Annotated in this window: 51 protein-coding genes and 1 pseudogene (1 of these 52 cut by a window edge); 22 read left to right on the plus strand and 30 right to left on the minus strand. The window is 70.2% G+C overall.

Going from position 1 to position 56719, the window contains the following annotated elements:
• Nucleotides 1-327 precede the first annotated feature (327 nt).
• The 5 genes from ABH935_RS46725 to ABH935_RS46745 form a co-directional block, all read right to left on the minus strand.
• Complete coding sequence (locus ABH935_RS46725; RefSeq protein WP_370384468.1) at nt 328-2871, minus strand: GH32 C-terminal domain-containing protein; 2544 nt, start codon at nt 2869-2871, stop codon at nt 328-330.
• 32 nt (nt 2872-2903) lie between these two features.
• Nucleotides 2904-3878: a carbohydrate kinase gene (locus tag ABH935_RS46730; protein WP_370384469.1), complete on the minus strand. Its 975-nt coding sequence runs from the start codon at nt 3876-3878 to the stop codon at nt 2904-2906.
• Nucleotides 3879-3952: 74 nt separating this feature from the next.
• Entirely contained in the window at nt 3953-4777 is an 825-nt protein-coding gene (locus ABH935_RS46735; protein ID WP_370384515.1) for an ATP-binding cassette domain-containing protein, read from the minus strand.
• A gap of 26 nt (nt 4778-4803) precedes the next feature.
• Nucleotides 4804-5826, minus strand: a complete 1023-nt coding sequence (locus tag ABH935_RS46740) for an ABC transporter permease (RefSeq protein WP_370384470.1) — start codon at nt 5824-5826, stop codon at nt 4804-4806.
• Nucleotides 5827-5833: 7 nt separating this feature from the next.
• Nucleotides 5834-6871, minus strand: a complete 1038-nt coding sequence (locus ABH935_RS46745) for a substrate-binding domain-containing protein (RefSeq protein WP_370384516.1) — start codon at nt 6869-6871, stop codon at nt 5834-5836.
• 262 nt (nt 6872-7133) lie between these two features.
• Here ABH935_RS46745 and ABH935_RS46750 point away from each other — a divergent pair, with 262 nt between their 5' ends.
• The gene (locus tag ABH935_RS46750) at nt 7134-8168 is read left to right on the plus strand and encodes a LacI family DNA-binding transcriptional regulator (RefSeq protein WP_370384471.1); all 1035 of its coding nucleotides are present in this window, start codon (nt 7134-7136) and stop codon (nt 8166-8168) included.
• A gap of 133 nt (nt 8169-8301) precedes the next feature.
• On the opposite strand, the gene ABH935_RS46755 is transcribed toward ABH935_RS46750, so the two are convergent.
• From ABH935_RS46755 to ABH935_RS46770, 4 genes are read right to left on the minus strand one after another with little or no spacing between them, the layout of a single operon-like run.
• Entirely contained in the window at nt 8302-9816 is a 1515-nt protein-coding gene (locus tag ABH935_RS46755) for an alpha-N-arabinofuranosidase (RefSeq protein ID WP_370384472.1), read from the minus strand.
• A gap of 4 nt (nt 9817-9820) precedes the next feature.
• The gene (locus ABH935_RS46760) at nt 9821-10720 is read right to left on the minus strand and encodes a carbohydrate ABC transporter permease (RefSeq protein ID WP_370384473.1); all 900 of its coding nucleotides are present in this window, start codon (nt 10718-10720) and stop codon (nt 9821-9823) included.
• Nucleotides 10720-11862, minus strand: coding sequence for a carbohydrate ABC transporter permease (locus ABH935_RS46765; RefSeq protein WP_370384474.1), 1143 nt, complete (start codon nt 11860-11862; stop codon nt 10720-10722). The genes ABH935_RS46760 and ABH935_RS46765 overlap by 1 nt, the downstream gene beginning before the upstream one ends.
• Before the next feature lie 11 nt (nt 11863-11873).
• Nucleotides 11874-13181 (minus strand): extracellular solute-binding protein, encoded by a 1308-nt coding sequence (locus ABH935_RS46770; protein ID WP_370384475.1) that lies wholly within the window; start codon nt 13179-13181, stop codon nt 11874-11876.
• A gap of 176 nt (nt 13182-13357) precedes the next feature.
• Between ABH935_RS46770 and ABH935_RS46775 the strand changes: the two genes are divergently transcribed.
• From ABH935_RS46775 to ABH935_RS46785, 3 genes are all read left to right on the plus strand, one after another.
• Nucleotides 13358-14359, plus strand: a complete 1002-nt coding sequence (locus ABH935_RS46775) for a LacI family DNA-binding transcriptional regulator (RefSeq protein WP_370384476.1) — start codon at nt 13358-13360, stop codon at nt 14357-14359.
• A 50-nt stretch (nt 14360-14409) separates the two neighbouring features.
• Nucleotides 14410-16842 (plus strand): beta-glucosidase, encoded by a 2433-nt coding sequence (locus ABH935_RS46780; RefSeq protein WP_370384477.1) that lies wholly within the window; start codon nt 14410-14412, stop codon nt 16840-16842.
• An 89-nt stretch (nt 16843-16931) separates the two neighbouring features.
• Complete coding sequence (locus ABH935_RS46785; RefSeq protein WP_370384478.1) at nt 16932-18674, plus strand: RICIN domain-containing protein; 1743 nt, start codon at nt 16932-16934, stop codon at nt 18672-18674.
• Nucleotides 18675-18737: 63 nt separating this feature from the next.
• Here the strand turns inward: ABH935_RS46785 and ABH935_RS46790 are convergent, their stop codons facing one another.
• Entirely contained in the window at nt 18738-19733 is a 996-nt protein-coding gene (locus ABH935_RS46790) for an expansin EXLX1 family cellulose-binding protein (protein WP_370384479.1), read from the minus strand.
• A 198-nt stretch (nt 19734-19931) separates the two neighbouring features.
• Between ABH935_RS46790 and ABH935_RS46795 the strand changes: the two genes are divergently transcribed.
• Nucleotides 19932-21356: a condensation domain-containing protein gene (locus ABH935_RS46795; RefSeq protein WP_370384480.1), complete on the plus strand. Its 1425-nt coding sequence runs from the start codon at nt 19932-19934 to the stop codon at nt 21354-21356.
• Nucleotides 21349-22422: a glycoside hydrolase family 99-like domain-containing protein gene (locus ABH935_RS46800; RefSeq protein WP_370384481.1), complete on the plus strand. Its 1074-nt coding sequence runs from the start codon at nt 21349-21351 to the stop codon at nt 22420-22422. Before ABH935_RS46795 ends, ABH935_RS46800 begins: the two co-directional genes overlap by 8 nt.
• Nucleotides 22423-23187: 765 nt before the next feature.
• On the opposite strand, the gene ABH935_RS46805 is transcribed toward ABH935_RS46800, so the two are convergent.
• Nucleotides 23188-25902, minus strand: coding sequence for a SpoIIE family protein phosphatase (locus tag ABH935_RS46805; protein WP_370384482.1), 2715 nt, complete (start codon nt 25900-25902; stop codon nt 23188-23190).
• Between the two features lie 160 nt (nt 25903-26062).
• On the opposite strand from ABH935_RS46805, the pseudogene ABH935_RS46810 reads away from it, so the two are divergent.
• Nucleotides 26063-26605: pseudogene (locus ABH935_RS46810) on the plus strand (RNA polymerase sigma factor); the annotation flags it as partial.
• Between the two features lie 209 nt (nt 26606-26814).
• On the opposite strand, the gene ABH935_RS46815 reads toward ABH935_RS46810, so the two are convergent.
• A complete protein-coding gene (locus ABH935_RS46815; protein WP_370384517.1) occupies nt 26815-27189 on the minus strand; it encodes a hypothetical protein in 375 nt (124 codons plus the stop codon).
• 149 nt (nt 27190-27338) lie between these two features.
• Here ABH935_RS46815 and ABH935_RS46820 point away from each other — a divergent pair, with 149 nt between their 5' ends.
• Nucleotides 27339-27929, plus strand: coding sequence for a hypothetical protein (locus ABH935_RS46820; RefSeq protein WP_370384518.1), 591 nt, complete (start codon nt 27339-27341; stop codon nt 27927-27929).
• A 68-nt stretch (nt 27930-27997) separates the two neighbouring features.
• Here the strand turns inward: ABH935_RS46820 and ABH935_RS46825 are convergent, their stop codons facing one another.
• The 8 genes from ABH935_RS46825 to ABH935_RS46860 form a co-directional block, all read right to left on the minus strand.
• Nucleotides 27998-28399 carry a DUF1003 domain-containing protein gene (locus ABH935_RS46825; protein WP_370384483.1) on the minus strand — a complete coding sequence of 134 codons (402 nt, stop codon included), beginning with the start codon at nt 28397-28399 and terminating at the stop codon, nt 27998-28000.
• A gap of 107 nt (nt 28400-28506) precedes the next feature.
• Nucleotides 28507-29220, minus strand: a complete 714-nt coding sequence (locus tag ABH935_RS46830) for a SigB/SigF/SigG family RNA polymerase sigma factor (RefSeq protein WP_370384484.1) — start codon at nt 29218-29220, stop codon at nt 28507-28509.
• A gap of 446 nt (nt 29221-29666) precedes the next feature.
• The gene (locus ABH935_RS46835; protein WP_370384485.1) at nt 29667-29906 is read right to left on the minus strand and encodes a hypothetical protein; all 240 of its coding nucleotides are present in this window, start codon (nt 29904-29906) and stop codon (nt 29667-29669) included.
• On the minus strand, nt 29903-30484 hold the full coding sequence (locus ABH935_RS46840; protein ID WP_370384486.1) for a hypothetical protein: 582 nt from the start codon (nt 30482-30484) through the stop codon (nt 29903-29905). The genes ABH935_RS46835 and ABH935_RS46840 overlap by 4 nt, the downstream gene beginning before the upstream one ends.
• Nucleotides 30485-30604: 120 nt before the next feature.
• The gene (atpA, locus tag ABH935_RS46845; protein ID WP_370384487.1) at nt 30605-32245 is read right to left on the minus strand and encodes a F0F1 ATP synthase subunit alpha; all 1641 of its coding nucleotides are present in this window, start codon (nt 32243-32245) and stop codon (nt 30605-30607) included.
• 297 nt (nt 32246-32542) lie between these two features.
• Nucleotides 32543-32926: a hypothetical protein gene (locus ABH935_RS46850; protein WP_370384488.1), complete on the minus strand. Its 384-nt coding sequence runs from the start codon at nt 32924-32926 to the stop codon at nt 32543-32545.
• Between the two features lie 152 nt (nt 32927-33078).
• A complete protein-coding gene (locus ABH935_RS46855) occupies nt 33079-33477 on the minus strand; it encodes a WhiB family transcriptional regulator (RefSeq protein ID WP_370384489.1) in 399 nt (132 codons plus the stop codon).
• Nucleotides 33477-34037: a hemerythrin domain-containing protein gene (locus ABH935_RS46860; protein ID WP_370384490.1), complete on the minus strand. Its 561-nt coding sequence runs from the start codon at nt 34035-34037 to the stop codon at nt 33477-33479. The genes ABH935_RS46855 and ABH935_RS46860 overlap by 1 nt, the downstream gene beginning before the upstream one ends.
• Nucleotides 34038-34367: 330 nt before the next feature.
• On the opposite strand from ABH935_RS46860, the gene ABH935_RS46865 reads away from it, so the two are divergent.
• The 3 genes from ABH935_RS46865 (at nt 34368) to ABH935_RS46875 (ending at nt 37652) form a co-directional block, all read left to right on the plus strand.
• Complete coding sequence (locus ABH935_RS46865; RefSeq protein WP_370384491.1) at nt 34368-35528, plus strand: glycosyltransferase; 1161 nt, start codon at nt 34368-34370, stop codon at nt 35526-35528.
• Complete coding sequence (locus ABH935_RS46870; protein ID WP_370384492.1) at nt 35525-37063, plus strand: glycoside hydrolase family 130 protein; 1539 nt, start codon at nt 35525-35527, stop codon at nt 37061-37063. Before ABH935_RS46865 ends, ABH935_RS46870 begins: the two co-directional genes overlap by 4 nt.
• A 112-nt stretch (nt 37064-37175) precedes the next feature.
• Nucleotides 37176-37652, plus strand: a complete 477-nt coding sequence (locus tag ABH935_RS46875; RefSeq protein ID WP_370384493.1) for an SRPBCC family protein — start codon at nt 37176-37178, stop codon at nt 37650-37652.
• A gap of 46 nt (nt 37653-37698) precedes the next feature.
• On the opposite strand, the gene ABH935_RS46880 is transcribed toward ABH935_RS46875, so the two are convergent.
• From ABH935_RS46880 to ABH935_RS46890, 3 genes are read right to left on the minus strand one after another with little or no spacing between them, the layout of a single operon-like run.
• Complete coding sequence (locus ABH935_RS46880; protein ID WP_370384494.1) at nt 37699-37869, minus strand: hypothetical protein; 171 nt, start codon at nt 37867-37869, stop codon at nt 37699-37701.
• Nucleotides 37870-37907: 38 nt separating this feature from the next.
• Nucleotides 37908-38618, minus strand: a complete 711-nt coding sequence (locus ABH935_RS46885) for a YhjD/YihY/BrkB family envelope integrity protein (protein WP_370384495.1) — start codon at nt 38616-38618, stop codon at nt 37908-37910.
• A gap of 18 nt (nt 38619-38636) precedes the next feature.
• Nucleotides 38637-38927 (minus strand): hypothetical protein, encoded by a 291-nt coding sequence (locus ABH935_RS46890; RefSeq protein WP_370384496.1) that lies wholly within the window; start codon nt 38925-38927, stop codon nt 38637-38639.
• Nucleotides 38928-39136: 209 nt separating this feature from the next.
• Between ABH935_RS46890 and ABH935_RS46895 the strand changes: the two genes are divergently transcribed.
• Nucleotides 39137-39538, plus strand: a complete 402-nt coding sequence (locus ABH935_RS46895; protein ID WP_370384497.1) for a hypothetical protein — start codon at nt 39137-39139, stop codon at nt 39536-39538.
• Nucleotides 39539-39567: 29 nt separating this feature from the next.
• Here the strand turns inward: ABH935_RS46895 and ABH935_RS46900 are convergent, their stop codons facing one another.
• From ABH935_RS46900 to ABH935_RS46910, 3 genes are read right to left on the minus strand one after another with little or no spacing between them, the layout of a single operon-like run.
• Nucleotides 39568-40332 carry a class I SAM-dependent methyltransferase gene (locus ABH935_RS46900; RefSeq protein ID WP_370384498.1) on the minus strand — a complete coding sequence of 255 codons (765 nt, stop codon included), beginning with the start codon at nt 40330-40332 and terminating at the stop codon, nt 39568-39570.
• Between the two features lie 58 nt (nt 40333-40390).
• Complete coding sequence (locus tag ABH935_RS46905) at nt 40391-41338, minus strand: phosphotransferase (RefSeq protein ID WP_370384499.1); 948 nt, start codon at nt 41336-41338, stop codon at nt 40391-40393.
• The gene (locus ABH935_RS46910) at nt 41311-41508 is read right to left on the minus strand and encodes a hypothetical protein (RefSeq protein WP_370384500.1); all 198 of its coding nucleotides are present in this window, start codon (nt 41506-41508) and stop codon (nt 41311-41313) included. Before ABH935_RS46910 ends, ABH935_RS46905 begins: the two co-directional genes overlap by 28 nt.
• Before the next feature lie 175 nt (nt 41509-41683).
• Here ABH935_RS46910 and ABH935_RS46915 point away from each other — a divergent pair, with 175 nt between their 5' ends.
• From ABH935_RS46915 to ABH935_RS46950, 8 genes are all read left to right on the plus strand, one after another.
• Entirely contained in the window at nt 41684-43270 is a 1587-nt protein-coding gene (locus tag ABH935_RS46915; protein WP_370384501.1) for an ABC transporter substrate-binding protein, read from the plus strand.
• Nucleotides 43271-43356: 86 nt separating this feature from the next.
• Nucleotides 43357-44313, plus strand: a complete 957-nt coding sequence (locus ABH935_RS46920; protein WP_370384502.1) for an ABC transporter permease — start codon at nt 43357-43359, stop codon at nt 44311-44313.
• Nucleotides 44314-44345: 32 nt separating this feature from the next.
• On the plus strand, nt 44346-45149 hold the full coding sequence (locus tag ABH935_RS46925) for an ABC transporter permease (RefSeq protein WP_370384503.1): 804 nt from the start codon (nt 44346-44348) through the stop codon (nt 45147-45149).
• Nucleotides 45146-46990 (plus strand): ABC transporter ATP-binding protein, encoded by a 1845-nt coding sequence (locus tag ABH935_RS46930; RefSeq protein WP_370384504.1) that lies wholly within the window; start codon nt 45146-45148, stop codon nt 46988-46990. The genes ABH935_RS46925 and ABH935_RS46930 overlap by 4 nt, the downstream gene beginning before the upstream one ends.
• Nucleotides 46991-46998: 8 nt before the next feature.
• The gene (locus tag ABH935_RS46935) at nt 46999-47913 is read left to right on the plus strand and encodes an alpha/beta fold hydrolase (RefSeq protein ID WP_370384505.1); all 915 of its coding nucleotides are present in this window, start codon (nt 46999-47001) and stop codon (nt 47911-47913) included.
• Nucleotides 47910-49064 carry an aromatic ring-hydroxylating dioxygenase subunit alpha gene (locus ABH935_RS46940; protein WP_370384506.1) on the plus strand — a complete coding sequence of 385 codons (1155 nt, stop codon included), beginning with the start codon at nt 47910-47912 and terminating at the stop codon, nt 49062-49064. Before ABH935_RS46935 ends, ABH935_RS46940 begins: the two co-directional genes overlap by 4 nt.
• Before the next feature lie 53 nt (nt 49065-49117).
• Nucleotides 49118-50353 (plus strand): NAD(P)/FAD-dependent oxidoreductase, encoded by a 1236-nt coding sequence (locus tag ABH935_RS46945; protein ID WP_370384507.1) that lies wholly within the window; start codon nt 49118-49120, stop codon nt 50351-50353.
• 14 nt (nt 50354-50367) lie between these two features.
• Nucleotides 50368-52302, plus strand: a complete 1935-nt coding sequence (locus tag ABH935_RS46950; RefSeq protein ID WP_370384508.1) for a prolyl oligopeptidase family serine peptidase — start codon at nt 50368-50370, stop codon at nt 52300-52302.
• Nucleotides 52303-52341: 39 nt separating this feature from the next.
• Here the strand turns inward: ABH935_RS46950 and ABH935_RS46955 are convergent, their stop codons facing one another.
• Nucleotides 52342-52974 (minus strand): hypothetical protein, encoded by a 633-nt coding sequence (locus ABH935_RS46955; protein ID WP_370384509.1) that lies wholly within the window; start codon nt 52972-52974, stop codon nt 52342-52344.
• Between the two features lie 21 nt (nt 52975-52995).
• A complete protein-coding gene (locus ABH935_RS46960) occupies nt 52996-53571 on the minus strand; it encodes a TetR/AcrR family transcriptional regulator (RefSeq protein ID WP_370384510.1) in 576 nt (191 codons plus the stop codon).
• Between the two features lie 92 nt (nt 53572-53663).
• On the opposite strand from ABH935_RS46960, the gene ABH935_RS46965 reads away from it, so the two are divergent.
• Nucleotides 53664-54008 carry a nuclear transport factor 2 family protein gene (locus tag ABH935_RS46965; RefSeq protein WP_370384511.1) on the plus strand — a complete coding sequence of 115 codons (345 nt, stop codon included), beginning with the start codon at nt 53664-53666 and terminating at the stop codon, nt 54006-54008.
• A gap of 9 nt (nt 54009-54017) precedes the next feature.
• On the opposite strand, the gene solA is transcribed toward ABH935_RS46965, so the two are convergent.
• Entirely contained in the window at nt 54018-55199 is a 1182-nt protein-coding gene (solA, locus tag ABH935_RS46970; protein WP_370384512.1) for an N-methyl-L-tryptophan oxidase, read from the minus strand.
• Nucleotides 55200-55340: 141 nt separating this feature from the next.
• Here solA and ABH935_RS46975 point away from each other — a divergent pair, with 141 nt between their 5' ends.
• On the plus strand, nt 55341-56564 hold the full coding sequence (locus tag ABH935_RS46975) for a PucR family transcriptional regulator (protein WP_370384513.1): 1224 nt from the start codon (nt 55341-55343) through the stop codon (nt 56562-56564).
• Here ABH935_RS46975 and ABH935_RS46980 read toward each other — a convergent pair.
• Nucleotides 56554-56719: the 3' portion of a M24 family metallopeptidase gene (locus ABH935_RS46980; RefSeq protein WP_370384514.1), read on the minus strand. The gene runs 1112 nt beyond the window's last position; 166 of the gene's 1278 nt are visible here — the last part of the coding sequence; its start codon lies beyond the right edge, outside the window; the stop codon is at nt 56554-56556. The two genes, ABH935_RS46975 and ABH935_RS46980, sit on opposite strands and share 11 nt — an antisense overlap.

Genomic DNA, 56719 nt, shown 5'->3' on the forward strand with positions numbered 1-56719 from the left:
AACCGCCGGACGCGCGGGTCGCCCCCTCGCTGTAGAGCGCCCGCCGGAGGCCTCAAGGCGCCCACCACACACGACGATTGCCGCCTACGACATGCACAGTGACTCGGACCCACGCGCGGTCTTGCCCACGAACACCGCCAGCCGCCAGCGCGACCTGCTGCGCACAACCGAACTGCGTCCCCCTGCGAGGTCATCAAACCCTGCGCGAAGCCGTAAAAATCGCCTGTAAACTACGGCCAAACCGCACCCCGGCCACCTCGCCGGCGCCACCCCGCGCCGACGACCCCACCCGATCCCGACACCCCCGCACCAAGCAGCAACAGCACCTCACAGCCAGATCGAACCCAGCCTCCAAACACGCAGCCCGGCGACAGTGCCGCGCCCGCCCTCGGCAAAGGCGTCCAGCCCGGTGCTCGTCGGGTCGGGGAAGATCTGGCTGGTCAGGACGCGGGTACCGTCGGCGGTGTAGACCTCGACGGACGAGGTGTCGACAAGCACGTGCAGCGCGAGCGCCCCATCGTGCAGCGCCACCGGCGCCGACGCCACCGACGGGAACGTCGGGTCGAAGCCCACGTCGCCGGAGGCGGTGCGGTCCACGAACAGGCGGCCGGTGGTCGCGTCGTAACCGATGCGGGTGCGCTGGCCAGCCGGGCCGGTGCGGATGTCCAGGCCGACTTGGCGTGCACCGTGCGGGTTAAGGGTGGCCTGCGCCTCGAACTCGGAGCCGGCGTCGGCGGGGATCAGCCCCACCCCGGAGTCGAGCTGGATCGCCGGACTCGAATACTCCGACCGCCGCAGCGCGCCGAGCGAGTCCGGCTGCTGCGTCAGCTGGACGTGCCCGTCGATCGTGCGCAGGCTCAGGCGCCTCGGCAGGCTGTCAGCACTGCGCCACGGCGAGGTCGGAACGCTCTGGCCGTACTGCCAGTTGTTCATCCACCCCACCATGATCCGGCTGCCGTCCGGAGTGTCGTTGAAAGTACTGCTCGCGTAGAAGTCAGGCCCGTAGTCGATCCAGTGCGCACGCTGGATCACCGACAACGCCGGGGCGGACGCGGCCGTGAAGTCGTCGGCGAGGATGTGGCCCCAGCCGCCGGTGTCGTGATCGACGATCTGGATCTGCGCCTGCTTGCCGACCAGGTCGCGCAGGTCCCAGGACGTCCAGTCCAGGTTCTCGCTGTTCGAGCCAGTGGCCGAGCGCACGACGCTGCCACCAACCACCAGATTCACCGAGGTCTGATCGTCCTTCGGCTCGGCCTTCTGATCGGAGAACACGATGTCGCCGACCATCAGGTGGCCCCACCCTCCGGTCGCCGAGTCCACGACCTGGATCTGCGCCTGCCGACCCGCATAGGCGCCGACATCCCAGTCGGTCCAGTCGAGCGCCCCGCTGTTGGTGCCGGTGGCGCTGGCCACAACCTTGCCGCCGATCAGCAGGTTGACGGCGGTGGGTCCGGCAGCGCCGAAGGGGTGGTCGCCGCCGGCGACTTGTAGGGCGATGTAGTGGGTGCCGATGGTGAACGTCGGTGAAGTGATAGTCCCGGTGCCGGGGTCGCCGGCTGGCGAGAACGTGTCGAGAACCCGCGGCGTCAGCTGGTTCGGCAACTGCTCGGTGAACGGACCGGAGCTGGCGAAGTCGCCGGTGGCCGTCCAGCCTTCGTCGGCGTAGCTGGTGCCAACCGACCAGTCCTGGAACAGGGTTCCGGGCGGCGGGCCGCCGTCGCCAGCACCCGGGACGTAGGGATGGTCGCCGCCGCCAACCAAGAAGTTGAGGTAGGGCTTGGTGACGGTGAACGTCGGCGAGGTCAGCTCACCAGTGGAAGCGTCGCCGCCGTTGAAGGAGTTCACCAGACCCGGCGGCGTGAAGCCGGTGACGGACTGCTGGCCGGGGAGCGTGCCGGCGGCCGGGCCGGTACCGAAAGCGGTGCCGGTCGCTGTCCAGTCCCCGTAGCCGGAACCGGAGCCGGAGCCGGAGCCAGAACCACCTCCGGGCGTGTCGAAGTCCTGCAGGCTCACGCCCGCCGGCGGCGTGTAAGGCGGGTCGTCGTCGGTGAAAGTAGTGCCGTCGAACCCACCGACGAAGTACTGCACCCCAGACCCACCAGCCACCGCCCCAGGATTCGTCCCGACAACGAGCACCCACTTGGTGTCCGCCGGGTTCCCGTCCACCGGCAGCGGAAACAAGTCAGGGCACTCCCACGCGCCGCCGACCGCCCCGGCCGGGCCGAAGTCCGACAGGTGGGTCCAGGACTTCAGGTCCTTCGAGGTGTAGAACGACACCTTGTGCTGATCGGAAAGCGCGACAGTCATCAGCCAAGACCGCGTGGCCTGATACCAAAACACCTTCGGATCGCGAAAGTTCTGCGACCCGATGTCCAGCACCGGGTTCCCGCCGTACTTACTCCAGGTCGTGCCGCCGTCGAGGCTGTAAGCCAGCGACTGAGCCTGCTTGCCAGCGGCCTTATAAGCACTGGTGTAGATCGCCACAAGCGGCGGGTTCGCGGCGGTGCCAAGCCCGGAGGAGTCAGTACGGTCGAACACGACACTGCCGGAGAACACCATCTCGTTGTCATCCTGCGGTATCGCAAGCGGCAGCTGCGTCCAGTGCACGAGGTCGGTGCTCACCGCATGCCCCCAGGACATGTTGCCCCACGTGTCACCGCTCGGGTTGTACTGGAAGAACAGGTGGTACTGGCCCTTGTAGTAGATCAGGCCGTTGGGATCGTTCATCCAGTTCTGCTGGGGCGAGAAGTGGAACTGCGGACGGTAGGGCTCGTGGTAGACGGTATCGGCCGAGGCCGGCGCGCCGGTGAAGGCAGTCGCGAAGAACAGGGCAAGGCAGGCTGCGAGAAGGCTGATGCGGCGTCTGGGCATTGGTACCTCCTTCGTAGAGAAAGGCTGCTGACTTAGAGAAAAGCCGCTGCTGGCGCATCGAGTTCGGCTCTGGTCGGTGGATCAGACCCGCGGCGTCCGCAGGTGATGGCTGCGGCGAGTGCGGCGTCGGTGAGGAGTGAGGTGAGCGTGTCGGCGTCGACGGCCCGCAGGGTGTCGCGCACCGACGCGCCGAGGAGGTGCCGGTCATGCAGGCTGGCTAGCAGGGCACTCATATACGCATCGCCAGCCCCCACCGTGTCGACCACCTCGACCGGGAACGCCGGCACCTCCACCACACCCGCCCCACAAGCCGCGACCGCCCCCGCCGCGCCAAGCGTCACCACGCAGACCGCCGCCCCCGCCGACACCTGCCGCCGCGCGAAGTCGGCCGGCGCCGTCCCCGGCATCAGCCACGCCAAGTCCGCGTCGCTGAGCTTGACCACGTCGGCCAGCCCGAGCAGCGTGCCGATCCGCCCGCGCACGTCGGGGATCGCAGCCATGTGCTCAGGGCGCACATTGGGGTCATAGCTGATCGTCGCGCCAGGACGAACCCGCCGCACCAACGCCGCGATCTCGTGCGCACCCGGCGGCAACACCGCGGCGAGCGACCCGACGTGCAGCGCGGCCAGCGAAGCCGGCTCGATCTGCGCCAGCTCGGCCTCGGTCCACTGCCAGTCGGCCGTCCCATGGAGCCGCAAGTCGTAGTGCGGACCGTCAGCTCCATGAGAAACCAGCGCCACCGACGAAGCCTCCGCCGCCGCGACAACCCCGCGCATGTCAACCCCCGCCTCAGCGAGCCGCCGCCGCATGATCCGCCCCGGCGGGTCCCCCGACACCCGCGCCGCCATCCGAACCGGCACGCCGAGCCGCGCCAGCCCCACAGCCACGTTCGCCGGCGAACCTCCCGGCACCCCTTGATACAGATCCTGAACATCGGTACGTCCTCCCGATCCCCCGACGGGGATCAGGTCGATCAGCGCCTCGCCGACCACAGCTATCGCAGCCATTGCAGCCATCGCAGCTTTCGCAGCGACCGCAGCACCAGCAGCCCCAGCGGCACCAGCGCCCTGTTCCCGTACCATCACCCGGCCGCCAGGTTGCCAGGAGCGGCGCCGGTCATGATCGCGACCGCGTCCGACATCTCGATCTCGCCCGGCCGCACCACCGCCACGCGCCGCCCCAGCCGCTGGACGTGCACCCGATCCGCGACGTCGAACACCGCCGGCATGTCGTGGCTGATCAGCACCACCGGCAACCCGCGTTCGCGCACCTGGCGGATCAGGTCCAGGACCATGCCCGTCTCCTTGACGCCCAAAGCCGCCGTCGGCTCGTCCATGATCACCACGTGCCGCGCGAACGCCGCGCTGCGCGCCACCGCGACGCCCTGCCGCTGGCCACCGGACAGCGTCTCCACGGCCTGCTTCATCGAGCGGATGCCGATCTTCAGCTCGGCCATGTGCCCGGCGGCCTCGCTCTGCATCCGGTCGCGGTCGAGCATGCGGAACACCGTGCCGAGCACGCCCTTGCGCCGCTTCTCGCGGCCCAGGAAGAGGTTCGAGGCGATGTCCAGCGCCGGGGCGACCGCAAGGTCCTGATACACGGTCTCGATCCCGGCGCGGCGCGCGTCGGCCGGGCCGTGGAAGCGCACCGCCTTGCCGTCCAGCAGCAGCTCGCCGCTGTCCGGGGTGAGCGCGCCGGACAGGGCCTTGATGAGGCTGGACTTGCCGGCGCCGTTGTCGCCGATCACCGCCAGGATCTCCCCCGGCAGCAGTTCCAAGTCGCAGCCGTCCAGAGCGGTGACGTGGCCGTAGCGCTTCACCAGGCCTCGCGCTTCCAGCACAGGCTCCACCGACTGCACGGTCTGCCCGGCCTGCCCGGCCGCCGCTCCTCCCGACTCAGCGGGCATATCAGAAGACTTCGTCGTCTGCGCGGTCACTTGCGCCTCCTGCGAGCGAACTGGTCCACCGCCACGGCCGCGATGACCAGGATGCCGGTGATGAGAATCTGGTAGACCGAGTCGACCCCGGTCAGCTGCAGGCCGTTGCGGATCACGCCGACCAGCAGCGCCCCGTACAGCGCGCCGACGATCGAGCCGCGTCCGCCGAACAGGCTGATGCCGCCGAGGACCACCGCGGTGATCGAGTCGAGGTTCTCGGTCTGGCCGGCCTGCGGGTCCCCGACCCCGGTCCGCGCGACCAGCAGCAGTGCCGCGATGCCGTACAGCGCGCCGGCGATGGTGTACACCGTGATGAGCTGGCGCCGGACGTCCACGCCGGCCAGCCGTACCGCGTCCGGGTTGTCCCCGACCGCGTACAGGTGGCGCCCGGCCGCGGTGTGCCGCAGCACGTACCAGGCCACCGCGAACAGCACCAGCATCAGCACCGAGCCGTAGGTGACCCGCGTCTGCCCGAGCGGGAAGGTGTCGCCGAGCTTGGTCAGCACCGTGGGCAGCCCGGTGACGGTCTGCTCCTTCGACGTGATGTGCGTCAGCGCCATCGCGATGTTCAGCGTCCCCAGCGTGACGATGAACGGCGGCAGCTTGACCAGCGTCACCAGCGAGCCGTTGACCGCGCCGAACAGCGCGCAGACCCCGATGCCGGCGGCGATCGCGAGCCAGGCCGGCAGGCCGCCGGCGACCGCGAGCTTGGTCATGACGATGGATCCGAACGCCATCACGGCGCCGTTGGACAGGTCGATCCCGGCGGTGAGGATGATCGCGGACTGGCCGACGGCCAGCGTCCCGACCACCATCACCTGCTGGAGGATCAGCGACAGGTTGCCCCCGGTCAGAAACCGGTCGGAGGCGAAGGAGAAGTACAGGCAGGCCAGCAGCAGGGCGCCGAGCGGGCCGAGGGTGGGGACCCGGAGCAGGGCACCGAGCCTGCTCCCGGCCGCGTCAGCCGGCGGTGCGGCCGGGGCCGCGCGCTCGGCGGTCGGGGTGGTCACGGAACTCATCGCCGCCTCACGATCCCCAGCAGTTGGACTGGCCGAAGGCGGTGTCCTTGGAGTCGATGCCCGCGATCGGCGTCGGCGCGATCAGGTTCACGCCGGTGTCGGTGTAGCCGCTGGGCTTCTTGCCGGTCTTGGCGAAGGTCATGACGGCGTCCACCCCGAGCGAGGCCATCTTCAGCGGGTACTGCATCGAGTCGGCGACGAACTCGCCCTGGGCCAGGGCGCTGACTCCGGTGCAGGAGCCGTCGATGGTCACGATGGTCACCGACTTGTCCTTGCCGGCCGCCTTGAGCGCCTGGTACGCACCCATCGCGGCGGGCTCGTTGATGGAGTAGACGAGGCTGATGTCAGGGGCCTTCTGCAGGCAGTTCTCCATCGCGGTCTGCCCCTTGGCCTGGTCGCCGCCGGTGTCCGCCGCGCACACGATCGACGGATCGCCCTCGGCGATCCCGAAGCCGGCCAGGAAGCCGTCGTGCCGCTGCACGCCGACGTCCACGCCGGGCGCCAGGTCCAGCATGGCGATCTTCACCGGCTTGCCGGCCGTCTTGGCCTTGGCGAACTGGCCGATCAGCTTGCCGGCGGTCGTGTTGTTCGTGGCGAACAGCGCGTCGGCGGAGTTCTGCGGGTCCGGCGGCGTGTCCAGGGCGATCACCACGACGCCCTGCTGGCGCGCGCGGTCCAGGGTCGGCGCGATCGCCTTGGGGTCGCTCGGGGTGATCAGGATGCCCTTGACCCCGGCCGCGATCATGTTCTGGACCGCGGTGACCTGGCCGGAGTTGTCGCCGTCGTACGCACCGGCCGCGGTCAGCAGCTTGACGCCGTCCTTGGCGGCCTCGGCCTGCGCGCCCTTCTTCATGGTGACGAAGTAGGGATTGGTCTCGGTCTTGGTGATCAGGCCGACGGTGATCGAGCCGGAGCCGCCGGAGCCGGAGCCTGAGCCGGCACTCGACGAACCGCCGGAGCCGCAGGCGGTCAGGCCGACGGTCAGGCCCGCGGTGACCGCGAGCGCGGTTATCGCCTTGGAAGTGAACCGCGATGACATGGGGATGCTCCCTGTTCGGATGGGTTTCGGGTCGGTTTCGGGACCTGCTGCTGTGCGGTGGGCGACGCGGCGTCCGGCTGTGTAGATGGGGCCGACCTGCGCGTTTTAAGCGGGAAACGTTTCCACAAGGTCTCTGGAAACGTTTCCTTGGAAACGTTTCCTGGTACCGTAGGGCTGATGTGACGCGCTGTCCAGGGGTAGGCGAGAATCGAAGTCGATCGTGACTGTTCCGTTTCCGACACCGCCGTGGGCGAGGCAAGGGGGAACCGTGGCCGAGGGCCGTCGGCAGACCGGGGCCGGGCGCGGCGTCACCATGCGCGATGTGGCCGAGCGCGCCGGCGTGGGCCTGGCCACCGTCTCGCGGGTGGTCAACGGCGGGGCGAGCGTCGCCCCGGAGCTCGCGGACAAGGTGCGCGAGGCGGCCCGCGACCTCGGCTACCGCCACGACGCCACGGCCAGCAGCCTGCGCCGCGCCGACCGGCGGACCGACACGGTCGCGCTGGTCCTGGAAGACGTCGCGAACCCCTTCTCCTCGGCGTTGCAGCGCGCGATCACCGACGCCGCCTCCGAGCGCGGCATCCTGGTGCTGTCCGGAAGCAGCGACGAGAACCCGGTCCGCGAGCGGGATCTGGTCGAGACGTTCACCGCGCGCCGCGCGGACGGCCTGATCGTGGTCCCCACCGGCCGCGCGGACGACGCCCTCCGGGCCGCGCAGACCTTCGGCACACCACTGGTGGCGGTGGACCGGATGGTGGACCTGGCCAGCGTCGACACCGTCACCGTCGACAACCGGGAGGGCACCGCGGCCGCCGCCGAGCGGCTGCGCGCCGCCGGGCACCGCCGGGTCGCGTACTTCGGCGACCAGCCGAGCATCTGGACGGCCGGCGAGCGCCTCGCAGGGTTCTTCGACGTCTTCGGCCGGACCCCGGCCACCCCGGTCGAGCGCGGCCTGACCAGCGTCGAGCAGGCCGAGCAGGCGGCGCGCGAGGCGCTGGCCGCCCCCGAACCGCCGACCGCGTTCGTGTCCGGCCAGAACCTGATCACCATCGGCATCCGCCGAGCACTGCAGGAGGCCGGGCTGGAGCACCGGATCGCGCTGGTCGGGTTCGACGACTTCCCGCTCGCGGACCTGCTGACCCCGGGCGTGTCGGTCATCGCGCAGGACCCGGCGCGGCTCGGGCGCGAAGCCGCGAGCCTGTTGTTCGCGCGGCTCGACGGCTACGAGGGGCCGGCCCGCCACACGGTCGTGCCGACCCGCTACATCGCGCGCGGCTCCGGGGAGATCCCGGCTCCTGCGAGCTGAGCCGCCCCGCGCATCAGAGGGCTGCTTTCACCGGGCCGCCCGCACCCCGCCAGGGTGAACAGCCGCGATACGAGTGCTCCGGCGAGCTCGCACGCCAAGGCGGCAACCCTCGCTCGGGCATATGAGCCCACTGTCAGCGTAACGCGACCGCCGTCCACGACACCGGCGGCAGCTCGATGCTGAGCACGCCGTCGACGAGCGTCGCGCTCGGGTTCACTTTCGGCACCACCCGGTGCGGCTCGGCAAGCGTGTTCTTCGCGTAGACGTCCGCATCGGCCAGCGTGACCGCCTCGATGACCCGCGCCGACCCGACGCTGCGCACGTCGACCGTGACCTGCGCGGCCTGCGCGACGTCTCGGTTGACCAGGAACACCGCGGCCCGGTCCTCGTCCACGGTCGCGACGGCGTCGACGACACCCGCCTCGCCATAGCGCGCCGTGGTGTACATCGGCGCCTCGATCAGGGGTCTGATCACCTCCCCCGCAGCGAGCCGGCTGGTGATCGAGAAGGGGTGGAACGTGGTCTGCCGCCAGGCCGGGCCGCCGGGCTCGGTCATGATCGGCGCGATCACGTTGACCAGCTGCGCGAGCGAGGCCGAGGCGACGCGGTCGCTGCGTTTGAGCAGCGTCATCAGCAGGTTGCCGACCACGACGGCGTCCGCCACGGAGTAGACGTCCTCCAGCTGCCGAGGGGCGTGCCGCCACTCGGCGTTGACCTGCTCGGAATTGACCTCCTGGGACTCCTGGTGCTCCTTGAGATACCAGACGTTCCACTCGTCGAAGGAGACGTCGATCTTCTTGCTGGAGCGCCTCTTGTAGCCGACGTGGTCGGCGGTCGCGACGACGGTGTCGATGAAGTAGTCCATGTCGATCGCCGAGGCGAGGAAGGAGCCGAGATCGCCGTCGTGCTCCTGGTAGTACGCGTGGCACGAGATGTAGTCGACGTGGTCGTAGCTGTGCTCAAGGACCGTGCGCTCCCAGTCGCCGAACGTCGGCATCCCCGACCCGGAGGAGCCGCAGACGACGAGCTCCAGGTCCTTGTCAGCCATCTTCATCGCGGCGGCGGTGCGAGCGGCGACCTTCCCGTAGTCCTCCGCGGTCATGAAGCCGGTCTGCCACGGCCCGTCCATCTCGTTGCCGAGACACCACATCCGCACGTTGTGCGGCTCCGGCGTGCCGTTCGCGACGCGCAGGTCCGACAGCGCAGTGCCGGACGGGTGGTTGGCGTACTCCAGCAGGTCCAGAGCCGGCAGGATGCCGCGGGTGGCGACGTTGACCGCCAGCATCAGCTCCGAGCCGGTGAGCTTGAGCCACCTGGCGAACTCGTCGAGGCCGACCTGGTTCGACTCCAGCGAGTGCCAGGCGAGGTCGCGGCGTACCGGGCGTTTCTCGCGCGGGCCGACCGAGTCCTCCCACCGGAAGCCGGAGACGAAGTTTCCGCCCGGATAGCGGATCGTCGTGCTGCCGAGCTCCCGGACGAGTTCCACGACGTCCATCCGGAACCCGTCCTCGTTCGCGCTCGGATGCTCCGGCTCGTAGATCCCGGTGTATATGCAGCGGCCGAGGTGTTCGACGAACGAGCCGAAGGTACGGCGCCGCACCGGAGCGACGACGGCCTGTTTGTCGAGCGTGATGTGTGCGCGGGGCAAGGCCTCATCCCTTCACGGCGCCGGTGAGACCCCCGACGATCCGCTTCTGGAAGATGGAGAAGAAGACGAGCGCGGGCAGCATCGCCAGCGACGTGAACGCGAGCACCTTCGCAGTGTCCTGTGAGTACTGCGAGGAGAAGGCCTGGACGCCGAGCGGCAGCGTGAAGTTCGCCTGCGAGTTGAGGATGTACAGCGGCAGGACGTAGTTGTTCCAGCTGCCGATGAACGCCAGGATCCCGACCGTCACCACGCCGGGCAGCGAAAGCGGCATCACCATCCGGAAGAAGAACCCGAGCCGGCCGGCCCCGTCGATCGTGGCGGCCTCCTCGATCTCCTTGGGGATGGCGCGCAGGAACGGCACCAGGATGATGACGGTCGTCGGCAGGCCGAAGGCGATCTCCGGGATGATCACGCCGGCCAGGTTGTCCACCAGGCCGAGGTCCTTGATCACGATGTACAGCGGGGTGATCGCGATGACCAGCGGGAACATCAGCCCCGCGGCGAACAGGGAGTACATCGCGCCTTTGAGCTTGAAGTCGTAGCGCGCGAGCACGAAGCTCACCATCAGGCCGAGGATCACGATGCCGACGGTGCTGGCGAGGGCGACGACGACGGAGTTGGCGAACTCGCCCCAGAACGTGTTCGACTTCAGCACGTTGGCGTAGTTGCTGAAGACCCAGGGGTGCGGCAGGCCGGCCGGGCTGGTGGTGATCTGCGCGTTGGTGCGGAATCCGCCGAGCACGATGTAGAGCACCGGCGCGACGCAGACCGCGATGAACACCAGCGCGACGAAGTAGACGGCGGGGCTGCCCCACTTCACCGGCTTGTCCGTGTCGCCGCGCCGTCTGCCGGGCGCCTTCGGCTTCGCGGCCGATCCGAACCAGTCGGCGGTCCGCGTGCTCATCAGCTGACTCCTTCGGTGATGGCGCCCCGCAGGTCCCGGCGCAGGACGAAGCGCTGGTAGATCAGCGCGACGACCAGTGTGATCAGGAACATCACGACGGCGACGGCGCTGCCGTACCCGTAGTTCCCCGCGGACCGGCCCTGGGCGACCATGTAGATCGCCATGGTCGAGGTGCCCGCGGTGCCCGAGACGTACTGGCCCCAGATAATGTAGACGAGGTCGAACAACTGCAGCGAGCCGATGATCGACAAGAAGGCCCAGATGCGGATCGTCGGCCCCAGCAACGGCAGCGTGATGCGGCGCTGCATCTGCCAGTAGGAGGCGCCGTCGATCTGCGCGGCCTCGAAGAGCTCGTCGGGGATCGACTGCAGGCCGGCGAGCATCAGGATCACCGCGAAGCCGATGTACTTCCAGGAGATGATGGCCATCAGGGTCCAGATGGCCAGCTTCGGATCCGCGATCCAGTCCTTCTGCAGGGAGCCCAGGCCGATGTGTTTCAGCAGGTCGTTGAGGGCGCCGGTGCTCTGCAGCATCAGCGACCAGCCGGTGCCGACGATCACCTCGGAGATGACGTAGGGCACGAAGATCAGGATCCTGATGACCGCGCGGCCGCGGATCCGCTGGTTGAGCAGGATCGCCAGGAAGATCGCCAGCGGCCCCTGGATGACCAGCGAGAGCCCCAGGATCAGGAAGCTGTGCCACAGCACCTGCTGGAACGCCGGATCGGTGAAGATCAGCCGGTAGTTGTTCAGGCCGACCCAGTCGGTGGCCGCCCCGTAGCCCTGCCACTTGTAGAAGCCATAGTACGCGGCGAGCACGACCGGGAAGATCACGAACGCCACGAAGACCAGGATCGGCGGCCCGGACAGAAGCGCTATCTCCAGTCGCATCCGACCGCGGCCACGGCGGCGGCGCGCGGCCGGGGACGGGGCCGGGGACGGGGCCGGGGACGGGGCCAGCGGTGTGACCGCGCCCCCGTCCGGGACCGAGCCGGGGGCCGCCGACGCGGCCGCGCCCCCGGCTCCGGCTCCCGTTCCGGCTCCGGCTCCCGTTCCGGCTCCGATTCCCGTTCCGGCTCCAGCTCCCGCCGCGCCCGGCGGCTGGCGGTCCAGGCCCGTGTCGGTACCCACGGTGTCGCTCATCGTCTGCGTACTCAGCCTCTCGCGGCGGCGCTGTTGGTGACCGAGACGATGTTGGCGGCGCTGCCCTGGCCGGCCATCAGCGACACCACGGCGGTGTTCATGGCGTTGCCGACGTTCTGCCCGAACTGCGTGTCAAGGTATTGCATCGCGTAGGCGGCCTTGCTGAACGCCTGCAGGGTCGAGACGTTGTAGGGGTCGGTGACCGCGTCCTGCGCCGCCGGGTTCACCGGGATGGCGTCGAAGGCCTTGGCGTAGGCCTCCTGCTCGGGCTTGGTCGCCAGGAACTCCAGGAACTCGAAGGCTTCCTTCGGCGCCTTCTTGGACACCGAGTAGCCGTCGGCGCCGCCCATGATGGCGGTCGGGTCGCCCTGGCCGCCGGCCACCGCCGGGAACGGGAACCAGCCCAGGTCCGGCAGCGGCTTCTGGTCCGGGGTCAGGCTGGCGATCACGCCGGGATCCCAGTTGCCCATCAGCTCCATGCCCGCCTTGTGGTTCGCGAGCAGGCCGGCCGAGGAGCCCGCGCCCTGCTGCGCCGAGGTCGTCAGGAAGCCCTTCTGGAAGGGGTCGGTCTTCAGGAACGCGGCCACGTCGTCGCCGGCCTTGGTCCAGCACGGATCGGAGAACTTCAGCGACTTGGCCGTGCTGGTCATCGTGGCCTGACTGCACTCGCGCAGCGCGAAGTTGTAGTACCAGTGCGCGGCCGGCCAGGCGTCCTTGGCCCCGACCGCGATCGGCGCGACGTTGATCGCCTTGAGCTTGGCGACGTCGGCCTCCAGCTCGTCGATCGTCGTCGGCGGCGAGGCGATTCCGGCCTGCTGGAACAGGTTTTTGCTGTAGTAGAAGCCCTCCGGCTGGGTGTCCATCGGCACCGCGTAGACCGTGCCGTCGATCGATTCGGCCGCCAGCGCCGCCGCGCCGACGTTCGCCTTGTCGGTGGCGGTCAGGTTCAGCGCCTGGACCTGGCCGGCGTTGACCATCGCCTGCATCTTGCCGCCGCCGCGCTGCAGGAAGATGTCCGGCGCGGAGTTGGAATTCAGCGCGGTCTGGAGCTTGCCGTCCATGTCCTCGTTCTGGATCGTCTGGACGTTGATCGTGACGTTCGGGTGCAGCGTGTGGTAGTCCTTCGCGGCGGTCAGGAAGAACTGCTGACCCGGGCCGGTCGTCGAGTTCTGCCAGATCGTCAGCTTGACCTGGCCGCCGCCCGAACCGCTGCCGCCGCTTCCTCCGCCGTTGCTGCTGCCTCCGGCACAGCCGGCTGCGGCCAGTGCCGCGCTCAAGCCGACCAGGCCGGCCATCACGGTGCGTGTTTTCCTCGTCACTGTGGAAACTCCCTGTCCGTCGTCATGGTCAACACCTGGCCCCGGGGCAACGGGGGCGATGGGTTTTGTGAGAGCTCCGGGGACACCGGGTCCCCAGGGGATGGCGATGAGTTTGCGCGCACGTTTCCGTCGTGTCAATCGTTGTCGATAACGTTTTCTATCGCTAACGTGGCGGCGTGCAGCAACCCAGAGTCACCATCAGGGACGTCGCCGAACAGGCCGGCGTCTCGGTCGCCACCGTGTCCAAGGTCATCAACCAGCGCTACGGCGTGGCCGCGGACACCACGGCGCGCGTCCAGGCGGTCATCGACGAACTCGGCTACGAGGCGAGCCTGGTCGCGCAGAGTCTGCGCAACCACCGCACGAACGTGATCGGCATCCTGGTCGCGGACCTGGAACCGTTCAGCACCGAACTGCTCAAGGGCGCGGCGGACGCGATCCGCGGCAGCGGCTTCGAGCTGGTCGTCTACAGCGCCGGCGGACGCACCGGCGACGTGGTGGGCTGGGAGCGGCGCTACCTCTCGCGGCTGTCCGGCACGCTGGTCGACGGCGCGGTGCTGGTCACCCCGACCGTCGTGGACGTGAACTACGGCGCACCGGTCGTCGCGGTCGATCCGCACGCCGGCTCGTCGAGCTTCCCGACCGTGGACGCCGACAGCCTGCGCGGCGCGCACCTGGCGACCGAGCACCTGCTGGCCCTGGGGCACCGGCGGATCGCGATGCTGACCGGCCGCAAGGACCTGGAGTCCGCGAAGCTGCGCGAGCAGGGCTACCGCGAGGCGCTGGCGGCGGCCGGCGTGCCGTTCGAGGAGTCGCTGGTGCGCGTCGGCGGCTACGACGCGGACGTGTCGGCACTCGCGGCCCACGAACTGCTGACCCTGCCGCGGCGCCCGACCGCGGTGTTCGCCGCCAACGACGTCACCGCGATCGCCACCGTCGAGGTGGCCCGGGACCTGGGGCTGCGGGTGCCCCAGGACCTGTCGGTCGTCGGTTTCGACAACATCCCCGAGTCCGCGCTGTGCACCCCGCAGCTGACCACGGTCAACCAGCCGATCCGCACGATGGGCGAGCGCGCGGTGGAGATGCTGATCCGGCTGATCCGCGGGGAGCCCGTGGAACGCACCCACCTGACGCTGGCCACGGAGTTGGTCGTGCGCGGGTCCACCGCCCCGGCCTGATGGATTCCCCTTCAGCACCAACGATGCTCCCGGACTAAGGAAAGCCGCACATGGCTATAGAAAACACCGCTGTCGTCGAACTCTGGCGCGACTCCGCCGCCCCGGCCGCCGACCGGATCAAGGACCTGATACCGCGCATGTCGGTGCGGGAGAAGGTGGCGCAGCTGTACGGGGTCTGGGTCGGCGCCGACGCCACCTCGGGGCAGGTCGCGCCGTTCCAGCACTCCTCGGAGGCGCCCGCCGCGGACTGGTCCGACATGCTGCGCGACGGCGTCGGGCAGCTCACGCGCCCTTTCGGCACCGCGCCGGTGGACCCGGTGACCGGGGCGCGCGCGGTGGCCAACACCCAGCGGGAGCTCGCCAAGGCGGGCCTGGGGATCCCGGCGCTGGTGCACGAGGAGTGCTTGACCGGTCTCGGGGCTTGGCAGGCCACTGTCTACCCCGCGCCGCTGTGCTGGGGCGCGAGTTTCGACCCGGAGCTGGTGCGGCAGGTCGGGAGGCGGATCGGCACGACGATGCGGCGGCTCGGCGTGCACCAGGGCTTGGCACCGGTGCTGGACGTCGCGCGAGACCTGCGTTGGGGGCGGGTCGAGGAGACCATCGCGGAGGATCCGTACCTGGTCGGCACGCTTGGCGCGGCATACGTTCAGGGCCTTGAGTCCACCGGCGCCATCGCGACGCTGAAGCACTTCGCCGGCTACAGCGCCTCGCGCGCGGGGCGCAATCTCGCGCCGGTGTCGATCGGTCCGCGGGAGTTGGCGGACGTGATCCTGCCCCCGTTCGAGATGGCACTGCACGCCGGCGCTCGCTCGGTGATGAACTCCTACGCCGACAACGACGGCGTGCCGGTGGCCGCCGACCCGACGTTGCTGACCGAGCTGCTGCGTGGGACATACGGCTTCACCGGGACCGCGGTCTCGGACTACTTCTCGGTGGTCTTCCTGCAACGCCTGCACCGCACCGCGGGCTCCAAGGGGCAGGCTGCCGCGCAGGCTCTGGCCGCCGGCATCGACGTCGAGCTGCCGACCGTGGACTGCTTCGGCGAGCCGCTGATCGCCGCGCTGGAGGCCGGCGAGGCGGACATGGCGCTGGTGGATCGCGCGCTGGAGCGGGTGTTGCTCCAGAAGTGCGAGCTCGGATTGCTCGACGCCGACTGGTCGCCCGAGCCGCCGATCCTCACCGACGACGCCCCGCGCCTCGACGACGAGGAGTCCCGGGAACTGGCCGGACGGTTGGCGCGGCGCGCGATAGTCCTGCTGCGCAACGAAGACGGCGCGCTGCCGCTGGCTGCAGGCAAGCGCGTGGCGGTCGTCGGACCGCGCGCGCACGTCGCGGACGCCGCCTTCGGCTGCTACTCGTTTCCCCGGCACATCGGCGTGCACCACCCCGACGTAGCGCTGGGCATCGAGGCGCACACGGTTCTTGAGGCGCTGCAAGCCGATCCGGCCGGCTACCAGATCACGTACGCGCAGGGCTGCCCGGTCCCCGACACTGTAAGTTCCGTGCGTTTGCGGGCCGAGCGTGCGGCGGCCGACAGCGGGTCGGCGGCCGACGTCGCGAGCGTGACCGACGACGAGGCTGTGCGGGACTTCGGTGACCGGCAGATCGCTGAGGCGGTCGCGGCGGCGCGCGAGGCGGAAGTGTGCGTCGCAGTGCTCGGCGACGTCTCGGGCCTGTTCGGCAACGGGACCTCCGGGGAGGGCTGCGACGCCTCCGACCTGCGGCTGCCCGGCCGGCAGGGCGAGCTGTTGGAGGCGCTGCTGGAGACTGGGACGCCTGTCGTGCTGGTGCTGCTGGTAGGTCGGCCGTACGAGCTGTCCCGGTACGCCGACCGGCTCGCGGCCATCGTCTGCGGCTTCCTGCCCGGCGAGGAGGGGGCGAACGCGCTGGCGGACGTGCTGTCCGGACGCGTGGACCCGGCCGGTCGGCTGCCGGTGGGTTTCCCGGCGGAGGGCGCGAATCAGCCCTCGACGTATCTCACGGCCACGCTCGGCCTGCGCAGCGATGTCAGCACCGTGGACCCGACGCCGCTGTACCCCTTCGGCCACGGCCTGTCCTACAACCCGGCGGTCTGGACGGAGGTCGTGCTTGCCGAGGGCTCGACCTGGCCGACGGACGGCACGCTGCGGCTCGCGGTGACCCTGCGCAACGACGGCTCGTCGCCGACCAGCGAAGTGGTCCAGGTCTACCTGCACGACCCGCAGGCCGAGGTGGCGCGTCCCGTGCAGCAGCTGATCGCCGCGCCTCGGGTGGACCTGGCACCGGGAGCGACCTGCACGGTGACCATCGACCTGCCCGCCGACGCGACCTCCTACACCGGCCGCGCCGGCCATCGGATCGTCGAGCCGGGCGAGGTCGAACTGTGGATCGGCGCCTCCAGCCGGGACATCCGTGCTCGACTCGGCGCACGCCTGGTCGGGCCGCCCCGCCAGGTCGGCTTCGACCGCGCGTTCCAGCCGGAAGTGCGTGTCATCGAGGGCTGACAGTGCCTTCGTCTTCATCGTTTTCTTCGTCTTCTGCGAAACGAAACGAATCGATTCGACTACATCATTCGACCACATCAGGAGAAGCCATGCCGCACAGCCTGATGAACCACCCCACCACTCGCGGGGCGAGAGCCGCGATCGCCGCCCTGGCCCTGGCCACCGCGGCGGTGACGGCCGTCAGCGCCGCCCCCTCGCCCGCCCACGCCGCGACGGCCACGCTCCAGGTGAACGCCAACCAGCCCTACCGCGCGGTCACCCACGTGGCCACCGGTTCGTTGTACGGCCTGGCCACCGCGACGACCCCGGCCGACAACCTGGTCGAGGCGCTGCACCCGAACACCTTCGTCCAGATGCCCGCCGGCGGCCATCAGCAGGGATCCGGCGACATCCTGAAGGTGGCTCCGGAGGCGGCCAGGGCCGGGGCCAAGCTGGTGGACCGCCTGTCGGACGACTACGCGGGGTGGCCGTACCAGTTCAGCTGGAGCAGCTGGCCCGGGGTCGTACAGAGCCAGATCCAGCAGGTCCAGGCCTCGGGCATCACGAACCTGGCCGCCTACGCGCTGTGGAACGAGCCGGACAACACCTGGCTGTCCTCCAATGGAACTTTCGAGAGCTTCTGGACCACGACGTACCGGCAGGTCCGCTCCCTGGCCCCGAACGTCCCGATCCAGGGGCCGAGCTTCTCGGACAATATCAGCGACATGCAGAACTTCCTGCGGAACGCGGTGGCCACCAACACGGTGCCGGACATCATCGCCTGGCACGAGCTGGAGAGCTCCACGAAGATCGCCGGGGACGTGGCGACCGTGACGAATCTGGAGAAGAGCCTGGGGATCACGCCGCGGCCGATCGCCATCGAGGAGTACGCGGCGCCTTCGCAGGTGGGGGTTCCCGGCGATCTGGTGGGCTACCTCGCGCAGTTCGAGCGGCTCGGCGTCAACAACGCCGAGCTGGCGTTCTGGAACCAGTCCGGGGCGTTGGGCGACCTGCTGACCGGACAGGGCGGCAGCCCCAACGGCGCGTACTGGCTCTACACCTGGTACGCCGGGATGACCGGGAACATGGTCGGCACCGTGCCCTCCGGCAGTCTCGACGGCGTGGCCTCGGTCCCTGCCGCGGGCAACCAGGTTGACGTCGTGTTCGGCGGGGGCAGCGGCGCCACGGCGGTGACCGTCAACGGACTGAGTTCGTTGTCAGGGTTCTCCGGCGGTTCCAAGGTGACCGCCAGTCTCCAGTACACCCCCTCCCCCGGGCGCACTGTCGCGGTGTCCGGGCCGACGACCATCTCGCAGGGCACCTACCAGGTGGTCAACGGATCGGTCACGATCCCGGTGTCGATGACCTCGACCTACGGCTACCACCTGGTCCTGACTCCCGGCAGCGGCGGAGGGACACCGCCGCCGCTGGACGGCACCTACCAGATCAAGAACGTCAACAGCGGGCTGGCGCTGGACACGCAGAACGGCGGTACCGCGCAGGGGACTCTGGCTGTCCAGGCGACTCCCGGTAGCGGCAGCACCCAGACGTGGAAGCTCAGCTCGGCCGGTTCGGGCCTGTACAAGATTCAGAACACGGCCGACGGCCTGCTGCTGGGCATCACCAACGAAAGCACCTCCGACGGAGCCGACGCGCTGATCTGGGGCGACAACGGAACCCCGGACCACCTGTGGTCGGTCAACGCGGCCGGCAACGGCCAGTACAAGATCGTCAACAGTCACAGCGGCCTGTTGCTGGGCGTTACGAACATGAGTCAGTCCTCTGGCGCGCTGGTCCTGCAGTGGAGCGACAATGGCACCGCCGACCACCTGTGGACGCTGACCGCGCGCTGAAGCGCGGCCCCTCGAACTCCGCCGGGCCGGGACGGTCGCCCGGCCCGGCGGACCCCACCCCGCTCAGTGCTGCGCGAACTGGACCTGGGCAGGCTGGATGACGTCCGGTTCGACGGGGAAGGCGGCCGTGGTCAGCTGCTCGCCGAAGATGTCGGTGATCCTGATCGCCTTACCGCAACCGGCGCCGCTCGCCGACAGGAAGTAGTTGTAGCTGGCGCGTGGCAGCTGCTGCCAGCCGCCGCCGGTGCTGACCTCCAGGCGGGCGACCGGATTGCGTTCGCCGATGACCTGGATGCCGCACCAGTACTGGCTTGAGCCGGCCTTGTACCGGATGGAGATGCTGTCGCTGGTCGCGGGGCTGATCAGCTGCCAGGTGATCGAGATCCGGCCGGCCTTGGGATCGGCGATCTTGGCGAAGGCCTGCTGGCTGAGGTCGAGCTGGCCGGGAGCGCAGGGGTAGGGGCACTCGTTGGTGATCAGGACGGTGACCGTGGCGCCGTTGGCCGCGCGGACGAGGATGTGGGCTCCGCAGGCCTGCGAGTTCTGGTAGTCGAGCTCGTTCATCGCGGCGATCATCATGTCCGCGGCGGGGCCGAACAGGCAGGCGCCGTTGCCGTCGGCGGCGGCGTATTCCGTTGCGACGCCTTGGTAGGCGACGCCTGGCTGGATGCGGCCGGCCGGCGACGTGGTCGTCCCGCTCGTGGAGGCGCTGTGGCCGGGAGTGACAGAGGTCTGCGATGTCGTGGAGGTGCCCGTGGGCGATTTGTGCGCTGAGGTGGGGCTTGTGGACGAAGGTGCCGTGCTCCCCGTCGGCGTCGACGCTCCTGCGGAGGTCGCTGAGCTGGTCGGCCCGGCGCTCGTCGAAGTCCCGGACGTACCCGGAGCCGTTGAGCCAGTCGCAGCAAGGCTAGAGCCCGGGTCCGCCTTGTGCTGCGGGGACGAACCCATGGCCAGGCTGGCTATGAATCCTGCGACCACGAGCAATGCCGCGGCGGCGGATATCGGCAGCCATTTTCTGCGCGGCTTGTGGTGCTGTGCGGTCGGATGCGTAGCCTTCACAGGCTCCCCTTCGAGCGGTCGGATACCTTGCGCCAGTCATGTGGTCCGGGAGGGCCGAAAGGTTGCCGTGAAACTTTCAGCGCCGGCGGCGCAGGGCCCGGAGGTCACGGCGCCGCAGTCGTACGCGGCTTGCATGCTACGCGCCGGGGCCCTTAGGTGAGAACGGAATCCGCATGCCACCTGGAGGGGAGACCGGGTGTGGCTGTCACTGTGCAGGAGATTCCGGTGACGTTCGAGGGGGACGGCGCCGGGGTGGGCGAGCTGACGTGGGGGCAGCTCGGCATCTGGCGCCGGACCCAAGAGACCGGCCGGACGATGAACCTGGTCGTGGCCGTGCCGATGGCGGACGGCACGCCGGTGGCGGAGCTGGTCGGGATGCTGCGCTTCCTGGTCGGGCGGCATCCGGCGTTGCGCACGCGGCTGCGGTTCGAACCGGATCCGGACGGAGCGCGTCGCCCGACGCAGGTCGTCGCGGCCTCGGGGTCGGTGCCGCTGCGGGTCGTCGAGATCGGAGACGACGACGATGCCGCCGCGGTCGCGGACGAGCTGCGATCGCGGTACGAGCTCGCGCACTTCGACTATGAGCACGAGTTCCCCGTGCGGATGGCGGTCGTCACGCGATCCGGCTCGGCGGCGTATCTGGTGATCGGCTACAGCCATGTCTTCGTGGACGGGGCCGCGATCCGCGCACTGGCGCGGGATCTGGAGCACTTCGACCGGGCCGGCGGGGCGGCCGGGGTGGCGACAGCGCCGCCGCCTGCGTCGCCCAGCGCACTGGAGGTGGCCCGGACGCAGGCGACGGCCGCGGGGCGTCGGCAGAGCGCCCGCGCCGTCCGGCACTGGGCCGCCCAACTCGACCGGCTGACCGACTGGCCGGCCCCCGACGCGCCGCAGGAACAGGAGCCGCGCCACTGGGAGCTGGTCGGCTACTCCCCCGCCATGGAGCTGGGAATGCGTGCGGTCGCAGCCCGGACCGGGGCCGGCACGACCCACGTGCTGCTGGCCGCGTACGCGGTGGCGGTCGGGCGGGTGTTCGGGCGGGATCCGGGCGTGGCGCAGATCGTGGTCGGCAACCGGTTCCGTCCGGGCTTCGCCGAGCTGGTCTCCCAGGTGTCGCAGCACGGGATCTGCGTGGTCGACGTCGCGGGCGCCGAGTTCGACGAGGTGGTGGCGCGGGCCGAGAAGGCGGTGACAGGTGCCTGCTTCGCCGGGTACTACGACCCGGTCGAGTGCGACGCACTGCTGGCCGACGCGGCCGGTCGCCGTGGGCGAGCGCTGGACATCGCGTGGCATCTCAACGACCGGCGGGACAAGACCGGGGCGGGAGAGAGCGACGGACTCGTGCCCGAGGTGTGGGACGTGGCCCGGGTGCTGCCGCTGAGCAAGTGGTACTGGGACCGCAAAACCCCGGTCTTCGACGGTTCCTTGTTCATCCAGGTCGACTCCGAACCCCTGGTGCCCGAGCGGCACGTTCCCGGGCAGGCACCGCCCGCCGTCCACCTGGAGATCTGGACCGACACTCGGGCCTTCGCACTGCGACAGGTCGAGGCGCTGGCCCTGGAGATGGAGGCAGTCGTGGTGGCAGCCGTACTCGGCCAGCATGAGGTGCTGGCGCATGGCTGACTCGCACGAGGGTGCTCCCCTGGAAGTCGTAGCCTTCTTCCTCCCCCAGTTCCACCCGATCCCGGAGAACGACCGCTGGTGGGGCCCCGGCTTCACCGAGTGGACGCACGCCGCAGCGGCACGCCCCCTGTTCGACGGACACCTCCAGCCCCGCCTACCGGCCGACCTGGGGTTCTACGACCTACGCCTGCCCGAGAGCCGCCGAGCCCAGTGGGAACTCGCCGCCGAGTACGGCGTGAGCGCACTGTGCTACTGGCACTACTGGTTCGGCGGCGTGCGACTGTTGGAGCGCCCGGAGACGGACCTACTGAAAGATCCGAGCCTGCCCCACCGCTACTGCCTGGCATGGGCCAACCAGTCCTGGACCGGCGTCTGGCACGGCCGCGGCGACGAGGTACTGCAACACCAGGACTACCCAGGCGAAGCCGACGACATCGAGCACTTCAAGTACCTCCTCCCCCACTTCACGGACGAGCGCTACCTCACCGTCGACGGCCGCCCGGTGTTCTACCTCTTCCGCCCCGACGACATCCCCAACCTCCCCCGCCTGGTCGCACTATGGCGCCACATGGCCACCGAAGCCGGCCTCCCCGGCCTCTACCTGATCGGCGACGCCGACGGCACCTGGCCGCACGCCGCAGACCCCCAACTGGACGCGGCGGTCTTCAACCCCGCGCCACCCCCACCAGGCCACCCCCTAGAGGCAGCGTTCCCGGGCACCCCCCTGCACGAGGCACCCCGCGCCTACCGCTACGACAAGACATACGCGGACTGGCTCCTAGACGGATCCACCGCCCCAATCCGCCGCCACCCATGCATAGTCCCCGGCTTCGACAACACCCCCCGCTCCGGCCACCGCGGAGTCCTCCTACACCAACCCACTCCAGAGATCTTCGAGGCGGCGGCAACGAACGCAGCACGCCGCGAGCAGAAGATGCCCGGCCCACGAATGCTGTTCATCAAGTCATGGAACGAATGGGCCGAAGGCTCGGTGATGGAACCGGACCGCCACTTCGGCCGCGGGTTCCTGCGTGCACTGCGACAAGGGCTGGACGCTGCGGGCTGACGCAATCACCTGCGCTGGCGGCCGACGATCGGCGGCGCCGGGCGGCAATCAAAGCGGATGCGGCCAGGCCGCCGGCCCCGATCGATCCGGCGCCAAGGCAGCTGCCACGGCGACGGGCCAGCGCGACGGACCACGTGGTGAGTCGTGTCCGACCGGACCATGCGGGGTGTTGGTTCTGGGTCCCTCGCCGCGTCGGCGGGCTCTGCCAACCTGTCCGGTTTGGCGGTGTCAAGCCGGACGGAGGGCGACCACAGCAACAGCGATGCGGCTTGATTCCGCCAAACCGGGCTGGTTCCGTTTACGGCGACGACGCGGCGAGGGACCCAGAACCTCGGCGACCACAAGCAGCGACCGCCGCCGAACGACGCAACGCAGGCAACAGCGTGAAGGAAGCCGACCAGTCGCGGACCGGCGCCCCCAAGCCCGACGCGCGGGTCGCCCCCTCGCTGTAGAGCGCCCGCCGGAGGCCTCAAGGCGCCCACCACGCACGACGATTGCCGCCTACGACATGCGCAGTGACTCGGACCGACGCGCGGTCTTGCACACGAAAACCGCCAGCCGCGAGCCACCGCCGCAAAGACCTGAACCGGCGCGCGGTCTTGCACGCGAATACCGGCGGCCGCCAGCGCAACTCACCTCGCTCAACCGAACTGCGTCCCCCAGCGAGGTCACCAAACCGTGCGCGAAGCCGCAAAAATCGCCTGTAAAACCCTTGATAAACCGCACACCCAGTAGTGCACCAGGCTCATTCAATGAGCACCAAGCTCACTCCACAGGCACCAAATTCAGCTCAGCCCAGATCGTCTTCCCCGTAGGCGTATGCCGAGTGCCCCAACTCCGAGCGAACTGCGCGACGAGCATCAGCCCTCGACCACCCTCATCAAACACGCGCGCACGGCGCAGGTGCGGCGCAGTACTGCTGCAGTCGGACACCTCACAGATGAGAGTGTCGTCCTGGATCAGCCGCAACGTAATCGGAGGCGCCCCATACCGAATCGCGTTCGTCACGAGCTCGCTGACGATCAGCTCGGTGGCGAAGCTCAAGTCCTCCAGCCCCCACGCGGACAGGCGTCCGCTCACGTCCTTGCGGGTCTGACTGACCGCAGCCGGATCCGACGCCACGTCCCACGCCGCGACGCGCCCGGCGTCCAGCGCCCGGGTCCGCGTGAGGAGCAGGGCGACGTCGTCCTGCGGACGGCCGGTGATCAGCGTGCTCAGCACGGCGTCGCACGACTCGTCCAGGGACCGGTCGGGAGCGCTGAGGACGTCGCAGAGCTTCGCCATCCCCTCATCGAGGTCACGCTCCCTGCTCTCGATAAGACCGTCGGAGTAGAGCGCCAGGAGGCTGTGCTCCGCCAGCTCGACGACGGTCGCCTCGAACGGCAGGCCGCCGATGCCGAGCGGCGGCCCGACGGAGATCGGCAGCACCGTGGCGGGGCCGCCCGGCGGCGCGATGACCGGCGGCGGGTGCCCGGCGCTGGCCAGGGTGCAGGTGCGGGACACCGGGTCGTAGACGGCGTAGCAGCAGGTGGCGCCGACCTCGCTGCCAGCGTGCGCGCTGACGGGCTGCGCTGTGCCGGCGCGCGCGCTGACGGGCTGCTCCGCGTCGGTCTCGCCAGCTCCGACCCCGACCCCAGCCACCGCCACAGCCTCCGCCTCAGCCCCGACATCAACCCCACCCACCCGCACAGCCTCCGCTTCAGCCACAGCTCCGACATCGGCCCCAGCCACCGCCACAGCCTCCGCTTCGGCCGTAGCTCCGACCTCAGCCCCAGCCACCCGCGCAACCTCCGGTTCAGCCACAGCCCCGACGTCAGCCCCACCCACCGCCACAGCCTCCGCTTCAGCCGCAACCCCGACCTCAGCCCCACCCCCACCCACCACCACAGCCTCCGCCTCAGCCGACAACCGCACCACCAAATCATCAAGATGCGTCAACAACTCATCAGGCGGCAAATCAACATCCGCCAACGTACGCACCGCCGTCCGCAGCCGCCCCATCGTCGCCGAAGCCTGAATCCCATGCCCGACCACGTCCCCGACGACCAACGCGACCCGGGCCCCGGACAGCGGAATCACGTCGAACCAGTCGCCGCCGATCCCCGGCTGCGCCCCCGCCGGGAGGTAGCGCGTGGCGACCTCGACCGCGCTGTGTTCGGGCACCCGCCGAGGCAGGAGGCTGCGCTGCAGCGACAGGGCCGTCTCGCGCTCGCGCGTATACCTGCGAGCGTTGTCGATCGCCACCGCCGCGCGCGCCGCGAGTTCCTCGGCCAGAAGCAGGTCGTCATGGTCGAATCGCTCCATCCGGTCCTGGCGGCTGCGCCGGTAGAACACCGCGACCCCCAACGTCGCCACGCGAGCGCGCAGCGGCACGGCCAGCATCGAGTGGTACCCCTGCTCGCGGATCCGTGCGGCACGGACCGAGTCAGTACGCATCCACTCCATGAACTCGGCGTCCTCGGCATTGCTGAGGACCCCCGCCCCGCCGGCGAGGGCGCGCGCCGGAGGCGTGAACTCCGGATAGCTGTCCGCCACGCCGATGTCGAGCACGGTCTTCAGCGCCGGGCTGCTGCCGGGCGCGAACCGATGCGCGACGCGGCGCAGCGTCACGGTGCCGTGCAGAGCCTCCTCCCCCACTTCAGCGTCACTCTCCAGCGCAGTAAGGAGATCGACGCTCGCGAAGTCCGCCAGCTCCGGAACCGTCACCTCCATCAGCTCGCGCGCAGTCTGCGCGACGTCCAGCGTGCTGCCGATGCGGCTGGCGGCCTCGTTGAGCAGGACGAGGCGTTTGCGGGCCCAGTACTGCTCCGTGATGTCGTGCGCGACGAGCGCCACTCCCCGCACCTCGCCGTCCGGGTCCTTCAGCGGCGCGAAGTCGACGGACCAGGCGTGCGAGCGCCGCTGTCCGCCGGTGCGCTGGAAGCTTTCCAGCCGGCACGGCTCGCTGCTGTCGACGGCGCGACGCAGGCCGTCGGCCAAGGCTCCCGTCTGGGGTTGCGTGGTGATGTCGTGGATGCGGAGACCCCGAATCGCGTCGTCCGGCAGGCCGACGACGGTCTCCATGGACTGATTGGAGCGGCGGTATCTGAGGTCTGCATCGTAGAGCGAGACCGAGCAGCGTGGCAGTTGGTCGAAGGCCCAGTGCGCGAGGTCGTCGTCCTCGGGGCGCGGCTGCCTGCCGTCAAGGGGACAGACGACGCGCCAGGTGTCCGGGGCGCATCCCGGGGCGCCGTGGTGGGCGACGACGACCACGTCCACGCGTCGTCCATCCCGATGGCGTAGCGCGAGCGTGCCGCTCCAGCGTTCGGGCTCGGCGCCGACGGCGCGCTGGAGATCCGCCGGCGAGACGGGTTCAGCCATCAGTTCGACGGCCGGGTGGCCGACGATCTCGGCAACCGGGTAGCCGAGCAGACTTTGCGCACCTTCATTCCAGCGCGTCACCCGACCTTGGGCGTCGACGACGCACTCGGCTGTCGCCATACCCGAATTATATCGATTACGGACAGTATCTACCGGCCGCGTTCCGCCCCTCGGGTGAGGGTATGCTCGCGGATCGCTCAGGAAGTGATATCCGCTGCGGTAGTGCCGGGTCTCCCAAGGTGAACTGACGCTCGCTCATTCCTGCAAAGGCGGAGACCTCATGCCGGACCACAACGATCCGACCGATCCGACCGACCCACACCTGATCCTCGCAGCTCAGCGCGGCGACCAGCAGGCGCTCGACGTGCTGATCGCCTCGTACCTGCCGCTGGTCTACAACATCGTCGGCCGTGCCCTGCAGGGGCACGCGGATGTGGACGACGTGGTCCAGGAGACGATGCTGAGGGTGGTCAACGGCGTGGCCGGGCTGCGCGACCCGGCGGCGTTCCGCTCCTGGCTGGTGGCGATCGCCATCCGCGAGGTGCGGGACAGCCGGAGCCGGGACCGGAGCCGCATGCGGCCGTTCGGCGACGGTCGCGGCGGCGGCGGTGTTGGCAGTATCGGCGGCCTGGAGGAGCTGCAGGGCGTCGCGGATCCCGGGGCGGACTTCGTGGACCTGACGATCCTCCGACTCGACCTGTCCGACCAGCGGCGGGAGACCGCGGAGGCGACGCGGTGGCTGGACGAGGCGGACCGTGACCTGCTGGCGTTGTGGTGGCTGGAGGCCGCGGGCCAGATCACGCGTGGGGAACTGGCGGCGGCGTTGGAGGAGACTCCCGCATACGCCGCGGTGCGGGTACAGCGCATGAAAGCGCAGCTGGAGACGGCCCGCACGGTGGTCCGCGCGGTGTGGGCCACGCCGCGGTGCGGTGCCTTGGACGCGGCGATTCGGGACTGGGACGGGCGTCCGTCGCCGCTGTGGCGCAAGCGCCTGGGCCGGCACGTGCGGGAGTGCGGGGAGTGTTCGGGGTATCAGCGCGGGTTGGTGCCGGCGGAGAGCTTGCTGGCCGGTATCGCGTTGGTGCCGGTGCCGGTCGCTGGTGTGTATCTCGCGGGCCATGCGTGGCTGAAGCCGTCGCGTCGGCGTCCGAGCGTCGGCCGGTCCCTTCTGCCGTCGAGCAAGCTGGTCATCGCTTCGGCGGCGGTCGCGGTGCTGGGAGTGAGCGCCGCGATCGCCATGGCCGGCGGCGGGTCCTCCACGGCGCCGAACGCGAGCCAGGTGGCTGACAGGTCCACGGCCAGTGGGGCGACCGGGACGTCGGCTGCCTCGCCGGCCGATTCCTCCGCCTTGTCGCCGACCTCGAAGCCATCGCCGACGCCGGCCCGCCCGCGCGCCTCGGCGGGCACCCCGACACCGCCCGCGACCCCGACGACTACGTCCCCCTCCCCCTCGGAGACCGTGGCCGGGCCGGTCTACGGCCAGACCGTCGACACCGTCGACGCGGCCCCCGACCGCCCTCGCCAAGCCCGGGCCGCTGCCGCGACGCCCCGAAACCGTGCCGATCACCGCCACCGGCAACTACTCCCAGCCCTTCAAGGGTTCGCTCGGCGGCACGTACCTGATGTTCTGGAACGGACAGAACGTCACCATCACCGGCACGGGCTATTTCTGCGTCCGCTACGAGATCGCCTGGTTCAACCGCGTCGGCCCGATGGTGATGCCGACGTGGACGGGCCTGCGGGGCAAGCTCTTCCACGTCGCCTCCGGCGGCGGCCGCCGCATGGACGACAACGGCCCCGACCAGCCCGCGGACGTCACCTGGATGGGCAACCCGAAGGCCGGCTACATCACGCTGCCGCCGGGCGCGCAGCAGATGTGGAACAACGAGTTCTTCTACCTCGACGGCACCGTCACCCTGCACGAGACCGAGGGCTACGCCGACTACAACCTCAGCGTGACCCCCTCCACGTGGGACCAGGTCACCCACGACATCGACGCCGCCCCCGACGGCCGCGGCATCGTCCGGTACGGCCTGGTCCGCGACACCGGAACGGACGCGGCGCCGGTGCCGCAGTACCTCACGCGGTCCACGCCCGCCAAGCCGACGGACGTGCCTCAGCATTCGGAGGTGACCGCAGGGTCCTGACAGGGGTGGGTGCGGCTCGGGCGTGCGTCAGAAGCCTGACCGCCGACGAGGTTCGGCGCGGCGCGGCACTATCGCGTTTCTGATGCCGCCGGCAGCCGGTTGTGGAGCTCGGTGGTCATGGCGTGGATGGCCCGGGTCAGGTCGGTGTTGGACTTGAGCTCCAGTTCCGATTCGACGAAGTCGTGGTCGGCCTTGGCCTGCTGGAAGGACGCCTGCCGGTTCTGGCCGATCATGACGAACGTCGACAGGAAGATCGCCTCCAGGGACACTACGAGGGTGAGTGTGGGCCAGGGGTTGGTCTCGACGAACAGCATCCAGCCGACGAAGATCACCGCGTGCAGGTAGACGAACATCATGGAGCCGGCGAACTTGGTGATCGCGTCGGCGATGCGCAGCTGGGCGTCGGCAGCCCTGGTGGCGTGGTGCGCGGCGACGGCTGGATGGTGTCGGGGCGGGTCGGAAACGGTCATCGGACGGTTCTCCTCGGAAACGGTGGTCGGGCTTTCGGCGGGCGCGGTCCGCACCCGTGCCCGCCGCGCCCGAGACCGGCGGGCGGCGGCCCAGCGGGGCGGCGGGATCAGCCGGCGTGCGCTCTGAGCCTGCCGAGGATCTGGGCGAGGAGACGGGAGATCTGCATCTGCGAGACTCCGAGCTCCTTGCTGATCTCGGTCTGCGTCATGCCCCGGAAGAAGCGCATGAGCAGGATCTTCTTCTCCCGTTCGGACAGGGTCGCCAGCAGCGGCCGCAGGGTCTCCCGGTCGATGACGTTCTGGATGCCGCGGTCGTCGGCGCCCAGCAGGTCGCTGAGCAGGGAGCCGCCTCCGTCGTCGACGGCGATCGGCACGTCCAGGGACGCCAGAGCGTGCAGCGCGGTCGCATCGATTGCGTCGACGACCGCGGCCGCGTCGACGCCCAGCGGCACCGCCAGTTCGCGGACGGTCGGAGCCCGGTGTAGCTGCTGCGAGAGGACCTCGGTGGCCTCTCGCAGCTCGCTGGTGAGTTCCTGGACCCGCCGCGGCACGTGGACCGCCCACGTCGTGTCCCGGAAGTAGCGCTTGAGCTCCCCCAGGATCGTGGGGGTGGCGAAGGCGAGGAACCCGCTGCCGAAGTCGGGATCGAAGTGGTCGACCGCCTTGACCAGGCCGACATAGGCGGCCTGCAGGAAGTCCTCCGCGGACTGGCCGCGCACGCCGTAGCGGGATGCCAGGTGACGCGCGTACGGCATGTACTCGGTGATCACGGCGACCCGCAGAGCGGCCCGTTCCGCGTCGCCGGGGGCCAGGCGGTACATCCGGTCCAAAGACCGAAGCGCCGCGGCCCGCTGATCGGTCCGGTCACGGCCGTTGCGATCGAGACCGCGGCCGATCCGCGGCTCCGACACGCGCTCGCCGGGCCGGCCTCGCCGGTCCGTCCGGGAACGGTGCGGTTGATCTCGTGAAGTGTGTGGTCGGACCTCGTGTGTCGGCATGCTGACAGAGGTTGTGCCCATGGAACGCCCTACGCTTTCGCATATGGGGCGTCGGCTGCGTGGGAGGGCTTTCGCGGCCAAGGTGAAACCGGTGCCTGCCCCGACCGCATACGGCGCGTCGGAATTCACGGCGCCAAGGTCTGGGGCGTATGAAGTTACCGTCAGAGTAGCGCCGATCGGCACAGCACGTATACAGCGCCCGGGGCTGCCGCCCTGCGCGCAGCGATGCCGCGCCTCGCGGGGTGAGACGCGGCATCGGTCCAGGGGTGCTACCCGGGGAGGACGACGCCGACGGCTTGTTCCGCGTCGCGGCTCAGGGGCGGTTCGTCGATGACAGGGGTCGAAGTCGCCTCTGTCGGCGCCTCCGGATCCATGAGCTCCGACTCCGGCTGCCGCTCCTCGGTGAGCACGCCCCCGTCGTCGGCCCACCGATGGGTCGGTTCGGTCGGGAGGGTGTCCTCGTTCACGACAGGGTTCACGACAGGGTTCACGACAGGCTCGGCGTTCACAGTGTGGCCTCCGACCCCTTGGTCCTGGCCGGAGCCACCGCGTCGGGCTCGGTGAGCAGGTCGTCGAGGAACGTTTGGTACTGCATCAGGGCTTCGCGCTTGACCTCGGTCGGTATCGTCGCCGAATCGGTTCGCACACGTTCGCCGACCCACAGCGCCTGGCGGTAGTTCGCCAGGACGCCTCCGTGCCGGACCGAGAGCAGCGCGAGCTGCTCGCCGCGGTCGTCGACGGGGTAGCCCCTGGCCTCAAGCAGCCGGGAGATCAGCTGCTCGGCGCCCGACAGGGCGGCCGCCGGGTCGTCGAGGAAGCCGCTGCGGATGTTCTCCCAATACGTGACGTAGAAATCCCGGTCGGCCGCGCTGATCGGTTCCAGGCGCAGCCTGCCGTACATCTGGCTGCGCCGGGCCAGCTCCCGGTCCGCGGCCCGCGGCCCGCCGTATTCGTCGCTCGCCCGGGCGTATTCGGGCCCGAACGAGGTCCGCATCCGGCGCTTGGCGTTCTCCTGCCGTCTGTTGTTCACCACGACGGCGATGACCAGGACGATCACGACGAAGGTGATGATCGCGACTGTGATCATGTGGGCCTCCTCAAGGGGCTTGTCGCCCATGAGTACCCGAATCGCAGAATCCAAACAGGGCGGCGCCGAGACCGCACGCCGCCCGGGAGCGTGAGCCCGCGGCGGGCCCCGCTACCGCCGTCACCCAGCCTTGACGTGCCTGGTGATCGTGGCCTGGCCGACGTTGTCCTCGTCCATGGCCTCGGCCTTGCCCTGGTCGGCCAGCAGCGTGCCGTCGCCGAGCTCGAAGCCGCGCTTGAACTGCGCGACCGCGTCCTTGAACGCCGTCACGGTGTCGTCGGAGAGCTGACCGGTCTCCCGGATCGAGGCCAGCACACCGGCGTGGTCAGTCTTCAGGAAGGAGATGAACTCCTTCTCGAAACGACGCACATCGGCCACCGGCACATCGTCGATCGAACCCGAGGTACCGATCCAGATCGAGGCCACCTGCTCCTCAACCGGGTACGGCTCGTACTGGCCCTGCTTGAGCAGCTCGACCATGCGCTGACCGCGGGACAGCTGCGCCTTGGAGGCGTCGTCCAGGTCCGAGGCGAAGGCGGCGAACGCCTCCAGGTCACGGAACTGCGCCAGGTCCACACGCAGCGAACCGGACACCGAGCGCATCGCCCGCACCTGCGCCGAACCACCGACCCGGGACACCGAGGTACCCACGTTGATCGCCGGACGGACACCGGAGTTGAACAAGTCCGTCTCGAAGAAGCACTGACCGTCGGTGATGGAGATGACGTTGGTCGGGATGAACGCCGAAATGTCGTTCGCCTTGGTCTCAATCACCGGCAGACCGGTCATGGAGCCGGCGCCCATGTCATCGGACAGCTTCGCGCAGCGCTCCAGCAGACGCGAGTGCAAGTAGAACACGTCACCGGGGTAGGCCTCGCGACCCGGCGGACGGCGCAGCAGCAGCGACATCGACCGGTACGCCTCGGCCTGCTTAGTCAGGTCGTCGAAGACGATCAGGACATGCTTGCCGTCGTACATCCAGTGCTGACCGATGGCCGAACCGGTGTACGGCGCCAGGTACTTGAAACCCGCCGGGTCCGACGCCGGGGAAGCCACGATCGTCGTGTACTCCATCGCACCGGCCTCCTCCAACGCGCCCTTCACAGCCGCGATGGTGGAGCCCTTCTGGCCGATGGCCACGTAGATGCAGCGGACCTGCTTCTTCGGATCGCCCGACGCCCAGTTCTGCTTCTGGTTGATGATCGTGTCCACGGCCACCGCGGTCTTGCCGGTCTGCCGGTCACCGATGATCAGCTGACGCTGGCCACGGCCGATCGGGGTCATCGAGTCGATGGCCTTGATCCCGGTCTGCAACGGCTCCTTCACCGACTGCCGCGCCATGACACCCGGGGCCTGCAGCTCCAGGATGCGAGTGCCCTCAGCCTCGATCGGACCCAGACCGTCGATCGGCTCACCCAACGGGTTCACCACCCGGCCCATGAACTTGTCACCGACCGGAGTGGACAGGATCTCGCCGGTACGCGTCACGGACTGGCCTTCTGCGATTCGTTCGTAGTCGCCGAGCACGACCACGCCGATCTCGCGGACGTCCAGGTTCAGGGCGATGCCCAGGGTGCCGTCCTCGAACTTCAGCAGCTCGTTGGTCATCGCCGAGGGCAGACCGTCGACCTTGGCGATGCCGTCACCGATCACCGTGACGGATCCGACCTCGTCCCGTGGCGCCGTCGTCGTCCGGTAGGAGTCGACGAAGCGCACCAACGCGTCGCGGATCTCTTGCGGACGGATCGTGAGTTCCGTCATGAATGTTCCTGTCCTGATCGATGGGACGCGGTTCGTTCGACATCCGGCCTGCCCGCACTCACGCCGACCGATATGGCCGGAAAGGCCCGCGGCGTACTGGAAGGCACGCCGGATCCCCACTGACCGGGGCCGGTTCTCGTGCCTGAGGTGATGCCCGCCATGACGGCCTCCTAGGACGTGCCGCCGCAGGCGTGCAAAGCGTCACCGAGGTCCGGGGGACCGCCCGAAACAGCCGGGCGTACCGCCAGTCTAGTCCTCTCGGCCGACGGTACGATCCGCTCGCTCAGAAGGTTTTCTTCAGCCGTTTCCGCCCTCGGCACGCTGATTGGCGATGTCGATGCGGTTACGCCGGCTGTCGGCGACGACGAATCCCAGCGCCAGCGCCATCACGACGATGGCGACGATCCACATGAAATTCGCGGCGAACCCGATCAGGCCGCAGAGCAAAGCCACGGACAGCGCACCGATCATGACGGCGTCGGGACCCCTCTTCTGGCTGAGCAGCCGCCTGAGCTGTTCGGTCAGCCTGAGCTCCCGGCCGGAACGGGGTGATCGGGGGGACTGCGAGGACTGCGGAGGGACGCCTCGCATCCGCGTTTCGTCGTTTGGCGTGGTGACCTGGCGATACTCAGTCGTATGAAGGCCTCGGTTGCCGATGACGCCAATCTTGTCGGGTCTCATCGTGAGACCCCCGATCTCCCTCCGGTCGCGAAGGGGCAAAAGCTCTACTTGGGCTTATTACCACCATACACCTGTTAGACCCTGATATACCGCAGACTGCGGAATCAACGGAACGGAACGGTCCCCGCCTCCGGCGGTGCTTGCTCGGCGCCTCAGGAGCGGGACCCGGTCCGATCACCATGACGACGGACTGTCCGGCGCTCCTCCTCGGACATCGCACCCCACACCCCGTACTGGGCCATCTGCGGATGCGCCAGCGCCCAGCCGCGGCAGGACTCGATCACCGGACACCGGTGGCACACCGCCTTCGCGTCGGTGAGCTGTTGCCTCGGCCGCGGGTAGCCGGGCGAGGTGATCGGGAAGAACAGCTCCGGCTCACTGGTCCGGCAGGCGGCCTGTCGGACCCAGGCGTCCATGTCGTCTCCCGGTGTCCGCAAACGCTGCGGACCCGGCGGACGGGCACCGTTGCGGCGTTTGGACGTGCCGGTTCCCCCTGCGCGCGGCCGGGTGCCGATGATCCGGGCGTGGCCGGGCGCCCCGGTACCGGCCATCAGTGGTCTCCTGCCAACGCGTCACGGACGCGGTCGATCAGGCCCGGTACCCGGCCGACGAGCGGGTCGTCCGAAGGCGTCGTGGGCAGCGATTCGCGTGGGCGAGTCGGCCTGATCGACTTACCGGCCTGCACCTTCGCACCGAGTTCGCGCAACTCCACCGGAGGGCAGGCCGCGGCCAGGTGCGGGAACAGCTGCGCCTCATCGTCGGCGACATGGCGGCGGGTCGCGGCCATCAGCTTGATGAACACCCGATCGAAGGTCTCGTCGGTCGGGTCGAGAGGTTCGAGCTGCTTCATGAGCTCCTCCGCCGCGGCGTTCCCAGCTACCGCGTGGTCGACCACCGCTCGCCCGTCGGCGGCGTCGCGGACGATCGGGTGGACGTACTCTTCCTCGGCCACCATGTGCCGGACCAGGTCGATGGTGACCTGGTCCACGAGTTCCTTGCGGCGGTCGCGGAAACGGGCATGGTCCTGGACCTTCTGGAACAGTTCCTCGACGTGCCGGTGGTCGTGTCTGAGCACCGCGATGACGTCAGGGGTGTCCTCGGTCGTTGACATGGCGGCTCCCATACGGCTGTGCGCGGGTCGCGGAATTGGACCGCGGGCCCCCTGCTGCCCGGTCCGTCCGAGGGCAAACCGCCTCGGGACAGTCCGTCCGGCGCTAGCAGGCCTGCTACCGTGGGATGCGATACCGCCCTCCAGCGACGGTGCAACCTGCCGGCACAGCGGAGCAGTCTGCTCCGCGCCCTTGGTACCCGGCCAGGCCCCGTGGTCGTTCGGACACCGCGATCGCCTCGGACATCCCATCTCGAACACAGGCTCATCCGCCGTGCTCGGTGCATGCCCCGATCGACTCTGTCACATCCCCGAACCAGTGAGGGCTCCGCCATGACCGCTTTTGGATTTCTCAGCACATACCCGCCCACCCAATGCGGCGTGGCGACCTTCAGCGCGGCGCTGCTGAAGCACCTCACGCCGCAGGGCTCGGGCGACCGGGCCGCCGTCGTCCGGATCGTCGAGGCCGCGCAGCCGGCGGTCTACCCGGACGTGGTCGCGCAGCTGGTCAACGGCTCGCCGGAGGGCCCGGCCGCGGCGGCTGGAGTGCTCAACCGCTTCGACGTCGCCGTCGTGCAGCACGAGTACGGCATCTACGGCGGCCGCGACGGCGCGGACGTGATCCGGGTCCTGGCCGGGCTGAGCGTTCCGGCGATCGTGGTGCTGCACACGGTGCTGCCCGCCCCCTCGCCGCACCAGCGGCAGGTGCTGGAGCGGATCGCGGACGCCGCCGCGGCCGTCGTGGTCATGTCCGACACGGCCGCCCGGGTGCTGAGCGAGTCCTACCTCGTGGACGCCGGCAAGATCTCGGTGATCCCGCACGGCGCGCCCGGCGTCCGGCGGCTGTCCCCGCCGGCGTCGTTCGACCCCTTCACCCCGCCCGCCCCGGCCCGCCGGCGCCCGACGATCCTCACCTGGGGTCTGATCGGACCCGGCAAGGGCATCGAATGGGCGATCGAGGCGTTCGCCGGCCTGGCCGGCCTCGATCCGGCCCCGCGCTACCTGATCGCCGGCCGGACCCACCCCAAGGTCCTGGCCCGGGACGGCGAGGCGTACCGCGACTCCCTCCAGGCCCGGGCCCTGGCCCTCGGCGTGTCCGCCGACGTCGAATTCGATCCCGCCTACCGCACCACCGCCGCGCTGACCGACCTCGTCCGCCAGGCCGACGTCGTGCTGCTGCCCTACGACTCTACCGAGCAGGCCACCTCGGGCGTGCTCATCGAGGCCGTCGCCGCCCGCCGCCCGATCGTGGCCACCCGGTTCCCGCACGCGGTGGAACTGCTGGCCGACGGCGCCGGCCTGCTGGTCCCGCACCGGGACGTCGCCGCCACGACCGCGGCCCTGCGCTCGGTACTGACCCGGCCCGGGCTGGCCGCGTCGATGGCCGCGGCCTCCGGCCGCGTCGCCCCGGCTCTGGAATGGTCCGCAGTCGCCGGCTCCTACCGCGCGCTGGCCGCCTCGCTGATCGGCGCCCGGGCCAAGGCCGCCGCGTGACCGGGACGGCGATCCGCCGGGAGCGACCGACGATCGAGACCGTCGACGCCGCATCGCACGGCGGTGGCCGGGCGGACCTCGTCGTCCGAGGCGGAGCGCGACTGCGCCACGATCCGCGCCGGGTCGTCACCGACCTCTTCGTCCCCGGCGAGGAACTGCCCGGCAGCGTCTCGCGCGCGGCGATGGTGTTCGAGCGCATCATGGCCCTGGACGACGACACGGTCGACCGCGCCTACACCCGCACCTTGGCGGACTTCTCGGCGCGGCACCGGGATCTGGAGAAGACGTTCGCAGAGCACTCCGAAACCGTCGGCCACCGCATCGCGGCCGGGGCGCAGGTCTCAGACCAACGCCGCCTGCTCATCGGCGCCTACTTCACCCGCGAATACGCGATCGAGGCCGCGGCCCTGACGAATCCTTCGCTGGTCGAGCACCCTGATCAGAGCGATCTGGCCCCGGGGTGTCTCCGCTTCGTGCTGAGCGCACGCGCCATCGGCGAAGGACACTTGTCCTGCGTCGAGTTCCGCACCGGGGTGATCGGGCCGGACGGAACCGTCGCCCTGGACGAACCGTCACGGTTCGCGAGCGCCGGCCGGCCCCGCGCGCCGGTGTACGACCGGAGGTTCTTCGAGAGCGGGTTGGCCGAGGCGGGGGACGACAACGAAGTCCAGTCCTACTTCCTGCACCGCCTTCCGGCGCAGTTCACCGACGCGGACCTCGAACACGTGCTGGCCGAGCTCCCGGCGGGTCTGATGGCCCGCAACGGCGCGCACGCCGCGATCGAGAGCATCCGGCGGGTCGCGGCGTGCCAGTACCTGCTGGAGTTCCCCCAGGACACCGACCTCTCCGAGCGGGTGCTGCGGCCGATCAGCCCCACTGATTCGCGCGGGATGGAAGACGCCCGCTTCGTCCGCTTCACCGACGAGGGCGGAGTGGCCGGCTATCGCGCCACCTACAACGCCTTCGACGGCTTCACCACCGCACCCCAGCTCATCGAGACCGCGGACCTGCGGACGTTCCGCATCTCCCCGCTGCTCGGCCCCGCCGCGCGGAACAAGGGCATGGCGCTGTTCCCCCGGCTCGTCGGCGGAGTCCACATGGCTCTTTCCCGATGGGACCGTGAGAGCACCTCGGTCGCCACGTCCACAGACGGGCGCGTCTGGGGCGATGCGCGGCCTCTGCGAAGGCCGGAACTGAGCTGGGATCTTGTGCAGCGCGGCAACTGCGGGTCGCCCATCGAGACCCCGGAGGGATGGCTCGTGCTGACCCACGGCGTCGGTCCGATGCGCGTCTACGGCATCGGCGCCATGCTGCTGGACCTGGAGGATCCCCGGAAGGTCGTCGGCGGCCTCAACGAGCCGCTCCTGACCCCGGACGCCGAGGAGCGCGACGGCTACGTGCCCAACGTCGTGTACTCATGCGGTGCGATCCGCCACGGCGAGAACCTCGTCATCCCCTACGGCTTCAGCGATGTGGGGATCGGTTTCGCCACCGTCCAGGTCCCCGACCTCATCGACCGCATGCGGACCGAATGACGCTGTGGGCTTCCGCATGCGGCCGGCCCTCCCTGCTTGTGGTGTCCCTGTTTGCGCTCGTGAGCAGCGGGCAGCAGGAGCCCCAGCCCCGGATCCAGACAAGGGACACCGCATGAGTCAGGTCATCGAGTCGGTCGATGTGAACGTGCCGATCAGCGCCGCTTTTCACCAGTGGACGCAGTTCGAGTCGTTCCCGGAGTTCATGGACGGCGTGGAATCGGTCCGCCGAATCGACGACCGACGCACCCACTGGGTGATCACGATAGGCAGTGTGCGGCGGGAGTTCGACGCCGAGATCACCGAGCAGATCGCCGACGAACGCATCGCGTGGCAGAGCACCGGCGGGGACACCGGCCACGCCGGGATGGTGACGTTCCAACGCCTCGGCGACCACGACACCCGCGTGACCGTTCAGCTCACCTGGCAGCCGCGCGGTCTGGCGGAACGGGCCGGTCGCCTTCTCGGCATGGACGGGCACCAGGTCAGGGACGACACCGCGCGATTCAAGACATTCGTCGAGCAGCGCGCGGCCGAAACCGAGGCCGGTGCGGCGCTGCCCGGCGCCGAGTCAGTGCTGGGACAAGACTGATCGCGATGGGGCCCGGCGGTCCGGCCGGACCGGCACGCGCCGCCGGCTACCGTCCGCCGCCGGAATCGTCGACGGTGACGTCCACGGTGACCTCGTCATGCCGTTCCTCGACCTTGGCGTAGGCGGTGAAGGACTCCCGGTCGGCCTCGACCACGAAGAGCGTGAGCTGCGCCTGGATGTGCAGCCAGGACAGCAGCCCGAGGACCAGCCCGAACACACCGTACAGAGTGCTGGCGTGGCGCAGCTCGTGGCCGATCAGTAGCCGCCCGCAGCCTGCAGGATCTGCCAGGCCACCGCCGCGAGCATCGCCCCGGTGCGCAGCGCTCGGGTGGGCACCTCGGCGGCCGTGGTGATCCGGAAGCCCAGCCAGAACAGCACGACGTTCAACGCCAGCGACGTCACGAACGCCGCCGCGCGCACCCCGGCCTGCACCAGCACCGACAGGTGGGAGACGCCTTCGGCGATGCCGGACAGCGCGGGCGTCGTCAGCACCCCCAGACCGATCACTCCGATCGCCGCGAAGCTGCGGAACTGCGCCCCGGGGAAGCCGGGTCGGCGCTTGTAGGGCACGGCCCAGACGGTGTTGAAGGCGTACTGCGCCGCGTTCGCGACGCCCCGCGCGCCGACCATCGTGCCGAGCAGGCCCAGGACCAGGCTCAGCCCGGTCCGGTGCAGGCCGGACACGTTCGTCCGCAGGGCGCCGCCGATCACCGGGAAGTCCGCGAGCGCGGAACCGAGCGCCTTCTGCTGAAGTGCCGGATGGCCGTGGAGCACGACGCCGAGGACGACGACCAGGACCAACAGCAGCGGGAACACGGACAGGAACGCGTAGCAGGCGATGACCGCGCCGAGGGAGCCGGCCCGGTCATCGCTGAACTTCCTGCCGACGGCGACCGGGAACCCCGCCCAGGGATGCCGCTGCTGGTAGGAGTCGAAGCGCCGCACGGCTGCGCGGATCCGGTTCACCGTCCCGCGCCCGCGGGTCTAGGCGGCGGTGCGGAACAGCCGCACCACGACGCCGCCGACCAGCAGGTAGGCCAGCGCGGCCAGGCCGTAGTCGACGAAGACGGTGAGCTTCGCGTTGTCGAAGGAGAACAAGGACTTGAAGCCCCAGGCCAGTTTGGCGGCCATGTCGCCGATGTCCTTCACGACCGTGGAGGTCGTCGAGGCGTCGGCGAAGACGAGGACGATGTGCACGATCAGGATGATCGCGATGACGGCGAAGAGCGCTGAGATGAAGCGGGCGATGCCTGATCCTGAGCGGCGTTCGTCCATGGTGGACGCCTTCTCTCGTGGGGAGCGGAACACTCTCGTGAAGAGCGTCACAGTTTCCTCACCATGGCCGGATCGCGCGATCTGAAACGGGGGCGCGGATTCACTTCGGCCGACAGAGCTCGAAGAGCCGGTCGACCGCCTCGGGCGCCGGCGGCAGGAGCCCGACCGTTCGGCGGCACACCCGGTCGTGAGCACCTACCGTAGGCAGCATGCGCGACGAGGAGCAGTATCGAATCGACTTCCTCATGCGTGTTGGAGGGCTCACCGAGGAACAGGCCCGACAGCACGTGGCCGCCGAGAAGGACTGGCGGGATCCCGGGCCGCCGAGCCCGGCGCAGATCGTGATCTCGTTCCAGCCCTTCCACGAGCGCTCCCCCGCGTTCGCCGCGGTCGCGGGGCACCAGCTGGCGACCTGGACGGCGATCTGGACCGCCGCGACCGAGGGCGGGCTGGCGACCATGCGGGACGTCCTCGGCCGGTTCGAGTCGCACGCCGAGAGCCCGCAGGAGGCGATCGACTGGGCAGTCGAACGCTGCGACAACGTGTGGATCACCGCCACGGCTCCGGGCGTCTCAGTACCGCTGGCGGAATACCTCGCCGGCGGCGACTGAGCTCGGCCGCTTAGATGTCGCGGCGGAAGTTACACGACCGCGTCATGCCTCCGCCGCGCGAGGAGCGAGAAGGCGTTCGGCAGCCGTCCTTCCCATGCCGCTGCGGCGATGCCGTCGGGGCGCCAGAAGGGTTCGGCGTACTCTGCGACGTGCAGGAGTTCCAGGCCGGCGGAGAGTACCGCGTTGATGATGTCCGCCAAGGTGGCTTGCGACTCCACCGCTCCGCGCGCGGGGAAGGTGTCGTTGACGTGCGAGCGGGCGAAGTAGCCGCGGTCGGGCCGGATGCGGGGCTCGTCCTCGTCCCAGGTCCACAGAGGCACCGCCGGGTGGGCCTCGTAGACGAACAGGTGCCCCGAGGGCCGCAGGAGGCGGGCGACGTCGGCGGCCCACGCGCGCAGGTCCGGGAGCCAGATCAGCGCGCCTTTGCCGGTGTAGACGAGGTCCGCGCAGGCGTCGCGCAGAGGCGCGCCCGGCAGTTGCGCGACCACATAGCGGCATGCCACGCCCAACTCGTCCGCGCGCCGTTGCGCCGCCGTCGCCGCGACCTGGCTGAAGTCGACGCCGACGACCTGGCGCGCGCCGGCCTTGACCAGGGCGACGTCGTCGAGACCGTGGCCGCTCTGCAGATGCACGGCCTCGGGTGCGGACGCCAGGACGGGCCGCAGCAGGTCCAGCTCGGCAGCGAACAGCGAGCACTCGTCCCTGGCCTGAGCCAGATGTTCTTGGTATTCGAGAACGTGCTTCTCCGACGCTGCTTCCCACGCGATCCGGTTCCGCTGGCTGTCGGTCTCCATGCGCCTACTGTTTCCGCCTCGCCGCGGCGGTGTCCACACACTTTCTCCGGCCGAAGCCTCACCAGGAATCGGGTACTCCGTGGGCAACCCAGCGACGGATCTCTTGTGCCGCCTGGTCGGCGACGCGATGCCCGGCGGGGCGGGTCACCAAATCGCTGAGGGCGAACATGTCCATGACCCGCCCGAGGTAAAGCCAGTCCTCGCCGGACCGCAGGTCGGCCGGCAGGTGCTCGGCGAAGGCCGCGCGGAAACCGGCTCGGAACTCGCCGGGGGTGTCGGCGCGGAACCTGACCATGTTGGCGGCGTCAGCATACGGAGAGCCGGAGAAGCTGAACTCCCAGTCCAGGATCGCGTCGACCCGCCAACCGCCGTGGGCACGGGTGACCAGGATGTTCTTGGGGTTCAGGTCGGAGTGGACCAAGCGGGCCTGGTCGTCGACTCCGACCAGGGCCGGGGCGTGGATCGAGCAGAGCTCTGCCCAGGACGTGCGCGTGGCTGCGTCCAACCGCGCCTCGGGCATGGCCGACATACACTGCGCGGCGAATTCGGGGAGCTGCTGCGACCACGGAGGCCCCGGAGTGACACTCAGCCGGGCATCGGCGAAGAACCCAGGACTGTTGAACCTCACCGCGCCGAGCCGGGCGGCCACGCGCCCGACCTCGGCACCGAGCCGTTCCAGCTCCCCGGCCTCGGTCTCGGCACCGTCGAGCACCTCGCTCAGCGGCGTCCCGATCACGTACTCCAGCACCATGGCCGACCGAGCGCTGCCGTCCATCGGCCCGGTGTCGAGGAGCTTGAGCACTTGCGGAACCGGAACGTACGTCCGAGCAGCGTCCATGACAGCGGCCTCGACGGCATGATCGGCGCCGCCGAATCGGACCACGACCCGACCACCGTCCAGCGTGAGCAAAGAGGTCTCGTGGGAGAACCCGCCGGCCAGCACCCGCGCTGCGACCGCCGACTCGCCCAACGCCTCCGCTACGTGCCGCAGCTCATCGGACACCATCGCCCCAGTATCGCGTGCGAGGCGACCGCGGCAATGCTGCGCGGCACCGCTTTGTTGGTCATCCGGTTGGCGTAGCGCAGGTAGAGCGCCTGTTGCGCGTCGCGGACGACGTTATCCAGCCGCGCCTCGGCGCCGTCACTGACGCGAAGACCGCGTTCCAGCTGTGCCATCACCGCCTCCGACCGCCTCCGACCACCGCCGCTACCGCGGCCACCGCTACAGCTGTAGCGGTGAACTTCTTGATCTCGCAGCTCTTGATGCGTGCGCAGGTCAGCGGCGCGTTGCGACACTTGCGGCGTCAGCAGCACCAATGTTTCCCGAACCGACACTCTGCGGGAGTCGGCTGTGACCGGAACCAGTTACTCACGACGTAGCTTCCTTCGCGACGCGTCCGCCGCCGGGCTCCTGCTCGGCCTGGGCGCGTCCTCGCTCGCCGGGTGCGGGCGGCAGCCGTCCATGGCCCAGAGCACCGCGGCGCCGACCGGCGCGCCCAAGCCCGGCGGGACGTTGCGCATCGGGATGGTGGGGGCCGGCAAGGGCGAGTCGTTCGACCCCTCGGCCGCCTCCTCCGCGCTGATCAACGTCGCCATGACCTGCGCCGTGTTCGATCCGCTGATCACCTACGGGCCGGACATGAGGCTTCGTCCGGCGCTGGCGACGTCCTGGACCTCGGACGCCTCCGGCTCGGCCTGGACCTTCAAACTACGGCCGGGCGTCGCCTGGCACGACGGGAAGCCGTTCACCGCCGACGACGTCGTCTACTCCCTCCAATGGATGGAGACGCCCGGCAGCGGGCTGGGACCCGCGGTGGCCAACGTCGACACCGCGAAGGTCTCGAAGAAGGACCCGAACACGGTCGTGGTGCCGCTCAAGAGCCCCGACACGCGGTTCCCCGAGACCATCGCGCTGGCGTGGATCGTCCAGGCCGGCGCGAAGGACTTCACCAAGCCGATCGGGACCGGACCGTTCACCTTCGTCTCGCTCGACCAGGGTCAGCAGAGCGTCTGCAAGCGCAATCCCGTCTACTGGGACACCGGCAAGCCGTACGTGGACGAGCTCCGGCTGCTCTCCCTGAAGGACGACACCGCTCGTCTCAACGCCCTGCTGAGCGGGCAGACCGACGTGATGGCCCAGCTGCCGTACGCGCAGGCCAAGTCCTCGATCTCGGAGGATTTCTGGCTGTTGCGCAGTCCCGGACTCACCGCACAAGCCTTCTACACGGCCATCGACCAGGAGCCGTTCACCGATCCGCGCATCCGTCAGGCGCTGCGGCTGCTGGTCGACCGCCAGCAGCTGGTCGATGTCGCCCTCAACGGATTCGGCACCGTGGCCAACGACCTGTACGGCAGAGCCCTGCCGTACTACGACGTCGCCCTGCCGCAGCGCACCCGCGACCTGGCCAAGGCCAAGGACCTGCTCGCGCAGGCCGGGCACGCCTCGGGCCTGACCCTGCGGCTCCAGACCTCGGCGGCGGCGCCCGGGATGGTCGAGGCCGCGACGCTCTTCCAGCAGCAGGCCAAAGACGCCGGCGTCACCGTGAAGATCTCGCAGGTCGACCCGGACGCCTACTTCGACCCGACCCGCGACTACCTGACCATGCCGTTCGCACAGACGATCTGGCAGGGGATCACGAGCCTGGGCTCGTTCTACCAGACGGCGCTGTTGAAGGGCGCGCCCGGCAACGAGACCCACTGGACGAGCCAGCGCACCGCCGACCTCATCGACGCCGCGACGTCAGCACCCGACGACGCCTCGGCGCGGATGGCGTGGGACGCCGTCCAGCAGGAGCAATACGACAGCGGCGGCTACATCTGGTGGGGCAACTGCGACAACCTCGACGCCGCCTCGAAGAAGGTCGGCGGCATCGTGCCCGGGGTGTCCCAGAACCTGGGGCTGCCGACCTCGCTCGCGGAAGCGTACTTCGTCGCATGAGCCGCCGACCGCCAGGCTCTCCGAGCCGCACGGCCCACGGGCCCCTGACACGATCAGGGTTCCTGTCGTCGCACCCGCTGGCCCTGATGGCGATCCGGCGCGTCGCCGCCGGCGTGGTCACGCTGCTGATCCTGTCCGTCCTGGTCTTCGCCGCGGCGTCGGTGCTGCCCGGCGACGCCGCGAGCGCCATCCTCGGCAAGCAGGCCACCGGCCAGGCGTTGGCCGACCTGCGGCACCGCATGGGTCTGGACCAGTCGATCCCGGTCCAGTACTGGCACTGGCTGACCGGGCTGCTGCACGGCGACCTCGGCGACTCCGCCGCCGGATTCGCCTCCGGCGGCCAGGTCAGCGTCTGGAGCCAGGTCTCCGGCAAGCTCGGTGACTCGGCGGTCCTGGCCCTCTGCGCCTTCGTCCCGATCGCCGTGGTCTCGGTGCTGCTCGGCGTGTATTCGGCGCTGCGCGCCGGACGCTGGCAGGACCACCTGATCTCGGTGACGACCCTGGTGCCCTCGGCGCTGCCGGAGTTCGTGCTCGGCACAGTGCTGCTGGCCGTCTTCTTCGGCTGGCTGGACGTGCTGCCGCCGGTGTCGGTCGTGGCTCCGGGCAGCAGCCCGCTGGCCACTCCGTCCGTGCTGGTGCTCCCGGTGCTGACGCTGGTCGGGGTGACGGCGGGGCCGGCGGCGCGGATGGTCCGGGCCGGAATGCTGGAGGCGCTGGGCGCCGACACGGTGGCGGTGGCGCGGCTCAACGGCATCGCCGAGGGCCGGGTCGTGCGCCGGTACGCGCTGCGCAACGCGATCGCGCCGAGCATCCAGGTCTTCGCGCTCGTCGCGCAGTACCTCGTCGGCGGCCTGCTGATCGTCGAGTACCTGTTCGGCTACCCCGGTATCGGCAAGGAGCTGGTCGACGCGGTCAGCATCCACGACAACGCGGAGGTCCAGTCGGTGACCATGCTGCTGGCGGCCTTCTACATCGCCACCACGATCGTCGCGGACCTCGCGGTGATGGTGGCGGTGCCCAAGCTGCGGACCGGTGCTGCATGAGCAGCCCGACGACTCGCGTGACGACTCGGGCGATGACTCGGGTGATACCCAGGACCGTCTCCGGACGCGTCGGGCTGGCGCTGCTGCTCCTGGTGGTCCTGATCGCCCTGACCGGGACCTGGTTCGCACCGCACGACCCGAACCGGACGCTGGCCGCGCCCTACACGCCGCCCAGCGGCCGGCTGCCGCTGGGCGCCGACTTCCTGGGCCGCGACGTGCTCTCCCGTGTCCTGAGCGGCGGACGCAGTGTCCTGCTGTACTCGGGCCTGGCGACGCTGCTGGCGTATGCCGGCGGCCTGACGATCGGCCTGGTGGCCGGCTACTCGCGGTCGTGGCTGGACAGTGTCCTGATGCGGGTCGTGGACGTCCTGCTGTCCTTCCCCGCTCTGGTGTTCCTGCTGCTGCTGGCGACCGCCGCCGGACGCGGCATCGGCTCCGTGGTGATCGCCAGCGCGGTGGTCCAGCTGCCGCCGATCGCACGCATCGTCAAAACCGCCGCGCTGGAGCAGTCGGTGCGCGGTTACGTCGAGGCAGCGGTGGCTCGGGGCGAGAGCACCTTCTCCGTGCTGCGCAGAGAGATCCTGCCGAACATCTCGCGCACCCTGGCCGCCGACATCGGGCTGCGGTTCACCTGGTCGGTGCTGCTGATCGCCAGCGTCAACTTCCTCGGGCTGGGGCTTCAGCCGCCCGCGGCGGACTGGGGGCTGATGGTCTCGGAGAACCGCGGCGGCGCCGCGCTGAACCCGTCGGCGATGCTGATCCCGGCCGCCCTGCTGGGAGTGCTGACGCTCGCGATCAACCTGCTCGGCGACGACATGTCCGGAGGCGACCGATGAGCGGACCAGCGGCGCACGGCGCTCCCATCCTCACCGTCCGGGACCTGCGGATCCAGACCGCCGCCGGCGCGGAGATCGTCGGCGGGGTCGACCTCGCGCTGGAGCACGGACAGACGCTCGGCATCGTCGGCGAGTCCGGGAGCGGGAAGACCACCATGGCGCTGGCGCTGCTCGGCTACGCCGCACGCGGCGCCCGGATCGCCGGCGGCGAGGTCGAGGTCGACGGCGAATCCCTGCTCGGCCTGTCCGAGGGAGCGTTGCGCGAGGTGCGGGGACGGCTGATCTCCTACGTCCCGCAGGACGCGGGGCAGGCGCTCAACCCGTCGCTGCGGATCGGCGCTTCGATCGGCGACGTGATCAGGGCCCGCGGCGTTGAGGGGACGTCGCGGATCAGAGGGCTGCTGGCGGCAGTCGACCTGCCGAATACGGACGCCTTCGCGCGCCGCCTGCCGCACCAGCTGTCCGGCGGACAACAGCAGCGAGTCACCATCGCGATGGCGCTGGGCTGCGAACCACCGGTCGTGGTCATGGACGAGCCGACCACCGGGCTCGACGTCGTGACGCAGCAGAGCGTGCTGCGGGAAGTACGACGGCTGCGCCAGGAGCGCGGCGTCTCCATCGTCTACGTCTCGCACGACTTGGCCGTCGTCTCCCAGATCGCCGACCGGATGGCCGTCATGTACGCGGGGCGCGTGGTGGAGGAAGGGCCGACCGCGGACCTGCTGAACAACCCGCGGCATCCTTATACCAAGGGCCTGATCCAGTCGATCCCGAACCACCGGCAGCCGACCGCCCTGGTCCCGATGGAGGGCACCGCGCTCGGCGTCGAGGACCGGCCGACCGGATGCCCCTTCGCCCCGCGCTGCCCGCAGCGGACCGACGCCTGTGTCGAGGCGCTGCCGGAGCTGATCGACCTCGGCCCCGGCCCCGGCTCCGGCACCGGCCCCGACCTCGCCCCCGGCGGCCGGCACCTGGTCCGCTGCCTGCACCACGCCGCCACACCGCCGGTCGAGGCCGGTCCGGCGCTGGGCTCCCACGAGGCGGCAGCGGCCCGGGCGGCGGCGTTGAGCGTCACCGGACTGCGCGCCACGCACCGGGGCCGCGCCGAAACCGTCGTCGCGGCCGAGGACATCACCTTCGACGTCGCGGCCGGCGAGTGCGTGGCCCTGGTCGGGGAGTCCGGCAGCGGCAAGTCGACGATCGCGCGCTGCCTGGTCGGTCTGCACCGCCCCGAGGCCGGGACGATCACCCTGGCCGGGACGGAACTCGCCGACCGGATCCGCAAGCGCACCGTCGAGCAGCGGCGCGGTATCCAGTACGTCTTCCAGAACCCGTTCCAGTCGCTCAACCCCCGGCGCCGCATCGGCGAAGACCTCGCGCGCCCCGGCCGCGTGCTGCGCGGCCTGTCCGCGGCCGACGCCCGGGCGGAGGTCCCCGCGCTGCTGGAGCGGGTACGGCTGCCCGCCCGGCTGGCGGACCGCTTCCCGCACCAGCTCTCCGGCGGCGAGCGCCAGCGCGTCGCCATCGCCCGCGCCCTGGCCGCCCGGCCCGACGTGCTGGTCTGCGACGAGGTCACCTCGGCTCTGGACGTCTCGGTACAGGCGGCGATCATCGAGGTTCTGGCGAGCCTGCGCGCCGATCTCGGCGTGGCGGTTCTGCTCATCACCCACGACATCGGCGTCGTCGCGGTCGCCGCCGACCGGGTCCTGGTGCTGGAACACGGGTTGGTCTGCGAGAGCGGCCCGACCGGGCAGATCCTGCGAGCGCCGCAGCACCCTTACACCCGGCGGCTGATCGCCGCCGCGCCGACGCTGGCCCGACACCCCGGAGGAGAGCCGTGAGGAGGAACGTGAGTGTCACCACGGATGAGGGATTCCGGTTGTCCTGCACGGTTTCCGGAAGCGGCGGACGGCTGCTGATCGGGCTGCACGGCGGCCCCGGCGGCGACGGCGGCGGGTACCTGGATCCGCTGCACCGGTTGGCCGGCGCCGACCGCACCGTGGTCACCTTCGACCAACTCGGGACCGGGAAGTCCGACGTCCCGGGCCCGGAGTACGAGTGGACGGTCCGAGGCGCGGCCGCGGACGTCGAAGCCGTTCGCCGGCACTTCGCCGCCGAGCTCGGCGACCGGCTCGCTGGGACCGAGATCCTGGGCCATTCCTGGGGCGGCATGTTGGCGCTCCAGTACGTCCTGGACCGCCCCAGCCGAGCTGACCGGCTCGTGCTGTCCAACACGGCGGCCAGCACCGCGCGAATCACCATCGGCTTCCTGGACCAGCTCCGCGCGACCCTGTCGGCGTCCGAGACGGCCGCCGCGATCACCGCCGACATGCTCGGCGACCACGATTCGCCGGCGTACCGGTCGGCCGTCACGCGCTGGCTCGCTCGCTTCGCGACGGAAGGGGACATGGACGCGGCCGAACTGGCCACGGCCGAGGCCCTGTCCCCCGGCCCGGCGGGGCGCGGGCTGTGGGGTTACCGGCTCTGGTTCGCCGACGGCGCGCTGCGCGACTGGGACGTCGAGGCGCGCCTGGCCGAGATCGCCGTCCCGACTCTGGTCGTCCACGGCGGCCGGGACATGTCCGACGCTTCCACCAACCGCGTCATGGCCGAAGGCATCCCCGGCGCGGAGTGGCTGACCCTGAACCACAACGGCCACACCATCTTCGAGGCCGCCAACGCCGACTGCTATCTCGCCCTCATCCGCGCGTTCCTGGACGGCTGGCCGCTCAGTGCGGAAGAAGAGTCAGGAGAACAAGAATGACCGCCGCCTATAGCGAAACCGTCCAGCAGCACATCGCCGCGCGTACCGGCATGCCCCGTGAGCTCTACACCTCGCCGGAGCTGTACGAGGCCGAACTCGCCGCGGTGTTCCAGCGCAGCTGGCTGTACGCCGGCCACGTGTCGGAGATCGCCCGGCCGGGACAGTACCTGACCGTGGCGAGCGGCGACGAGAGCGTCATCGTCGCGCGCGGCAATGACGAGACGATCTCAGCTTTCTACAACGTGTGCCGCCACCGCGGCGCGCGCCTGGTCGATGAGGGCTGCGGCAGCGCACGGCGCTTCGTGTGTCCCTACCACCAGTGGACCTACCGCCTGGACGGGTCGTTGCTCGGCGCGCCCAGGATGGGCAAGGACTTCGATCCGGCGGAACATCCGCTGCCGACCGTGGCCGTCGAGGTCTGGCAGGGGCTGGTCTTCGTCAACCTCGCCGCCGACCCCGGGCCGGGCGTCGGTGCCCTGTTCGCCGACGGCGAGGCCGTCGTCGCGCCGTTCGCGCTGGCCGAGGCGCGGGTCGTGCACACCGAGGACTACCTGGTCGCGGCGAACTGGAAGCTGGTCTGGGAGAACGCCCAGGAGTGCTATCACTGCATGGCGAACCACCCCGAGTTCCTGAAGGCCTTCGACCTCGCCTCGATCAACGAGCCCGACTGGCGGGAATGCGACGTCCAGCGCAGCGACGACCGGCGCGTGCAGTACGCGAAGCTGCCGCTGCGGTCCGACGCGGTGTCGCTGACCGTCGACGGCCGGCCGGCGGTCGCCAAGCTGCTCGGCGAGTTCGCCGCCGGGCGCGATCCGTACACCGTCGCGATCCACCTGAAGCCGACGGTCGCTGTGGTGTGCAGCCCTGATTACGCGATCGTCCTGACGGACTCGCCCGACGGGCTCGGCAGCACCAAGGTGCGGGTGAGCTGGCTCGTCCACCCTTCCGCCGAGGCCGGCACGGACTACGACGTCGACAACCTCATCAAGGTCTGGGACCAGACCAACCGGCAGGACTGGAAACTGTGCGAGCGCGCGCAGCTGGGTGTCAGGTCGCAGTCGTACGTGCCGGGGCCGCTGGCCGCCGACGAGGCTTCCGTCCTGGACTTCTACCGGGCTTACGCGCAGCTCCTGGCCGACGCCGGACTTTAGAACCTCCAGATCTGCGACCGACGACGAACCGACGACAAAAAGAAGAGGTACTGATGTCTGACCACTCTGAACACGAGGTCGCCGACGTCATCGTCGTGGGGGCGGGCGTGCTCGGCACGTCGGTGGCCCACCATCTGCTCACCCGCGGCGCGGGCCGGGTCGTGGTGGTCGAGGCCGGGACCTCGGCGGCGGCCACCTCGGGCGCCGGGGCGGGCTTCGTCGGCCTGTGGGCAGCCGGATACGCGCACTTCTTGACCGAGACCGAACTCGCCCTGGAGCAGTACGGCATCGACTTCTACCGGTCGCTGGCCGAGGCCGACCCCACCGTCGAGTGCAAGGTCAACGGCAACCTCTACCTGGCCACCACCGAGGAGGGCTGGAAGAGCTGGGTCGAGCCGGTCGTCGGGCACCGGCTGGCCCCGGCCGGGACGCGTGAGGTGTCCCCGGCCCAGGTGGCCGAGGTGACTGGCGGCGTCGTTCCGGCGGAGGCGGTCTTCGGCGGTGCTCTGCACCCCGGCGGGATCCAGATCAGCGCGGGGCGTGCCACCCGGGCGCTCGCCGCGCGGGTCGCCGAGCTCGGCGGCGAGCTCAGGGAGCGGACCCGGGTCACCGAACTGCTCGTGAGCGACGGCGCCGTAGCCGGGGTGCGCACCGACGCCGGGGATATCCGCGCGCCGAAGGTGGTGCTGGCGTGCGGGGCGTGGACGAACGAACTCCTGGCGGCGGTCGGGTGGCGGGTGCCGCTGCTGCGGATGGTGGCGACGCGGGTGGTGTCCCCGCCGTCCGGGGTGCCGGGCACGATGCCGACCCTCATGGTGCCGGACCTGTACGGGCTCTGGGTCCGGGAGCATCGCGGCGGCCTCACCTGGGGCAACGGCGATGGGTACGCACCGTCGTACGAGATGGGCAGTGCGGTGGGCGTCACAAGTCGGCCGGGCTTCCCAGAGCTGGTCGAACGGCTCGACGAGGTGCTGGTGCCGAAGCTGCGGGCCCTGGTGCCGTCGCACGACATCTCGATGTCGTGGTGGCTTCAGGGGATTCCGTGTATGACGCCGGACCGGAAGTTCCTCGCCGGCCCGGTGCCGGGCGTCGAGGGGCTGCACGTGCTCACCGGCGACAATGAGGCCGGGGTCACGCACGGTCCGGGGCTCGGGCGGTTGCTGGCGGATGTGGTGCTGGACGGCGGATCGGATTGGGTGGACCCGTCGTCGTATCGGCTCGACCGGTTCGCGCGGGAGGACTTCGCGACGGAGAAGGCCGTGCTCGAAGCGATGCCGGCTCGGCGATAGGGATGACGAACGGGATGACGATGAAGCGGGCTGACACTGTCGCCGAGTTCTTCGACCGGGTCGAGGGCCGGGACGGCGACCTGGACAACGCGGTCGAGCTGGCCGTGTCGCCTGACGGTCGGGCAGTCGCCTTCACTGCTCTGGTGACGGCGAAGGGGGAGGCTGAGCCGGTCCGGCGGATCGCGGTGCTCGACCTCGACTCCGGTGCGCTTGTCGGCGGTCTCGACACCGCGCCGGAGGGCAGCGCGCCGTGCTGGTCGCCGGACGGTCGGCGGCTGGCCTGGATTGCAGGCGGCCCGGACCGCGAGATCGTCGTCGGGAGTTCCGCGCTGGTGGTCGAGGCGCGCTATGCGGTGCCCGGATTCCCCGAGAGCGTCGCGTGGCGCCCGGACGGCGGGGCCTTGTCGGTCTGCTCGGCCGAGCCCGGCGCGTCCCGATCCGACGTCCACGGCTCGGGCTATCTGCCGGGGGACGCGTCGCTGCCCGGCTGGCTGCCGGAGGTCTCCGGAGCAGATCCCCCGTCCGGCGCGCGCCGCGTATGGCTGGTGGAGCTCGCGGGCTCCGAGGCGACCTGTGTTTCGCCGTCCGGGACCACGGTCTGGCAGGCGGCGTGGGCCGGATCCGGGTCCGTGGTGTGCGTGGCGTCGGAAGGGCCCACCGAGTCGGACTGGTACGGCGCCGAGTTGGCCCTCCTGGACGTCGCCTCCGGCCGGCTGCGCAGTGTTCTGCGACCGGAGGCGCAGGTGGGCATCCCGGCGGCGAATCCGTCGGGCACGCTGGTCTCGGCGGTGGTGGGTTGGATGAGCGACCGCGGCCTGTACGCCGGGCGCCTCACGGTCGTCGACGTGGCCACCGGAGGCGTCACCGAGTTCGGGGACGACATCACGGCCCAGATCTGGACGGACGACGACCATGTGTTGTTCGCCGCGCTGCACGGCCTGGACACGGTGATCGGCGAGTACACGGTCTCCTCGGGCGCCTGCCGGACCCTGTGGCGGACGTCGCAGACCTGCGGCGACCTGCTGCCCGACCTGGCCGCGTCCGGTGGCACGACAGCCCTGGTCACCCACGGCTACGGGCAGCCGCGCGCCGTTGCGACGCTCAGCGCGGACGGCGCCGCGGAACGCCGGCTGTCCCTGGCGCACGCGGGCTCGCGGTACCTGGCCGCTTCCGGCGGCACGTCGGAACCGGTGGCGTGGCAGGGGCCGGACGGCCGCACGATCGAGGGCATCCTGGTCACCCCGTCCGGGCCCGGCCCGCATCCGCTGGTCGTCCACCTCCACGGTGGCCCGGTGTGGGCCTGGCGCGACGAGTGGTCGATGCACTTTCCGCTGACGCCGCTGCTGGCCGCGCACGGTTACGCCGTGCTGCATCCCAACATGCGCGGCGGTATCGGGCGCGGCCAGGACTTCGTCCGCGCGGGGCTGCACGACATGGGCGGCGCCGACGCCACCGACATCCTGGCGGGCGTCGACGCGCTCGTCGCGGCCGGCCGCGTCGACCCGGGGCGGATCGGCGTCACCGGCAACAGCTACGGCGGCTTCATGTCGGCGTGGCTGGTCGCCACCTCAGACCGCTTCGCCGCCGCGGTGATCCGCTCGCCGGTGACCGACTGGGTCAGCCAGCACTTCGCCTCCAACCTCCCCGGCTTCGACCGCCTGTGCCTGACCGGCGACCCGTCCGATCCGGCCTCGGACTACCGCCTGCGCAGCCCGCTGTATCTGGCCGCACAGGTCCGGACGCCGGTCCTGCTGGTCGCCGGCGCGAAGGACCTCGCGACCCCGCCGGAGCAGGCCGCGATGTTCCATCGCGCGCTGGTCGAGCACGGCCGCGAGAGCACGCTCGTGATCTACCCGGAGGAGGGACACGGGGTGCGGCAGCGACCGGCCGTGATCGACCTCGGCGTCCGCATGCTCGACTTCTTCGATCGGCATCTGGCGGACGACTGACAATGGCAATGGCAATGGCAAAGGTCTGAGCCCGCCGGACTACAGCACGTCCCGCCAGAACCGCACCGTCGCCTGCGGAGACTCGGGCACGCGGTCGAGGCCCGGCTTGCTTGTACCCTCGTCCGCGAATTCGGCTAGGACCCATTCGGCCAGGTCGGCGCCGTAGTAGATGGTGTCGGTGTGATAGACGGACAGGACCGGATGGCCGTGGGTGCCGCGGCCGGCCGGCAGGAACCGATGCGCGTACACCGGAACCAGCACCGGGACCTCGGCCAACTCCTTCCGAGCCACCGACAGTGCCTCTTCCAGAGCCTCCGGACGTGAACCCCACTCCGGAGGCCAGAAGCCGTAGTGCTCGACGTAGTTCTCCACGCACTCAAGCGGCCAGGCCACCTGCCTGCGCAACGCCGCACGGTCGCCGTCGCGCCAGTCCGGCCACGGCTCGGCCCAGGCCCGCAGGACGCCGGGCGGGTCGTCGTACGGCACGCTGACCGGCAGGCCGGCGGCGAGAAACGCCCGATGGTCGTCGGCGAACCGGAACCCGAGCTCGTCCTCGATCCGGGTGAACTCCTCGTCGGTCAGGCCCGGCTCGATCTCGCACTCGGCCGAACCCCACCGCCGCAGGCGGCGGGCAGCCTCCGCACCGAGTTCGATGCCTGTCTTCGTGCTCATCGGCACACCATAGCGGTGGGCTCAGGCTGCCGGAACAGATCGCGGGAGCACGCCCTCCATCAGCAGCTCCACAGCGCGGTCTGCGGACTGCGGGGCGGTGCGGGTGGCGGCGGTCAGGAACATGAGCAACTCCGCGATGCCGATGTCGGGCCGTGCCGCGCCGGCGTCCTGGGCCCGGGACAGCAGCGGCGCGGCGGCCTCGTACAACGCCTCGTGCCACGCGGTCGCCTGGGGCGGCTCGACGTCGGCGGGACCCGGATGGTCGGCGAGGAACGCCTCCCGGAGCAGGCGGCTGGTGGCGACGTGCGCTGCGACGGCGCGCAGCCACGTCGTCAGGGCCGCACCCGGGTCCGGGGCCGCCGAGACGTCCCGCGCGCTGTCGCAGAGCTCGCCGATCCGCTGCTCGTACACGGCCTCGATCAGCCGCGCCCGGGTCGGGAAGTGCCGGTAGAGCGTGGCGTTGCCGACGCCCGCGAGCCGGGCGATCTCGTCCAGCGACGCGGCCGCGCCATGGCTGCTCAGCACGCTGTCGGCGGCCGTGAGCAGCCGTTCGCGGTTGCGTGCGGCGTCGGCGCGACGCGGCGGTGACGGCGGCATACCGAGCCTCCTTGCGAAACGGGGAGTAGTCCCCGTAGCATCCTACACCAGGAAACGGGGACATCTCCCCGTTTCAACGGGAGGTGAGTCTGTTGGGTACGGAAGCAGGACCGAGCGACGTCGTCCAGGCCGTGATCAGGGCCCGCGCCGAGGGCGACGTGGACGGCGCCCTCGGGTTGATCGCCCCGGAGTCCCGCGATCAGGGGCAGACGGTCGGTCACGCGGACTGGCGGCGGAAATGGGAGGGTCTGATGGCGTCCGGCCTGGAGGTCGTCACCGAGCGAACCCTGGAGAACGGCGAATGGGTCGCCAACCTCTACCGGCTCAACGGCGCCCCAGGCTCCGACGGCACCGAGACCCGCGGCATGGACCTGGTCCGCGTCGTCGACGGCCGGATCGTCGAGCACTGGTTCTTCGTCGAGCCGGACCAGGTCTGACCGTTCACCTCACCCGACCAGCCGGAAGGCCGGCTCGAACCCCGGATCGGTGAGCGCCGGCCGATCGGCTCGGAAGGCATCGATCGGGTACGGCGTGCTCCCAGTCGTGGCCAGGTCGGCGAGGATCTGCCCGATCAGGGCGGCGAACTTGCCGGCGTGGCCGGAGCCGATGCCGATGGCGATCCGCGGGTGGCCGGGCAGCACGTCCAGCACGAAGTCCCGGTCCGGCGGCATGTCGTAGACGCAGGTCTTGCTCAGCAGCTCCGGTCCGGCACCGGTGGGCATCAGCTCTGCGATGAACTCCGCGACTCTCGCGGTCTCGGCCGGATCCGGCACGTAAGACCGGGTGTCCCACGTGACGAAGCGGCCGCTCAGGTCCCGCGCCACCTTGATCGCGGTCTCGCCGTACATCGGGAACCCGTACCAGACCTGTTCGGCGTGCCAGATCCACACCGGGAACCGCTCCATCGTGAAGTCCCGGAGCACCGACGGCACGAAGTAGCACACCTGCTCCTGGCTCAGGCTGATCGGCCAGCGGATCCCGAGCCGGGGCAGCAGGTTCGGGGTCCAGGAGGCGACGGCCAGCACCACCGACTCGGCCGTGAAGCGGCCCCGGTCGGTGACCACGGTGACGTGGCTGTCCGTCGATATCAGATCCGTGACGGCGGTCTCGGGCAGGAACTCGACGCCGAGCGCGCGGGCCAGGGCGGTATGCACCGCGTTCGCCTTGCGGATGTCCAGAATCCCGCCGTCGGCCTGGTAGAGCCCTTCGACATCGTCGCCGATCCGCCACTGCGGCCAGCGCTTGCGGATCTCGACGGCGTCCAAGACCTCGTAGCCGACCCCCGAGACGTCCATCGCCGCGCGGTAGTTGCGCAGTTCCACCTCGGCGGCCTCGGTCCCGGACACCGCGAGGTCCAGGCCGCCGGTCTTGTGCACGAGGCGGACGCCGCTCTCCTCCTCGACCTCGGCCCAGGCGTCGTACGCCGCCTGCGTCAGCGTCGCGTACTTGGCGGCGTGATAGGTGTGGCGGATGATCCGGGAGTGGTCCTCCGACGCGCCGAAACCGTGGCCCAGGGCGAACTGCTCGATGACCAGGACCCGGCGCGCGCCGCCCCGGGCGAGCCGGTAGGCGGTCGCCGTCCCCAGCGCCCCGGCCCCGACGACGATGTGGCTGTATGACTCCTCCATGCCTCCATGATCTGAGGAACGCACAGGCCGCCCCACCGACAGCTGTAGCACGTTCGGGCCGAAAACCCGCGACAACTGTTGATCGCGGAGCCGATCCGGGTGAGGATGATGGCCCAGCGGCGAACGGCGGGAGGCGGGACGATGGCCGGCGACGACGTCCAATCCGTGGTGGACGCGCTCGCGGTGCGGCTCGGCCGCTCGGTCGCCGTCGACGACCAGGCGATCCGGCTGATCGCGGCCAGCAAGCACTTCGGCGACGAGGACCCCATCCGGGTGCGCTCGGTCCTGGACCGGGAGATCCCGCACCACCTGCAACGCTGGGTCCTGGGGCACGGCATCGCCGACTGGACCGCGCCGGGCCGCATCGGAGGGCACCCCGACTCCGACTACGGCCTCCTGCCCCGCTTGTGCGTCCCGGTCCGCTGTCACGGGGTCCTGCTGGGCTTCCTCTGGCTCATCGACGCCGACCGAGACCTCACCGACAGCACCGTCCAGACCGCCGTGGACGCCGCGGAGACCATCGGCGTGATCCTCTACCGCCGCATGCTGCTGCACGAGCGCGAGCGGTCCGTGGCCGAGGCCGCGCTGCGGAACCTGCTCTCGCCCGACGCCGAGGACCGCCGACGCGCCGCCGAGGAGATCCAGAGCGACGGGCTGCTGTCCGCGAGCGCCACCGTGGTCGTGCTCGCGGTGGAGATCGACGGCGAGTCCGACCGCGACAGTTCCCTGGCATTGGAGACCGCGGTCGAGCACGTCCAGCGCCGACAGCCGCCGGGGACCTTCCTGACCCTGCTCCAGCACCGCCGGGCCGTGGTCGTGCTGGGATCGGCCCGGCCGCCGCGCGAGGGTTCCACCCGCGACGTCGCCGACCGGATCCGGGCCCGCTTCACCGAGCTGGCCGGACCTGGCCGCCGGTGCGCGGTCGGGGTCAGCGCGGCCCGGCCGGGCCTGGAGTCGGTCGCCGACGCCCACCGGCAGGCCGCGACCGCGGTCCGGGCCGCGCTGCTGCTGCCGATGTTCGGCGACGTGGCGTCCTGGTCGGCGCTCGGGCCGTTCGCGATGCTGCTGCGCGTGGACTTCGACCAGCTCGCCGAGGAGCTGCCGTTCCCCGGCGTCCGGGACCTGCTCGCGGATCCGGCCAACGATCTGCTGGCCACCAGCGCGGAGGAGTTCCTGGACCGGGCCGGCGACGTCGCCGCCTCGGCCGACGCGCTGCACGTCCACCGCACGACGATGTACCACCGGCTGAAAAGAGTGGAGGCCGTCACCGGGCTGAACCTGGACGACGGCCTGGACCGGTTGACGCTGCACCTGGCGCTGAAGCTGACGCGGATCAACAGCGCGCACCGCACGGCTACGCGGTGATCTCCAGCGCCTGACGGGGAAGGGAGCACAGGAGCCTGGCCCCGGTGTCTTCGAACACGACGGTGTCGACCATCGCCAGGTGGGCGCAGCTCTCGAAGTTCGTGACGAGCCCGGCCTCGATCACGGCCTCGGTGCGGTCGTCGGAGCTGTCCCAG

It is taken from the genome of Catenulispora sp. GAS73 (assembly GCF_041262085.1).
GTDB lineage: Bacteria > Actinomycetota > Actinomycetes > Streptomycetales > Catenulisporaceae > Catenulispora.

Bases quoted from the DNA above. Each gene is read 5' to 3' on its own strand.
- ABH935_RS46850 (WP_370384488.1), bottom strand. From the start codon at position 32,926: ATGAGACCCGACAAGATTGGCGTCATCGGCAACCGAGGCCTTCATACG.
- ABH935_RS46785 (WP_370384478.1), top strand. From the start codon at position 16,932: ATGCCGCACAGCCTGATGAACCACCCCACCACTCGCGGGGCGAGAGCC.
- ABH935_RS46760 (WP_370384473.1), bottom strand. From the start codon at position 10,720: ATGAGCACGCGGACCGCCGACTGGTTCGGATCGGCCGCGAAGCCGAAG.
- ABH935_RS46780 (WP_370384477.1), top strand. From the start codon at position 14,410: ATGGCTATAGAAAACACCGCTGTCGTCGAACTCTGGCGCGACTCCGCC.
- ABH935_RS46950 (WP_370384508.1), top strand. From the start codon at position 50,368: ATGACGATGAAGCGGGCTGACACTGTCGCCGAGTTCTTCGACCGGGTC.
- solA (WP_370384512.1), bottom strand. From the start codon at position 55,199: ATGGAGGAGTCATACAGCCACATCGTCGTCGGGGCCGGGGCGCTGGGG.
- ABH935_RS46800 (WP_370384481.1), top strand. From the start codon at position 21,349: ATGGCTGACTCGCACGAGGGTGCTCCCCTGGAAGTCGTAGCCTTCTTC.
- ABH935_RS46735 (WP_370384515.1), bottom strand. From the start codon at position 4,777: ATGCCCGCTGAGTCGGGAGGAGCGGCGGCCGGGCAGGCCGGGCAGACC.
- ABH935_RS46975 (WP_370384513.1), top strand. From the start codon at position 55,341: ATGGCCGGCGACGACGTCCAATCCGTGGTGGACGCGCTCGCGGTGCGG.
- ABH935_RS46725 (WP_370384468.1), bottom strand. From the start codon at position 2,871: ATGCCCAGACGCCGCATCAGCCTTCTCGCAGCCTGCCTTGCCCTGTTC.
- ABH935_RS46730 (WP_370384469.1), bottom strand. From the start codon at position 3,878: ATGGCTGCGATAGCTGTGGTCGGCGAGGCGCTGATCGACCTGATCCCC.
- ABH935_RS46925 (WP_370384503.1), top strand. From the start codon at position 44,346: ATGACTCGGGTGATACCCAGGACCGTCTCCGGACGCGTCGGGCTGGCG.
- ABH935_RS46945 (WP_370384507.1), top strand. From the start codon at position 49,118: ATGTCTGACCACTCTGAACACGAGGTCGCCGACGTCATCGTCGTGGGG.
- ABH935_RS46890 (WP_370384496.1), bottom strand. From the start codon at position 38,927: ATGGACGAACGCCGCTCAGGATCAGGCATCGCCCGCTTCATCTCAGCG.
- ABH935_RS46865 (WP_370384491.1), top strand. From the start codon at position 34,368: ATGACCGCTTTTGGATTTCTCAGCACATACCCGCCCACCCAATGCGGC.
- ABH935_RS46765 (WP_370384474.1), bottom strand. From the start codon at position 11,862: ATGAGCGACACCGTGGGTACCGACACGGGCCTGGACCGCCAGCCGCCG.
- ABH935_RS46855 (WP_370384489.1), bottom strand. From the start codon at position 33,477: ATGGCCGGTACCGGGGCGCCCGGCCACGCCCGGATCATCGGCACCCGG.
- ABH935_RS46905 (WP_370384499.1), bottom strand. From the start codon at position 41,338: ATGGTGTCCGATGAGCTGCGGCACGTAGCGGAGGCGTTGGGCGAGTCG.
- atpA (WP_370384487.1), bottom strand. From the start codon at position 32,245: ATGACGGAACTCACGATCCGTCCGCAAGAGATCCGCGACGCGTTGGTG.
- ABH935_RS46960 (WP_370384510.1), bottom strand. From the start codon at position 53,571: ATGCCGCCGTCACCGCCGCGTCGCGCCGACGCCGCACGCAACCGCGAA.
- ABH935_RS46860 (WP_370384490.1), bottom strand. From the start codon at position 34,037: ATGTCAACGACCGAGGACACCCCTGACGTCATCGCGGTGCTCAGACAC.
- ABH935_RS46740 (WP_370384470.1), bottom strand. From the start codon at position 5,826: ATGAGTTCCGTGACCACCCCGACCGCCGAGCGCGCGGCCCCGGCCGCA.
- ABH935_RS46840 (WP_370384486.1), bottom strand. From the start codon at position 30,484: ATGATCACAGTCGCGATCATCACCTTCGTCGTGATCGTCCTGGTCATC.
- ABH935_RS46900 (WP_370384498.1), bottom strand. From the start codon at position 40,332: ATGGAGACCGACAGCCAGCGGAACCGGATCGCGTGGGAAGCAGCGTCG.
- ABH935_RS46955 (WP_370384509.1), bottom strand. From the start codon at position 52,974: ATGAGCACGAAGACAGGCATCGAACTCGGTGCGGAGGCTGCCCGCCGC.
- ABH935_RS46895 (WP_370384497.1), top strand. From the start codon at position 39,137: ATGCGCGACGAGGAGCAGTATCGAATCGACTTCCTCATGCGTGTTGGA.
- ABH935_RS46805 (WP_370384482.1), bottom strand. From the start codon at position 25,902: ATGGCGACAGCCGAGTGCGTCGTCGACGCCCAAGGTCGGGTGACGCGC.
- ABH935_RS46930 (WP_370384504.1), top strand. From the start codon at position 45,146: ATGAGCGGACCAGCGGCGCACGGCGCTCCCATCCTCACCGTCCGGGAC.
- ABH935_RS46910 (WP_370384500.1), bottom strand. From the start codon at position 41,508: ATGGCACAGCTGGAACGCGGTCTTCGCGTCAGTGACGGCGCCGAGGCG.
- ABH935_RS46825 (WP_370384483.1), bottom strand. From the start codon at position 28,399: ATGACCGTTTCCGACCCGCCCCGACACCATCCAGCCGTCGCCGCGCAC.
- ABH935_RS46940 (WP_370384506.1), top strand. From the start codon at position 47,910: ATGACCGCCGCCTATAGCGAAACCGTCCAGCAGCACATCGCCGCGCGT.
- ABH935_RS46875 (WP_370384493.1), top strand. From the start codon at position 37,176: ATGAGTCAGGTCATCGAGTCGGTCGATGTGAACGTGCCGATCAGCGCC.
- ABH935_RS46920 (WP_370384502.1), top strand. From the start codon at position 43,357: ATGGCGATCCGGCGCGTCGCCGCCGGCGTGGTCACGCTGCTGATCCTG.
- ABH935_RS46830 (WP_370384484.1), bottom strand. From the start codon at position 29,220: ATGTACCGCCTGGCCCCCGGCGACGCGGAACGGGCCGCTCTGCGGGTC.